Annotated in this window: 44 protein-coding genes and 1 riboswitch; of the genes, 26 read left to right on the top strand and 18 right to left on the bottom strand. The window is 69.5% G+C overall.

The window, feature by feature from the left end:
* Window positions 1–205 precede the first annotated feature (205 nt).
* The gene (locus U1T56_RS10765; protein WP_418159473.1) at window positions 206–1,468 is read right to left on the bottom strand and encodes an outer membrane beta-barrel protein; all 1,263 of its coding nucleotides are present in this window, start codon (window positions 1,466–1,468) and stop codon (window positions 206–208) included.
* 358 nt (window positions 1,469–1,826) lie between these two features.
* Between U1T56_RS10765 and U1T56_RS10760 the strand changes: the two genes are divergently transcribed.
* From U1T56_RS10760 to U1T56_RS10720, 9 genes are all read left to right on the top strand, one after another.
* A complete protein-coding gene (locus U1T56_RS10760; protein WP_418159472.1) occupies window positions 1,827–2,630 on the top strand; it encodes a metallophosphoesterase family protein in 804 nt (267 codons plus the stop codon).
* A gap of 307 nt (window positions 2,631–2,937) precedes the next feature.
* Entirely contained in the window at window positions 2,938–5,094 is a 2,157-nt protein-coding gene (locus U1T56_RS10755) for a mechanosensitive ion channel domain-containing protein (protein WP_418159471.1), read from the top strand.
* Window positions 5,094–6,977: an autotransporter assembly complex protein TamA gene (locus tag U1T56_RS10750; RefSeq protein WP_418159470.1), complete on the top strand. Its 1,884-nt coding sequence runs from the start codon at window positions 5,094–5,096 to the stop codon at window positions 6,975–6,977. The genes U1T56_RS10755 and U1T56_RS10750 overlap by 1 nt, the downstream gene beginning before the upstream one ends.
* 14 nt (window positions 6,978–6,991) lie before the next feature.
* Window positions 6,992–11,368 (top strand): translocation/assembly module TamB domain-containing protein, encoded by a 4,377-nt coding sequence (locus U1T56_RS10745; protein WP_418159469.1) that lies wholly within the window; start codon window positions 6,992–6,994, stop codon window positions 11,366–11,368.
* An 11-nt stretch (window positions 11,369–11,379) separates the two neighbouring features.
* Entirely contained in the window at window positions 11,380–12,237 is an 858-nt protein-coding gene (locus tag U1T56_RS10740) for an ABC transporter permease (RefSeq protein WP_418159468.1), read from the top strand.
* Window positions 12,238–12,328: 91 nt separating this feature from the next.
* Complete coding sequence (locus tag U1T56_RS10735; RefSeq protein ID WP_418159467.1) at window positions 12,329–13,513, top strand: aspartate aminotransferase family protein; 1,185 nt, start codon at window positions 12,329–12,331, stop codon at window positions 13,511–13,513.
* Entirely contained in the window at window positions 13,510–14,415 is a 906-nt protein-coding gene (gene argF, locus U1T56_RS10730) for an ornithine carbamoyltransferase (RefSeq protein WP_418159466.1), read from the top strand. Before U1T56_RS10735 ends, argF begins: the two co-directional genes overlap by 4 nt.
* Window positions 14,416–14,429: 14 nt before the next feature.
* Window positions 14,430–15,347 carry an Hsp33 family molecular chaperone HslO gene (gene hslO / locus U1T56_RS10725; protein WP_418159465.1) on the top strand — a complete coding sequence of 306 codons (918 nt, stop codon included), beginning with the start codon at window positions 14,430–14,432 and terminating at the stop codon, window positions 15,345–15,347.
* A gap of 2 nt (window positions 15,348–15,349) precedes the next feature.
* A complete protein-coding gene (locus U1T56_RS10720; RefSeq protein ID WP_418159464.1) occupies window positions 15,350–15,919 on the top strand; it encodes a hypothetical protein in 570 nt (189 codons plus the stop codon).
* 506 nt (window positions 15,920–16,425) lie between these two features.
* On the opposite strand, the gene U1T56_RS10715 is transcribed toward U1T56_RS10720, so the two are convergent.
* From U1T56_RS10715 to U1T56_RS10705, 3 genes are read right to left on the bottom strand one after another with little or no spacing between them, the layout of a single operon-like run.
* Window positions 16,426–17,739 (bottom strand): hemolysin family protein, encoded by a 1,314-nt coding sequence (locus tag U1T56_RS10715; protein WP_418159463.1) that lies wholly within the window; start codon window positions 17,737–17,739, stop codon window positions 16,426–16,428.
* A gap of 51 nt (window positions 17,740–17,790) precedes the next feature.
* Window positions 17,791–18,906: a 3-dehydroquinate synthase gene (aroB, locus tag U1T56_RS10710; RefSeq protein WP_418159462.1), complete on the bottom strand. Its 1,116-nt coding sequence runs from the start codon at window positions 18,904–18,906 to the stop codon at window positions 17,791–17,793.
* Entirely contained in the window at window positions 18,906–19,490 is a 585-nt protein-coding gene (locus U1T56_RS10705; RefSeq protein WP_418159461.1) for a shikimate kinase, read from the bottom strand. Before U1T56_RS10705 ends, aroB begins: the two co-directional genes overlap by 1 nt.
* A 93-nt stretch (window positions 19,491–19,583) precedes the next feature.
* Here U1T56_RS10705 and U1T56_RS10700 point away from each other — a divergent pair, with 93 nt between their 5' ends.
* From U1T56_RS10700 to U1T56_RS10665, 8 genes are all read left to right on the top strand, one after another.
* Window positions 19,584–19,757, top strand: a complete 174-nt coding sequence (locus U1T56_RS10700; RefSeq protein ID WP_418159460.1) for a hypothetical protein — start codon at window positions 19,584–19,586, stop codon at window positions 19,755–19,757.
* 10 nt (window positions 19,758–19,767) lie between these two features.
* A complete protein-coding gene (locus U1T56_RS10695) occupies window positions 19,768–21,108 on the top strand; it encodes a hypothetical protein (RefSeq protein WP_418159459.1) in 1,341 nt (446 codons plus the stop codon).
* 5 nt (window positions 21,109–21,113) lie between these two features.
* The gene (xerD, locus tag U1T56_RS10690; protein ID WP_418159458.1) at window positions 21,114–22,067 is read left to right on the top strand and encodes a site-specific tyrosine recombinase XerD; all 954 of its coding nucleotides are present in this window, start codon (window positions 21,114–21,116) and stop codon (window positions 22,065–22,067) included.
* Window positions 22,064–23,047, top strand: coding sequence for an HpcH/HpaI aldolase/citrate lyase family protein (locus U1T56_RS10685; protein ID WP_418159457.1), 984 nt, complete (start codon window positions 22,064–22,066; stop codon window positions 23,045–23,047). The genes xerD and U1T56_RS10685 overlap by 4 nt, the downstream gene beginning before the upstream one ends.
* Window positions 23,048–23,234: 187 nt before the next feature.
* Entirely contained in the window at window positions 23,235–23,672 is a 438-nt protein-coding gene (locus U1T56_RS10680; protein ID WP_418159456.1) for a hypothetical protein, read from the top strand.
* Between the two features lie 163 nt (window positions 23,673–23,835).
* A complete protein-coding gene (locus U1T56_RS10675; RefSeq protein ID WP_418159455.1) occupies window positions 23,836–24,345 on the top strand; it encodes a putative pterin-binding protein in 510 nt (169 codons plus the stop codon).
* A complete protein-coding gene (locus U1T56_RS10670; protein WP_418159454.1) occupies window positions 24,342–26,909 on the top strand; it encodes an ATP-binding protein in 2,568 nt (855 codons plus the stop codon). Before U1T56_RS10675 ends, U1T56_RS10670 begins: the two co-directional genes overlap by 4 nt.
* Before the next feature lie 92 nt (window positions 26,910–27,001).
* Window positions 27,002–27,976 (top strand): acetyl-CoA carboxylase carboxyltransferase subunit alpha, encoded by a 975-nt coding sequence (locus tag U1T56_RS10665; RefSeq protein ID WP_418159453.1) that lies wholly within the window; start codon window positions 27,002–27,004, stop codon window positions 27,974–27,976.
* Here U1T56_RS10665 and U1T56_RS10660 read toward each other — a convergent pair.
* Together U1T56_RS10660 and U1T56_RS10655 are read right to left on the bottom strand one after the other, a co-directional pair.
* A complete protein-coding gene (locus U1T56_RS10660; RefSeq protein WP_418159452.1) occupies window positions 27,964–28,713 on the bottom strand; it encodes a TVP38/TMEM64 family protein in 750 nt (249 codons plus the stop codon). The genes U1T56_RS10665 and U1T56_RS10660 overlap by 13 nt on opposite strands.
* Window positions 28,710–30,125: a dihydrolipoyl dehydrogenase family protein gene (locus tag U1T56_RS10655; RefSeq protein ID WP_418159451.1), complete on the bottom strand. Its 1,416-nt coding sequence runs from the start codon at window positions 30,123–30,125 to the stop codon at window positions 28,710–28,712. Before U1T56_RS10655 ends, U1T56_RS10660 begins: the two co-directional genes overlap by 4 nt.
* Window positions 30,126–30,231: 106 nt before the next feature.
* Between U1T56_RS10655 and U1T56_RS10650 the strand changes: the two genes are divergently transcribed.
* Window positions 30,232–30,786 carry a prolyl-tRNA synthetase associated domain-containing protein gene (locus U1T56_RS10650; protein WP_418159450.1) on the top strand — a complete coding sequence of 185 codons (555 nt, stop codon included), beginning with the start codon at window positions 30,232–30,234 and terminating at the stop codon, window positions 30,784–30,786.
* 347 nt (window positions 30,787–31,133) lie between these two features.
* Entirely contained in the window at window positions 31,134–31,628 is a 495-nt protein-coding gene (locus U1T56_RS10645; RefSeq protein ID WP_418159579.1) for a queuosine precursor transporter, read from the top strand.
* A gap of 16 nt (window positions 31,629–31,644) precedes the next feature.
* On the opposite strand, the gene U1T56_RS10640 is transcribed toward U1T56_RS10645, so the two are convergent.
* Window positions 31,645–32,661, bottom strand: a complete 1,017-nt coding sequence (locus U1T56_RS10640; protein WP_418159449.1) for a glycosyltransferase family 2 protein — start codon at window positions 32,659–32,661, stop codon at window positions 31,645–31,647.
* 113 nt (window positions 32,662–32,774) lie between these two features.
* The gene (locus U1T56_RS10635; RefSeq protein ID WP_418159448.1) at window positions 32,775–33,686 is read right to left on the bottom strand and encodes a sulfite exporter TauE/SafE family protein; all 912 of its coding nucleotides are present in this window, start codon (window positions 33,684–33,686) and stop codon (window positions 32,775–32,777) included.
* 238 nt (window positions 33,687–33,924) lie between these two features.
* Between U1T56_RS10635 and U1T56_RS10630 the strand changes: the two genes are divergently transcribed.
* Entirely contained in the window at window positions 33,925–35,013 is a 1,089-nt protein-coding gene (locus U1T56_RS10630) for a sulfotransferase family protein (protein WP_418159447.1), read from the top strand.
* A 9-nt stretch (window positions 35,014–35,022) separates the two neighbouring features.
* Here U1T56_RS10630 and gcvP read toward each other — a convergent pair whose 3' ends face one another.
* The 8 genes from gcvP to U1T56_RS10590 all read right to left on the bottom strand — a co-directional run bounded on the left by gcvP (window position 35,023) and on the right by U1T56_RS10590 (window position 44,975).
* Entirely contained in the window at window positions 35,023–37,920 is a 2,898-nt protein-coding gene (gene gcvP, locus U1T56_RS10625; protein ID WP_418159446.1) for an aminomethyl-transferring glycine dehydrogenase, read from the bottom strand.
* A 57-nt stretch (window positions 37,921–37,977) separates the two neighbouring features.
* Window positions 37,978–38,352, bottom strand: a complete 375-nt coding sequence (gene gcvH / locus U1T56_RS10620; RefSeq protein WP_418159445.1) for a glycine cleavage system protein GcvH — start codon at window positions 38,350–38,352, stop codon at window positions 37,978–37,980.
* A 14-nt stretch (window positions 38,353–38,366) separates the two neighbouring features.
* Window positions 38,367–39,464: a glycine cleavage system aminomethyltransferase GcvT gene (gcvT, locus tag U1T56_RS10615; RefSeq protein ID WP_418159444.1), complete on the bottom strand. Its 1,098-nt coding sequence runs from the start codon at window positions 39,462–39,464 to the stop codon at window positions 38,367–38,369.
* Between the two features lie 161 nt (window positions 39,465–39,625).
* Window positions 39,626–39,730, bottom strand: a riboswitch (glycine riboswitch).
* Between the two features lie 413 nt (window positions 39,731–40,143).
* A complete protein-coding gene (locus tag U1T56_RS10610) occupies window positions 40,144–40,398 on the bottom strand; it encodes a DUF2442 domain-containing protein (RefSeq protein ID WP_418159443.1) in 255 nt (84 codons plus the stop codon).
* Between the two features lie 64 nt (window positions 40,399–40,462).
* Window positions 40,463–41,668, bottom strand: a complete 1,206-nt coding sequence (locus tag U1T56_RS10605) for a TFIIB-type zinc ribbon-containing protein (RefSeq protein ID WP_418159442.1) — start codon at window positions 41,666–41,668, stop codon at window positions 40,463–40,465.
* A complete protein-coding gene (locus U1T56_RS10600; RefSeq protein ID WP_418159441.1) occupies window positions 41,658–42,770 on the bottom strand; it encodes an SPFH domain-containing protein in 1,113 nt (370 codons plus the stop codon). Before U1T56_RS10600 ends, U1T56_RS10605 begins: the two co-directional genes overlap by 11 nt.
* A gap of 40 nt (window positions 42,771–42,810) precedes the next feature.
* Entirely contained in the window at window positions 42,811–43,986 is a 1,176-nt protein-coding gene (locus U1T56_RS10595) for a toxic anion resistance protein (RefSeq protein WP_418159440.1), read from the bottom strand.
* A gap of 50 nt (window positions 43,987–44,036) precedes the next feature.
* On the bottom strand, window positions 44,037–44,975 hold the full coding sequence (locus U1T56_RS10590) for a 5-bromo-4-chloroindolyl phosphate hydrolysis family protein (protein WP_418159439.1): 939 nt from the start codon (window positions 44,973–44,975) through the stop codon (window positions 44,037–44,039).
* A 243-nt stretch (window positions 44,976–45,218) separates the two neighbouring features.
* On the opposite strand from U1T56_RS10590, the gene U1T56_RS10585 reads away from it, so the two are divergent.
* The gene (locus U1T56_RS10585) at window positions 45,219–46,454 is read left to right on the top strand and encodes an MFS transporter (RefSeq protein WP_418159438.1); all 1,236 of its coding nucleotides are present in this window, start codon (window positions 45,219–45,221) and stop codon (window positions 46,452–46,454) included.
* A 95-nt stretch (window positions 46,455–46,549) separates the two neighbouring features.
* A complete protein-coding gene (locus U1T56_RS10580; protein ID WP_418159437.1) occupies window positions 46,550–47,572 on the top strand; it encodes an aldo/keto reductase in 1,023 nt (340 codons plus the stop codon).
* Between the two features lie 58 nt (window positions 47,573–47,630).
* On the opposite strand, the gene U1T56_RS10575 is transcribed toward U1T56_RS10580, so the two are convergent.
* Window positions 47,631–48,968, bottom strand: a complete 1,338-nt coding sequence (locus U1T56_RS10575) for an HlyD family type I secretion periplasmic adaptor subunit (RefSeq protein ID WP_418159436.1) — start codon at window positions 48,966–48,968, stop codon at window positions 47,631–47,633.
* A 12-nt stretch (window positions 48,969–48,980) separates the two neighbouring features.
* Window positions 48,981–50,651 (bottom strand): type I secretion system permease/ATPase, encoded by a 1,671-nt coding sequence (locus U1T56_RS10570; RefSeq protein WP_418159435.1) that lies wholly within the window; start codon window positions 50,649–50,651, stop codon window positions 48,981–48,983.
* 295 nt (window positions 50,652–50,946) lie between these two features.
* Between U1T56_RS10570 and U1T56_RS10565 the strand changes: the two genes are divergently transcribed.
* From U1T56_RS10565 to U1T56_RS10550, 4 genes are all read left to right on the top strand, one after another.
* Complete coding sequence (locus U1T56_RS10565; protein WP_418159434.1) at window positions 50,947–52,119, top strand: glycosyltransferase family 4 protein; 1,173 nt, start codon at window positions 50,947–50,949, stop codon at window positions 52,117–52,119.
* A gap of 181 nt (window positions 52,120–52,300) precedes the next feature.
* Window positions 52,301–53,098, top strand: a complete 798-nt coding sequence (locus tag U1T56_RS10560) for a methyltransferase domain-containing protein (RefSeq protein WP_418159433.1) — start codon at window positions 52,301–52,303, stop codon at window positions 53,096–53,098.
* A 42-nt stretch (window positions 53,099–53,140) separates the two neighbouring features.
* A complete protein-coding gene (locus U1T56_RS10555; protein WP_418159432.1) occupies window positions 53,141–54,871 on the top strand; it encodes a glycerol-3-phosphate dehydrogenase/oxidase in 1,731 nt (576 codons plus the stop codon).
* A gap of 242 nt (window positions 54,872–55,113) precedes the next feature.
* Window positions 55,114–57,369: a GumC family protein gene (locus tag U1T56_RS10550; RefSeq protein WP_418159431.1), complete on the top strand. Its 2,256-nt coding sequence runs from the start codon at window positions 55,114–55,116 to the stop codon at window positions 57,367–57,369.
* Window positions 57,370–57,671: the final 302 nt, after the last annotated feature.

The following is a 57,671-nucleotide window of genomic DNA, read 5'->3' as shown; positions in this document are numbered from 1 at the left end:
TGCGGCCAGGCTCAGAGCCAGCACCAGGAAGGCCGCCACGCGTCTCAACGTTGGTCCGAACATGCTCGACCTCCACGCTTCTGCCCCGCCGGCGGCAGCATCGGGTTCCTGCTGCCGCCCGAGATGGCGTGCTTAGTAGGGGGATCGCAGGTGTCGGGCAAGGGAGCGCCACGACACCTGCGGCTATGTTGCTCGGCGGCCCGGCTCAGAGGCGGGCCGTGATGCCGAGCCGGACGAGGCTCCGGCTGTAATCGGCATCCGTGCTCTCGGAGTCGCGGGTCGAGAAGCGGTAGGTCGCATCGAGCGACAGGTGTCGGTTGATGAGGTAGGTGACACCGGCACCGGCCTGGAACGTGTTGTCCGTGCGATCGGTGCCTTCGAAGTCGTCGCGGATGAAGGCCGCATTGGCGTTCAAGAGCACGTTGCGCAGGAGCTCGTGCGTGACGTCGATGCTGACCGCCTTCTCGAAGTCGGCCGTGGCCGGATCGCCGTCGACGACGACGGTAGTCTCCTGGACTTCGCCGCGGGCCTCGAAGATGATCGAGGTGAGCGGGGTCACGTTCCAGGTGAGCTTGCCGCTGCCGCCCAGACCCCCCACCGAGTTCAGGCTGTCGTCGTCGTACGTGCGGTGGGTGTAGCCCGCCGCCAGCTCGCCGAACAGGATGCCGGTGATGTCGATCTCGGTGCCGGCCCGCAGCGCGTAGCCTTGCGAGTTGCGGTCGACACCGGCGTCGTTCGGGGTGTTGTCGTAGCGCCGGACGTCGTAAGCGCCCTCGAAGAAGCCGGAGAAGCGCTCGGAGATGTTGTAGCCGAGCCGCAGCCGGCCGCGATACTGGTTGCGGTCGCGATCGTCCTCGTTGATGTCGCCGTTGTCCTCGAAGTCGAACCGGGTAATGTCGCCGCCGATCAGGCCGTAGAACCGGTTGAAGTTGTGGCGGTAGTTCAGCCGCAGCACGTCCTGCCAATATTTCGTGACGTCCTCGCCACGGCCGGTGGAATCGGGAGACGAGCGGTCCTCGTGCAGGCGACTGACACCGAGCGCGCCCGAGAGCGTATCGTCGCGGGTGATGTCGAGCCGTCCGTTGGCGTCGGTGAAGAAGTCGAGATAGTTGTTGCTGTCGTACTGATCGTAGGCCGCACCTTCCGCACCGACCGTGAAGTTCAGCTGATGGCGGCTGAAGTCGGACTGCGCGGCGATGCGCGGCGCGATGGTCGCGAAGAAGTCGTCCTTTTCGTCCCGCTTCGTCGCGAACACGTTGGAGTCGTAGGCACCCTCGACCGTCAGCGAGGGATAGATGAAGTAGCTGCCGGCATGGATGCCGATCGGATCGTAATCGGGGCGGCTGCGCTCCTGCACCGTCACGTTCGGGCTGGGCTCCTCGCCGGACTGTGCGGCGACGATGGAGGGCGTGCACAGCGCCGTCGTCAGCGCCAGCCAGATCGGCAATCTATTCAGCTTGGAGTTCATGCTACCTCCGAACGCGACATCCCTTGGGACCCAGCACAGCGCACGAGCAGATTTGCTTTTCACGCCGACCCTGCGACGGCGTGCCGCCTACTTGCCCACGCCGTCGCATGCCCAGTTGATAGAAACTATGATAGGCGAATTTCGCCTCTATGGCGAGCCCGACCGGCTCGGGGCACGTGACGTGAGTGATAATCGAGAGCGCGCAGTTGTGACAACAGGCCCAGCATCGATGCCGCACCCACCTCTGGCGCGTGTCGAACTTCCGCGGCATATGTCGCGCAGATGCAACATGAGAAGGCACAGTTGCCATAAGGCGGCTAGGACTCAACTCCAAGAAGCTGTCAGGGCAGCCTAGGCGATGTTGAAGCGCCTGTTCCAGCGGTCCCGGGCGAGCCTGCCGAGCGAGCCGACCATAGCGGGGCGACCACCGGCCGTGCCGCGCGGCCTTCGCGCCTACGTGGTCGGCGACATCCACGGCCGGCACGATCTGCTCCAGATGATGGAGCGGATGATCGTGGACGACGTGCGCGAGACCGGCCGTCATCTCGACTGCATCGTGGTACATCTGGGCGACTATGTCGATCGCGGTTTCGAGAGCAGCAAGGTCGTCGAGCACCTGCTGCAGGTGCCGGCCGATGGTCTCCCTCGGGTCCATCTGCTCGGCAACCACGATCTGTGGCTGCGCGAGTTCCTGAACGCTTCCGACCAGAGCCCCGAGGCGGCGGCGAGCTGGCTGCGCTTCGGCGGCGACGCCACGCTCCTGAGCTACGGGGTCAAGCTCGATCTCAAGAAGCCCGAGCCCGAGCGCTTCGTCGATGCGCGGCTGCAGCTCGAGAACCGCCTGCCGCCCGAGCACGAGGCCTTCCTCGCCGAGCTCGAGCTCGCCTTCAGCCTGGGCGACTATTTCTTCTGCCATGCCGGGATTCGGCCCGACCTGCCGCTCGAGCGCCAGAGCGAGGCCGAGCTCTTGTGGATCCGCGAGCCGTTCCTGAGCTGGACCGGGGATTGCGGCAAGATCATCGTTCACGGGCACACGGTCGAGGAGACGCCGGTGGTGCGCTCCAACCGCATCGGCATCGACACCGGCGCCTGCTGGACCGGCCGGCTCACCTGTCTCGTTCTCGAAGGCACCGGCCGGCGCTTCCTGCACACGGGCCGCTGACCATTCTTGCTGTCCTCCGGGTCTCCTTTCCGGCAATTCAGCCGGATTTCACCGGGGCTCCGGTTGCCCGCGAGCGTGCCGTGACGTAAACCCCCGTCCATGGCGACTTCGGTCCGTCAGGGAGGACGTGAAGCTGTCCTACGGCGCACTGCGGGGACTGACGGCGGCAGGAATATTCTGCCTGCTCGGGTGGGCGGCCGTAGCGCAGCCTGCCGTCTCCCCGACCGACCCGGCGATGTCCGCGGCACCGCCCGCATCGCCCGTCCCGGCTCCTTCCGTAGCGCCTCCGCCTGCCGACGCCGCGTCGATGCTGCCCAAGCCGCCATCGGCCGCAGCACCGGCGCCGCCGGCGCCCGCCGACATCGAGGCGCTGATCGCGGTGCTCCAGGATCCGGCGGCGCGCGACCGGCTGGTCGCTCAGCTCAGGGCGCTGAGCGCGGCAGCGCCAGCGGAGAAGGGCGAGGATGCGATCGGCGATGCGCTGGCGTCGGTGAACCAGGCGATCGAGCAGCGGGTCGATGTCGTGAGCAGCGCTCTGGTCGACCTGGTCACCTCGGTCCGGCAGATCCCGATCCTCGTCCGCTGGACCTGGCTGCAGCTCAGCGAGCCGATCAGCCGGGAGCTCTGGTGGTCGATAACGCTCCAGGCGGGTACTGCGGTGCTCGCGGGCTTCGCGGCGAGCCTCGTGGTCCGGCGTCTCCTGCGCGGTTGGCGCGACCGGCTCGGTGCTTTGCCACTCGCTGCCCGGTCGGCAACCAAGGTGAAGGCGTCCCTGGCCTGCCTCGCCGTCGATCTCGCGGCGCTGCTGACCTTCCTCGTGGTCACTTACCTCGCCCTCGCCTACGGCGACGTCTCCCTCCTGGCCCGGCGGGTGGCCGGCGACGTCCTGATCGCCATCGCCTGCGCGCGCTCGCTCACCGCGCTCGGCAGAGCGCTGCTCGCCGCGAAGGACGCCCGCCGTCGTCTGCTGCCGCTCGCCGACGCCGCGGCACGGCGCGCCGAGCGCTGGGTGTCGCTGCTGACGGGCCTCAGCTTCTACGGCTATTTCGGCCTGCGGGTGGCGCGGACGCTGGGCCTGCCCTGGACGGTGCACGGCTTTCTCCTGCACGTCCTGCTGTTCACGCTGGTCGTGCTCGTGATCACCCTGATCTACCGCCTGCGCACGCACGTCGCCGGAACGATCGAGCGGTGGGGCCGCTCCTCCACCTCGGTCTTCGCCCGTTTCCTGCCTTGGCAGATGCTCGCCGCCGCGGGCCATCATCTCCTCGCGGTCTGGGTGGCCCTCGTCTTCGTGGTCTGGGCCGTGGGCGTGCAGGATGGCGCGATGCTGCTCACGCGCGGGCTCGCGGTCACCGTCGCCGCCATTCTCGCCGTGCGCGCGTTCAATCTCTGGCTCGACTGGACGATTCTGCCGCCTCGGCCGGAGGCCGTCGAGGAAGGCGAGGAGATCGAGACGCGCCCGGCGGCACAGATGGCCCTCGTGACGCTGCTCCGCTCCGGCGTCGGTCTCGTGGCGCTGGCGCTCGTCCTGCAGGCCTGGGGCATCGACGTCGCCGGCTGGCTGCAGACCCAGGCCGGGCGGGCGGTGCTGGGCAGCATCGGCCGGATCGGCATCATCGTCGCCGTCGTGGCGGTGGCGGCGAAATCCGTCCAGGTCGTCGCGGCACGCTACATCGAGGCGACCGACGCAGAAGGCAACCTGATCTACTCCAACCGCACGCGCACCCTCGTGAGCATGGCGCGGAACCTCGCGGTGACGCTGCTGTTTGCCGTAGGGATCGTGGAGGTTCTGGCGGAGCTGGGCGTGAACACGAATGCGCTCCTCGCCGGTGCCGGCGTCGTCGGTCTCGCCATCGGCTTCGGCTCGCAGAAGCTGGTGCAGGATCTGATCACCGGCCTCTTCATCCTGGTGGGCGACACGGTGCGGGTCGGCGACGTGGTCGATCTCGGCGGCAAGGCGGGGGTGATCGAGGCGATCTCCATGCGGACGATCACGCTGCGCGACTACAACGGCAACGTCCATACCATTCCCTACAGCTCGATCGACGTCGTGACCAACATGACGAAGGACTTCTCCTTCGCCGTGTTCGACGTCGGCGTGGCCTACAAGGAGGACACCGACCAGGTGGTCGAGGTCTTACGCGAGATCGACAGCCAGCTCCGCCGCGAATGGCCCTACCGCCGCCTGATCCTCGAGCCCATCGAGATCGCGGGCGTGGACGCGTTCCGGGAATCGGCGGTGATCGTCAAGGCGCGCTCCAAGGTGCGCGCGGGCGAGCAGTGGAAAGTCGCGCGCGAGTTCAACCGCCGCCTGAAGAAGCGTTTCGACGAGCTCGGGATCGAGATTCCGTTCCCGCACCGGACCGTCTATTTCGGCGGCAGCCGCTCCGACAGGATTCCGCCCGAGCCGATCGAGGCGCTGCGGAACGAGCTCCTGGCCCGCCGCGCCAGTGCCGAGGGCTGATGCGGGCCCGCCGCTTCCGTGCCGCCCTGGCGTTCCTGGCCCTTCTTCCGGTCGTGGCCTGCGGTCCCAGCCGGTCCGAGCAGCAGCCGCTCGGCGCCGAGGGCGAGCCTTCGCCGACAGCACCGCCCGTGCCCTACGCGGTGCGCTTTCCTTCCGATCTGCCGCCCGATCTCGCGAAGCTGCTGCCGCAGGTCGCGGAGAGCGCTCGCGGCGTCGGCGAGCCGCCGACGAGCCGGCTCGCCATCCGCCAGCGCGCCGAGAAGGACGTGGGCCTCCTGCAGCAGGCCCTGCGCGCCGAAGGTTATTTCGACGCCACGGTGGACTTTCGCCTCGAGGATGCGAAGGAGGCCCCGCCCGAAGGCGTCGTCCAGAAGCTGGAGCGGGCCGGCGAGGCGGCACCCCAGGTCGTCCTCGTGTTCGAGGTGAGGCCGGGGCCGCGCTACCGTTTCGGGGGGATACGCGTCGAACTCGTCGACAACCCGGACGGCTATCCGGCACCGACTCCGGCCAGCCTCGGCCTCGTCACGGGCGAGCCCGCGCGCACGCAGGCCGTGCTCGACGCCGAGAGGACCATGCTCGATGCCGCCCGCAAGGCCGGGTTCGCGCTCGCGAAGCTGGGCGAGCGCGACGCCGTGGTCGACCACGCGGCGCGGACCATGGACGTGGCCTTGCGCCTCGATCCCGGTGCGCGCGCCACCTTCGGCGAGGTGAGCTTCACCGGTGCCGAAGGGATCGAGATCGGCTTTCTGCGCGGCCGTGTGCCCTTCCGGACCGGCGAGCGCTTCGATCCGGCGCTGCTCGACGAGAGCCAGACCAACCTCTTCGACACGAACCTGTTCTCGACCATCATCGTCAAGCCGGCAGAGCAGCTCGGCCCCGACAGGTCTCTCGACGTCACGTACGAGCTCCACCAGCGGCCGCCGCGCTCGATCGGCGCCGAGCTCGGCTACCAGACCGACATCGGGCCGAGTGCCCGCCTGTTCTGGGAGCACCGCAACCTCTTCGGCGGCGGGGAGCTGTTCCGGGCCGAGACCAATCTTTCGCAGCCGGACCAGAAGGCGAGCGTGGCGCTGACCAAACCGGACTTCCTGCGCACGCGACAGAACCTGCTCGCGAACGGTGCTGTCGAGCGCCAGGATCTCAAGGCCTACAAGTCGACCTCGATCGGGGCGGGGCTAGGGCTCGAGCGGGAGTTCAGCCGGCAGCTCAAGGGCTCCTTGGGCGTAGCGTTCCGCTATGCCGCGATCCAGGACCGGAACAAGCCCGAGGAGGTCTTCGGGCTCGTGTCCCTTCCGGGCTCGCTCGACTGGAACTTCGCCGACGACCGCTTCAATCCTACGCGAGGCGGAACCCTCCTGCTGACGGCGGCTCCCTATATCGACGTGCTCGGTCCTTCGCGCCGCTTCTTCAAGACGCGGTTCACCACGACGCGCTACCTCGAGCTTCTCGACGGTCCCGAGCTGGTTCTGGCCCTGCGCGGCTCGGCCGGCGCCATCTTCGGCGTCGCCACGTCGGACGTGCCGGCGGACGAGCGGTTCTATGCCGGCGGCGGCGGCTCGGTGCGCGGCATCGCCTTCCAGAAGGCCGGACCGCTCGACGAGCACAACGATCCCCGCGGTGGCCGCTCGCTCGCGGAAGGCAGCATCGAGCTGCGCTCCCGCTTCAAGAACGACATGGGCTTCGTTCTCTTCCTCGACGCCGGCACGGTGTTCGACACGCCCTTGCCGGGTGGCAGCGAGCGTCTGTTCTTCGGCGCCGGCCCGGGCTTTCGCTACTTCACGCCGATCGGTCCCGTCCGGGTCGATCTGGGCTTCCCCTTGAACCCGCGCTCGGGGGTGGACGAAGCCTTCCAGCTCTATATCAGCATCGGTCAGGCCTTCTGAGGAGGCGACCGGTCATGCTGCGCCGTATTCTCTGGACGCTCGCCGGACTCCTCACCGTTCTCGTGCTGCTCGCGGCAGGCCTTCTGGGCTTCGCCCAGACCCGCTCCGGCAAGGACCGGATCGCGCAGTTCCTCTCGCGCGCTTTTGCCACGTCCGAGCGACGGATCGAGCTTTCCGGCCTCGACGGCTTCGTGCCGTTCGACATCCGCCTCGCGAGCCTGCGCCTCGGCGACCGGGAAGGTGTATGGCTCGAGGCCCGCGACGTGCGCTTGGCGCTGACCCCTTCGGCTCTTCTGCGCGGGATCGTGCTCGTCCGCGAGGCGGGCGCGCGGCGCGTAGCGCTCCACCGCCTGCCACATGCCCCGGAGCCCCCGCCGCCACAGAAGCCCTTCAGCCTGCCGGAGCTGCCTGAGCTGCCGGGAAGCCTGCCGCGCGTCCTGCTGCAGCGGCTGTCCGTGGACGAGCTCGCGCTGGACCAGCCGGTCTTGGGCGAGCCGGCCACGTTCGCGCTCGTGGGCCAGGCCGGCACCGGCACGGATGGCCGGGCGGTCGAGGCGAGCCTGTCCTTGCACCGGACCGACCGGCCGACCGCGGCGGTCGATCTCGAGGCGGGGCTCGACCTTGTCGGCCATCGTCTCCGCCTCGACCTCGAAGGCAGCGAGACCGGCGGACTGCTCGCGGCGGCGACCGGCCGACCGGAGGCCGGCGCCCTGCAGGTGTCGCTCGCAGGGGAGGGGCCGCTTTCCGACTGGCAGGGCCGGCTCACCGTCGAGGCGGAGCATCTCGCCGGCACGACGCTCGCTCTCTCGCTCGCCTACGCGGAGGAGAAGCGGCTCGGCGTTCGCGGCCGGCTCACCGCCGAGCCTGGGCTGCTGCCACCCGAGACCGCGGATCTTCTCGGTGGCGGGATCGATCTCGTGCTCGCCGCTCGCGCGACCGGGCCGCAGCGGATCGCCCTCGAGCAGCTCCGGCTGCAGGTCGCGGACATGGTCCTGGACGGTGCAGGCAGCGCCGATCTCGCCGCCGATACCGCCGATGCCGACCTCACCCTGCACCTGCCCGATCTCGGCCGGCTCGGCGGCCTCGCCAAGACCCCACTCACCGGCAGCGGCACGATCCGGCTTCGAGCTTCGGGCCCGGTACGCCAGCCGGACCTGCGCCTGATGCTGGACGGCAAGGACATCGCCGCCGCGAACGCCGCCTTGCACGAGCTCGGTGCTGCCTTCGACATCGCCTTTCTCTCGCCGTTCGGCGAGGGCGATCCGGCGTTGCGCGTCGCCGGCCGGGCCGAGGCCGCGGGTCTGGTGCTCGGCGGCCAGGCGCTCGGCGAGGACGGCCGCGCTACCTTCGACTTCGCGGCATCCCTGCCGCGCGCGGGCGAGGCCACGCTGGAGCGTCTGGCGCTCCGCTCCCCGCTTCTCGAGCTGGATGGGCACGGCCGGGTCGACCCGAAGCGGCTCGCCGGTGCCTTCCGCCTCGATGCCGGCGTGCCCGACCTCGCCGCTGCCCTGCGCGCAGCGCTCCCGCCCGAGCAGGTGCCCCCGGATCTCGCCGGGGCGGTGCGGCTCGGGGCCGATGTGATGCTGGCCGACCGGGCCCAGCGGATCGAGGTGGCGCTCACCGGTGGCGGGCAGGGGCTGCACCTGCCCTCGGGTGCCGAAGCGCTGACCGGTCCGGCGCCGAACCTCGAGGCTCGGGTCTCGATCGAGCCCGGCTCTGCCGTTACGGTCTCTTCCCTGGTGCTCGCGGGCGAGGCCGTCCGCCTCGAAGGCGAGCCGCGCTACGGCCTTGCCGATCAATCGCTCGCCGGCACGGTGCGCCTGAGCCTGCCGGCGCTCGCCCGCCTCGAGTCGCTGCTGCACCGACCGATCGGCGGCCGTGCCGATCTCGGCATCGAACTCGGCGGCACGGTGCCGGCACCCGCCTTGCGGCTGCAGGGCGAAGCCAGGCCGTTTACCGTCGCGGGCGAAGCATTCGATCGGATCGGGCTCGCTGCGACCGTGCAGGGCGAGGCTACAGCAGCGGCAGGCTCGATCCGCCTCGCTGCCGAACGTGCGCGCGAGACGGTGACGCTCGCCAGCGATTACCGTCTCGCCGGCCGGCAGCTCGCTTTGTCCGGGTTGACGCTGGAAGGGCCGGGCACGCGGCTTTCCGGGAAGCTCGACGTGGCGCTCGACGGCCCGCGCGCCACCGGCGGCCTCGCCGGCGAGGTGCGGGACCTGGCGGCGCTCGCCGCCTGGCATCGGCAGAATCTCGCAGGTCGCGTGGCGCTCGACCTCGTGCTCTCGACCCCGGACGGTCGGCAGGACGCGCGCCTGCGGCTCGAGGCGACCGGTCTTGCCGGCGCGTTCGGATCCCTCCGATCGGCCCGGCTCGATGCTGCCGTTCAGGATGCGCTGGCGCGGCCGGCGCTGGACACACGGCTGGAGGTGCAGAGCTTCACCCGGCCCGGCCTCGGGGTCGAGACCGCCGCTCTCACCGCGAAGGGGCCGCTCGCCGACCTGGCGCTGAGCTTGCGAACGCAGGGCCGGCAGGGCGAGCAGCCGTTCCGGGTGAATTCGGCTGCGAAGATCGCGGCTCTGGCACCGCGCCGGACCATCACCCTGACGGCGCTCGCCGGCAGCGTCGCCGGCCAGGATATCCGCCTGCTGCGGCCGGCGACGGCGAGCCTCGGCGACGACGGCGCGCTCACCCTCGACCGTCTGGCTTTGCGCTGGGGTCCGGCGGAGCTGCAGGCGAGCCTCGATCTCGGCGGCGGACGGGTGCGGGCCGATGCCAGCCTCGCGGGCCTGTCGCTCGAGCTCCTGCACGGCCTGGGCGCTCCTGCCGTGAGCGGCCGGGCGAACGCCAGGCTGACGCTCGGCGGGCCGGCGCGAGCGCCGGAAGGCACGGCCGAGCTGCGGGTGCAGAATCTCGCCCTCGACCCAGCCGCGGCCGTCAAGCCCGATGCGGTGCTGGAAGCGCGGCTCGGACGCGGCCGGCTCGATGCGACCTTGCGCCTGAGCGAGCTCGGCGCGCAGCCGATCGTCGCCCGGGCGGACGTGCCCGCGACCCTCTCGCTCGAGCCTGCCGCCTTCGCTCTCGACCGAGCCGCACCGCTCACGGGGAGCATCCGCGGGCCCATCGATCTGGCGCGGGTCGCCCGGCTCGCCGCCCTCGACGGTGTTCAGACGACCGGCACCCTGCAGCTCGCCCTCGATCTCGCCGGCACGGTTCAGCGCCCCGAGATCGGCGGTGCCGTGGATCTCGCCGGTGGCAGCATGCAGGAAATCGGGAGCGGCGTCGTCCTGCGCGACCTCGAGCTCCATGCCCGCGGCCTCGGCCGGCAGATCGTGCTCCAGACGCTCGCTGCCCGCGATCCGACGGGCGGGCGCCTCACGGGTCGAGGCAGCGTGGCGCTCCTCGACGATGGCGGCGTGCGCTACGATGCCACGCTGCAGACGGAGAAGGCTCGGGTGCTCGACAACGGCCTCGGCACCGTCGTCCTCTCCGGCAACGTCGCCGCCAACGGCGATCTCGCCGCGGCTTCGGTCCGAGGTGCCCTCACGGTCGAGCGGGCCGATATCGCCATTCCCGACGATACCGGCCCCAAGGTGCCGGTCATCGAGGTCCGGGAGATCAACGGCAGTCGGGCCGAAGCCGGCCCCGACCTGGCGCTGCGGCCGGCCGGTCCGTCCTTCGATCTTCGCCTCGACCTCGCCATCGACATACCGGCCCGCTTGTTCGTGCGCGGGCGCGGGCTCGATTCCGAATGGGGAGGGAAGCTCCAGATCGAAGGTCCCGCGAGCGAGCCCGAGATCGTGGGCGCGCTCGAGGTCCGGCGCGGCTTCATGGACCTGCTCGACCGCCGCTTCACGATCAGCCGCGGCGAGATCAGCTTCGTCGGCAAGGAGCCGCCCTTGCCGATGATCGACCTCGAGGCCACCGCGAAGACGGTCGACATCCAGGCCGTCGTCAGACTCAAGGGGCCGGCCGCCGATCCCAAGCTTACTCTTGCCAGCGAACCCGAACTGCCGCAGGACGAGATCCTCTCGCGCCTGCTCTTCGGCCGCTCGGTGGCGCGGATCACGCCCGTACAGGGGCTGCGGCTGGCCAGCGCCGTGCGGCAGCTCCAGGGCGGAGGCGGGCTCAGCGACGTGCTGGGCGCGCTCCGCCGTGCCGTCGGCATCGACACGCTCGACGTGGAGAGCGGCGAGAAGCCCGGAGAGAGCACGGCGCGGGCGGGCAAGTACGTGAGCGACAACGTCTTCGTCGAGGTCGAGCGCGGGGTGCAGCAAGGCACCGGCAGGGCGCGGGTGCAGATCGAGCTCACCCCCAATCTCTCGGTGGGGACGCAGGTGACCGAGCAGTCGCAGACCGGCATCGGCCTACAATGGCGTTACGATTATTGAGCAAGAGATCGATGGCCACACGCACCACCCGTCTCGAGCGCGAGGGACCTCCGGCCCCGCGGCTCGCCCTGCCTGCGGACGGCAGCACCTTCGGCACGCCGTTCGACCTCAACCTCGTGGGCTTGTGGACCCTCTACAAGAAGGAGGTCTGGCGGTTCTGGAAGGTGATGACCCAGACCATCCTGGCCCCGGTCGTCACCACGCTGATCTATCTCGCGATCTTCGCCCTCGCCATGCACCGGGTCGAGACCCGGATCGGCGGCCTGCCGTTCCTCCATTTCCTCGCCCCCGGCCTCGTCATGATGGCGATCGTGCAGAACGCGTTCGCCAACACCTCCTCCTCGCTCACGATCTCCAAGGTTCAGGGCAATATCGTCGACTATCTCATGCCGCCCTTGGGCCCCGGCGAGTTCCTGTTCGGCATGGTGGCGGGCGGGATCACGCGCGGTGTGGTCGTGGGCCTCGCGGTCTGGCTCGCCATGCTGCCGTTCGTGACGTTGTGGCCGCCGCACCCGCTCCTGATCGTCTACTACGTGCTGGCCTCCTCGCTCGTGCTCTCGCTCCTGGGCTTTCTCGGCGGCCTGTGGGCCGACAAGTTCGACCAGCTCGCGGCGGTGACCAACTTCGTCGTCACCCCGCTCTCGTTCCTCTCCGGCACCTTCTACAGCATCGAGGCCCTGCCGGAGTCCATGCGCTGGCTCGCGCACGCCAACCCGTTCTTCTACATGATCGACGGCATGCGCTACGCCTTCACCGGCCATGCCGACGGCTCGATCCCCTTGGGTATGGCGATCCTTCTTCTGGTCAACGTCGGCTTATGGCTTTGGGCCTACCGGCTGATGCAGCGAGGCTATAAGCTCAAGGCCTGAGCCGTCGCCGAACGGCCGAGGGCTCCGGCGTTGACAGGCCGTGTCGCTTGCGGCACACGGCCTGCTTCCTTTTTTCAGGCGGATACGACGGATGGACAACAAGGCGCTGCCTTCCCTGCTGCCGGTCTACAAGCGTTACGACCTCGCCTTCGAGCGCGGCGAGGGTGCCTGGCTCTATACCGTCGACGGCCGACGCATGCTGGATTTCGCGAGCGGCATCGCCGTGACCGGCCTCGGCCACGCCCATCCGCATCTCGTGCAGGCGCTGACCGACCAGGCCCACAAGCTCTGGCACGTCTCGAACCTGTTCCGCATCCCCGAGCTCGAGCGCCTCGCCGACCGGCTGGTCGCGCACAGCTTCGCCGACACGGTCTTCGTCTGCAATTCCGGGGCGGAGGCGATGGAGGCCTGCATCAAGATGGTGCGGCGCTACCATTGGGCGAACGGCCGGCCGGAACGCCACCGCATCGTCACCTTCGAGGGCGCCTTCCACGGCCGGACCATGGCCACGATCTCGGCTGCCGGCTCGAGAAAGCTGGTCGAAGGCTTCGATCCGCTCCTGCCGGGCTTCGATGTCGTGCCGTTCGGTGACCACGAGGCGCTGAAGGCCGCGATCGGTCCCGAGACCGCCGCCATCATGATCGAGCCGATCCAGGGCGAAGGCGGCATCCGCCCCGTGCCGCGGTCCTGTCTCGAAGGACTGCGGCGCTTGTGCGACGAGCACGGACTCCTGCTCGTGTTCGACGAGGTTCAGGCCGGCATGGGCCGCACCGGCACGCTCTTCGCCTACGAGCAGACGGGTGTCGCGCCGGACATCGCCGGCATCGCGAAGGGGCTCGGCGGCGGCTTCCCGGTGGGAGCGTGCCTTGCCACCGCGCGCGCGGCCGCCGGCATGACCACGGGCGCGCACGGCTCGACCTTCGGCGGCAACCCGCTCGCCTGTGCCGTCGCCAACGCCGTCCTCGACGTGCTGCTCGAGGAAGGCTTCCTCGAGCGGGTGGCCGAACGCGGTCGGCAGCTCCAGGAGCGGCTTCTCGCGATCCAGGGGCGCCATCCCGGCATCGTCGCCGAAGTGAGGGGTATCGGCCTCCTCGCCGGGATCCGCATCGCCGATGGCAGCGCCGAGTTCCTGAAGCTCCTGCAGGACAAAGGCCTCGTCACCGCACCCGCGGCCGACAACGTCGTCCGCCTCCTGCCGCCCCTCATCGTCAGCGAGGCCGAGCTCGACGAGGGTTGCGCCATGATCGAGGCCGCCTGCCGGGAGTTCGTGGCATGAGCGCCGCGTTCCGTCACTTCCTCGACCTCGACGTGATCGAGGCCTCCGAGCTGCGCCGGATCATCGAGCGGGCCAAGGCGTTCAAGGCGGGCGATCCCGCGAAGCCCATGGCCGGCCGCACGCTCGCCATGATCTTCGACAAGCCCTCGACCAGAACGCGCGTCTCGTTCGAGGTCGCAGCCCGCCAGCTCGGCGGCCATGCGATCGTTTTGAGCTCGCGCGACATGCAGCTCGGCCGCGGCGAGACCATCGCCGACACGGCGCGCGTGCTCTCGCGCTACGTCGATGCGATCATGATTCGCACCGACTCGCACGCGAAGCTGCTCGAGCTCGCCGAGCACGCCACCGTGCCGGTGGTCAACGGCCTCACCGACAGCTCGCACCCCTGCCAGATCATGGCGGACGTCTTGACCATCGAGGAGCATCGCGGCGCCATTCGCGACAAGACCCTTGCATGGGTCGGCGACGGCAACAATGTATTGACCTCGTTGGTCCACGCCGCGATCCGCTTCGACTTCAGCCTGAACATCGCCACCCCGGCCGAGCTGGCGCCCGAGCCCTTGCTTCTGCGCTGGGCCGCCGAGCGACAGGGCCGCATCACTCTGACCACCGATCCGCTAGCGGCGGTGAAGGGCGCCGATGCGGTCTTCGCCGATGCCTGGGTATCGATGGGCCAGGCCGATGCGGACCGGCGCCGCCGCCTGCTCGAGCCCTATCGGGTCGATGCCGGCCTGATGCGGCACGCCGGGCCGGATGCCCTGTTCCTGCATTGCCTGCCGGCGCATCGCGGCGAGGAGGTGACCGACGAGGTGATGGACGGCCCGCAGTCGGTGGTGTTCGACGAGGCCGAGAATCGCCTGCACGCCCAGAAAGCCATTCTGGAGTGGTGTCTCGCCACCTGAATCCGAGGTTTCGCATGCTCGCTGACACGACCCCGACCGCCGATCTGCTTCGTCCGTTCCAGCTCGAGCGCTCGCACCTGCGCGGCCGGCTCGTCCGCCTCAGCGACACGGTCGATTACGTGCTGAAGGCGCACGACTACCCACCTGCCGTCTCGGATCTTCTGGGGCAGCTCCTGGTGCTCGCCGGCGCACTCGCGGGTGGCCTCAAGTTCGAGGGCTCGTTCAGCCTGCAGATCAGGGGCGACGGGCCCGTGGGGCTCCTGGTCGCCGACTGCACCAACGACGGTCAGATGCGCGGCTATGCCAGCTTCGATGCCGAGCGGGTGGCGGCCGTGGCGCACGAGCGGCCGATGGCGCTCGTCGGCAAGGGCATCCTGGCGCTCACGGTCGACCAGCGCGCGGTCGGTGGCGAGGTCGTACAAGGCATCGTCGAGCTCGGCGGCGAGACGCTCGCCGACTGCATGCTCAACTACTTCGCCCGCTCCGAGCAGGTGCGCACCGGCATCCGGGTGGCGGTCGGCCGCGATCGCCTGGCGGATCGCTGGCATGCCGGCGCCATCGTGATGCAGGCCCTGCCGGTCGCCGACCCGCGTCTGCAGCCCGAGGCCGAGGAGGACTGGCGGCGCGCCATGATCCTGCTCAGCACCGCGACCGACGAGGAGCTGATCGACCCGGCACTGGCCCCCGACGACCTGCTGTTCCGCCTGTTCCACGAGGACGGCGTGCGCGTGTTCGAGCCGCTTGCTCTCGCACCGGGCTGTTCCTGCAACGAGGAGCGGGTCGAGGCCATGCTGCAGAGCTTCCCTCTGGACGATCTCGAGAGCATGCGGCAGGAGGACGGGAGCATCACCGTCACCTGCCAGTTCTGCAGCCGGATCTACCATTTCGATCGGGATCGGCTGGGAGAGCTGCTGTCACTGCGGAGGCATTGAGCATGGCGCGGCAGAAGGCCCGAGGTGCGACGCTCCTGTTCCTCCTGCTGACCGCCTGCTCCTCCGGCGAGGAGCCTCCGCCGCTCAATTACGCCCAGATGAGGCCGATTCGACTCGCGGTGCAGAGCATCGAGGTCGGCAGCAACGTGCGGTACCCGGCCAATCTGAACTTCATCGGCCGGCGGCGCTCCGAGGATCTCGCCAACGAGGCGCAGAACTTCCTGCGCAACCGGCTCCAGGCCGCGGGCGGCACAGAGTTCGGCAAGGCCACGGTCGAGGAGGCGAGCCTGATCGAGCGCGCGCGCGAGACCTCGGGCGGGATGCTCTCGACCGAGCCCACCTGGGAGATGGCGGGTGTCCTGGCGTTGAAAGTGGCCATCGTCGACGGGCTCGGTATCGAGCAGAGCTATGCCACCTCGCGGGTGCAGATCGCCCGCTCGCTCTCGCCGCGTTCCAGCGTCGAAGCCAAGGACAACTTCGCCAAGACCCTGATCCACGACCTGATCGAGGCCTCGAGCCGCGAGCTCGAGCAGAGCATCAACCAGAACCTCGCCGACAAGAAGGCGCTCTGAGCCCTCTGCCTCGTCCGCTCTCCCCCTGCCTTGATGAATTAATCATTCAGGATTGCAAAAACGGGGGTGACAACCGCCTCCGAAGCGCCTATTTGTGCGTTGCAGCAAGACGCGGTTCTGGGCGTCCTGCTGGCGGGTCGAGCGAGCTCTCTCGCTTCCCGCACCCCGGCTGCAACGGCCGGGGCCGCTGGAGGGCTTCGCGGCTCTCCTCTTCCCAGACGTTTTAGCCTCCCTGATCTACTTGGCCGGGCCGTCGTGCCCGGCTTTTTTCTTGGTCATGGCAGCAGACCTGCGAGCGGCTCATGCGAGCCAAGTGCCAAGATCGGGGCCAGGCTGCTTCTCGAACGCGAGAACATAAAAAAGACGGCCCATCCGTCAGGATTGGCCGTCAGTCACTGCGGGGAACAATGGAATTGCTCCGGTTGTAAAACTTCCGGACCCTCACGAGGGTTCCGGGCGCGTGGAGCATTTTTCCGGCACCCGAACGCCGTTCGCCGGCGTTCGCCTCACTCCGCCTCCGCCGGTGTGGTCACCTCGGGCCTGATCCGCAGGAGCGTGAGCTGATGGCGCAGCCGGCGCACGACCTCGAAGCGAAAGCCGTGAAAGACGAAGCTCTCGCCGACCTCCGGGATGCGCCGCGCCTCGTGCATGAGGAGGCCCGCCACCGTGGTCGCCTCCTCGTCCGGCAGGTGCCAGTCGAACTGACGGTTGAGATCGCGGATCGTGACCCGGCCTTCCACGAGCACGCTGCCGTCCGGCTCCTGTTTCACCCCGCTCATCTCGACGTCCTTCTCGTCGACGATGTCGCCGACGATCTCCTCGAGGATGTCCTCGAGCGTGACGAGGCCCATGAGGGCACCATACTCGTCGATGACGAAGGCGAGGTGCGCCCGGCGCTGGCGGAAGGCCAGGAGCTGGTGCACGAGCGAGGTCGTGTCCGGGATGAACCAGGGCGGGGTCGCGAGCTTGCGCAAGTCGGCCGCGGTCACCTTGGCGCCCTGGCGCTGCACGGCCGCCAGCACGTCCTTGGCGTGGAGCACGCCGATGATCGTGTCGGGATCGCCGCGCCACAAGGGATAGCGGGTGTAGGGCCCCTCCAGCACCTGGCGCACGATCTCCTCGACCGGCGCATCGGCGTTGATCGAGACGATGTTGCGCCGGTGGGTCATGACCTCGCTCACCTCGACCTTCTCGAGATCGAGGATGGCGCCCAGCATGTCGTGCTCCTGCTTCGGCATGGCGCCGAGCTGGCGCGAGGCGCCGATGAGCTGGCGCAGCTCCGCCCCCGAGTAGGCGTCGAGATGGGTGGCCTCGGCGACGCCCAAGAGACGCAGCACGCTGCGTGCCGCCGCGTTCAGCGCCCAGTTGAGCGGCCAGCACAAAAGGAAGAAGGCATGGAGCGGTAGTGCTATGCCGAGCGAGATCGGCTCGGGCTGGCGGATCGCGAAGGTCTTGGGCACCTGCTCGCCCAGGACGATGTGGAGCGAGGAGAAGATCAGGAAGCCCACGATGAACGACACGGTATGCAGGACCGTGTCGTCGAGCCCGACCAGCCGGAAGAGAGGCTCGAGAAGTGCCGAGACTGCGGGCTCGCCGACCCAGCCCAGGCCCAAGGACGCCATGGTGATGCCGAGCTGGCAGGCGGCGAGATAGGCCTCGAGGTGCTTGAGGATGTGGATGGCGAGCCTCGCCCCGGACCGGCCCGTCTCGGCCAGCGTCTCGAGCCGGATCGCCCGCACCTTCACGAGCGCGAACTCGGCCGCCACGAAGAACGCATTGGCAGCGAGCAGGAGGACGACCGCAGCGAGCGAGAGGATCATGGTGGCATATGGCGACAGGGGGCGACCACGCCAGCTGGAGGTCGAGCCGTCTCAGCCATGCTCGGCGAGCACGGCGCGGACCGCCGTCTCCGGCACGTCGGCGCTCGTGAACGCATCGCCGATCCCGCGGACGAGGACGAACCTGAGCCGGGCGTTCTCGACCTTCTTGTCCCGGCCCATCGCCGCGAGCAGCTCGTCGACGGGAAAGGGGCGGTTGCTCACTTGGGTGATCCTGGTCGGCAGGCCCAACCGGGCGAGATGCGCTTCCGCTCGCTCCGCGTCGTCCTGCGGGCAGTGGCCGAGCCGGGCGGAGAGCGCGAACGCGTCCACCATGCCGATACTCACGGCCTGGCCGTGGAGCAGCCCGCCATCGTAGCCGGCGAGCGCCTCGTAGGCGTGACCGAAGGTGTGGCCGAAATTGAGCAGCGCCCGCTCGCCCGAGGTCTCGCGCTCGTCGGCCGCGACCACGGCGGCCTTCACCTCGAGCGAGCGGCGGATGGCATGGGCGCGCGCGGACGCATCGCCTGCCAGCACGGCTTTCCCATGTTCCTCGAGCCAAGCGAAGAAGCTTCTGTCCTTGATGAAGCCGTACTTCACGACCTCGGCATAGCCGGCCTCGAGCTCCCGAACCGGCAGGTCGTCCAGGACCGAGGTGTCGATCAGGACGGCCTTGGGCTGGTGGAAGGCGCCGATCAGGTTCTTGCCGTGGCGGCTGTTGATGCCGGTCTTGCCGCCGACTGCGCTGTCGACCTGCGAGAGCAGCGTGGTCGGGATCTGGACATAGTCGATCCCGCGTAGGGCGATCGCCGCGGCGAAGCCGACGAGATCGCCGATGACGCCGCCGCCCAGCGCCACGAGCGAGGATCGCCGCTCGAGGCCGTGAGCCAGGAGGTCGTCGACGAGACCCTCCAGCACGGGCCAGCTCTTCGAGCCCTCGCCCGCCGGCAGCACGATCCGCCGGCTGGAGATGCCGGCCCGCTCGAGTCCGGCCGCGAGCCGGTCCGGGTGACGGGTACGGGCGAGGTTCCCGTCGGTGACGATCACGGCGTGCCGGAGCGGCAGCACGGACGCCAGCAGCTCGCCGGCCCGGTCGAGGAGACCCTCGCCGATGACGATGTCGTAGCTCCGCTCGCCCAGTGCGACGCGGAGCACGTTCGCGGCGGACATCAAGCCTCCTTCGTTGCTGGCGGAAGGAGCGCACGGACACGCTCCACCACGGCATCGTGCGCCTCGTCCGTGGTGTCGACCGTGTAGTCGGCCTCCGCGTAGATCGGATAGCGCTCGTCCATGAGCCGCGCCAGTATGTCACGCGGGTCGCCCCGATCCAAAAGCGGACGTGTGCCTTTCTTGCGGGCGGTACGGGCTACCAGTGTGTCGAGATCGGCCCGAAGCCAGACCGAGATCGCCTTCTCCTTCACGCGTGCCCTCGTCTCCGGGTCGATGAAGGCGCCTCCGCCCAGAGCCAGCACCATGGGCGGCTGCTCGAGCAGCCGGGCCACCACCTTGCGTTCGAGCGCACGAAAGCTGGGCTCGCCATAGAGCGCGAAGATGTCGGGGATGGTCATGCCGGCCGCGGCGACGATCTCGTCGTCGGCATCGACGAAGGTGGCGTCCATAGCGGTGGCGAGCCGGCGCCCGATCGAGGTCTTGCCGGCCCCCATCAGCCCGACGAGGACGAGCGTGCGAGGCAAGGGACCGCCACCAGGCTGCGGCGGGTCGGCGGCGAGGGCAGGGGTGGCGATGGCGGGCATCCGGCTCGGCGTTGAAACTGGAGGAGAGCCCCGATATAAAGCCGCGCGCCCGGAGCTAGGCAACCATCAGCTTGCCGCTCGCGTGCCGCTGCGGTGGTCTTCTCGCTCCGTCACCCGTTCCCGGAGGACCCGACCCTGGGCCGCCTGTTGCTGATCGTGCTGCTCGTCGTGCTCTTGGGAGGCGTCGCATTCCTCGTCACCTGGGACGTTCCGCCGCCGACCAAGCAGGTCGAGACGGTGATCCCCGACGAGCGTCTGCCGCGTTAGGACGGCCCCCGTGCCACATCGCCAGAACCATCTCCTCGCTGGTGTGGCGGCCGGCCTGATCGCCGCCGGCCTCCTGCTGCTCGCCGGCCCCGGCTCGGCGCAGCAGGGGCCGCGCCGCCTGTTCCCCGACATCGCGCCGCCACCACAGGAGCGACCCGTTCTTCCGCCGGCATCGCCGGCGCCGCTCGGCCCGGTGCCGGCGTCCCCGGCCCAGCCCGACCGCATTCGGGTCGAATCCCTGTCACCCCCCACCCTCGCGGCTTTGGGCGTCGCCTCGGCCGAGGACGTGCTGGGCGGCGCCATCTGGTCGCAGGGCGCGCCGCCCGACCTGCCGCTCCTCCTGCAGCGGCTGCCCACCAACATTGCCGAGCCCACCTTGCGCGGCCTGCAGAAGGCCGTCCTGCTCGCACCGGGGCTCGACCGCGGCGGCTCGCGCGAGATCTTCTTCCTGCGCGTCGACCGACTGCTCGCCATGGGAGAGCCCGAGGCGGCGCTCGAGCTCCTGGGGCTCGTGCCCGAGAGCGACCGGGATCCCGAGCTCGAGGGGAAACGTGTTCTCGCCCGCTTCGCCGCCGATCAGACGGACGCCGCCTGTGCTGCGGCGAGCGCGCAGCAGGCCGCGACCTCGCCCTGGCCGGAAGCGCGCCTGGTATGCGCCGCGCTCGCCCGGGACGCCGGTGCCGTCGAGACCGGTCTCGATCTTCTCGAGGCGCGCGGCCAGAAGCTCGACCCGCTGCTGACCGAGCTGCTGCGCGCCGCTCCCGGCGACCATCGCGTGACCCTGCCGGCCCGTGTTCCGGACGATCCGCTCTTCCTGCCGCTCCTGCGGCGCGTCCCGCTCGACGTCGATGCCGCTGCGGTCGCCAGACTGCCGGCGCCCGTGAGGCAGACGCTCGCCGTCAACAAGGACGTGCCGGCGGTGGCACGGGCGGCGGCGGGAGCACCCGTCCGGGTGGGTCCCTCGGTCCGACCCGAGCTCAACGGTCGGGCACCTGCGGACTGGCGCTCCGCCTTCGCCTCGGTCCCGGCCGAGCGGCGCGGCTTGTGGACGGCGCTCGTGGACGGCCTCGGCCTCGAGCTGCCGGATGCGATCTGGGCCGAGCTCGTGCGCGATCCGCAAAAGCCCGAAGCCGCGGCGCCCGATCTCGCCCTCTGGCGCGGGTTCGAGGTGGCGCGGCTCCAGGACCAGCGCGGCGCCATGCTGCTCTACGTTCTCCTTCTTCTGGACGGCCGGCCCGAAGCGGCGGCGCCGGTGAGCGTGCGCCGGGCGCTCGATGCGCTCGTCGGCATGGGGCTCTCCTCGACCGCGAAGGCGCTCGCCGCCGGTGCCGGGGGAGCGGCAGGCCTCTGAACGGGATGCTCGACGCCTTTCTCGAGATGATGGCCGCCGAACGCGGGGCGGCCCGCCACACGCTCGACGCCTACCGCCGCGACCTCGCCGACTTCGCCGGCTTCCTCACCCGGCGCGGCGGGGCGCTGCCCGAGGCCACGGGCGACGACATCCGCGCCTATCTCGCCGATCTCGCCGCGCGCGGCATGCGCTCCTCGACCACCGCACGGCGGCTCGCTGCGATCCGGCAATATTACCGCTTCCTCTATCTCGAAGGGCGGCGGCGGGACGATCCCACCACCCACATCGACACGCCCAAGCAGAGCCGCCGTCTGCCCAAGCTGCTCGAGGAGGAGGAGATCGAGGCGCTGATCGCGGCGGCACGGGCGAAGGAGGGGCCGGAGGCGCTTCGTCTCGTGGCGCTCCTCGAGCTGCTCTACGCCACGGGCCTGCGCGTGAGCGAGCTCGTCGGCCTGCCGCTCTCGGCGCTCGCCCCGGACCGCACCGTGCTCACCGTTCGGGGCAAGGGCAACAAGGAGCGCATGGTGCCCGTGGGCTCGGCGGCGCGCGAGGCGCTCGCCGCCTGGCTCGGCGTCCGTCCGTACTATGTCACGGAACCCGGCCGCCAGCGCTGGCTTTTCCCTTCGCGCGGCCGGAGCGGCCATCTGACCCGGCAACGGGTGGCTCAGCTCCTGAAGACGCTCGCACCGGAAGCCGGGATCGATCCTGCGCGGCTCTCGCCGCACGTGCTGCGCCATGCCTTCGCGAGCCACCTCGTCGCGCACGGGGCCGATCTCCGCGCCGTGCAGGCGATGCTGGGACATGCGGACATCGCGACGACGCAGATCTATACCCACGTCCAGACCGAGCGGCTCGCCGCCGTGGTCGCGCGTCATCACCCGCTGGCGAGGCCGGCGTCCGCGCAAGCGCCGGCGCCGGTCGAGCCGACCGTCAAAGCCAGGAAGGGAGATACCCCATGAGCTTCACCATCGTCGAGCAGGCGCCGGCCCGCCTCAACCGCTCCGAGCTCGCCGTGCCCGGCTCGAGCCCGCAGTTGTTCGAGAAGGCGGCCAAGTCTGCGGTCGACGTGGTCTTCCTCGACCTCGAGGACGCCGTGTCCCCCGACAAGAAGGACGAGGCCCGAAAGAACGTCATCCAGGCGATCAACGACATCGACTGGGGCAGCAAGACCCTGTCGGTTCGCATCAACGGGCTCGACACCCAGTACATGTACCGCGACGTCGTGGACGTGCTCGAGCAGGCCGGCGACCGGCTCGACCTCATCATGATCCCGAAGGTGGGCACCGCTGCCGACGTCTATGCCGTCGACATGCTGGTCACCCAGATCGAGCAGGCCAAAGGCAGGAAGAAGCGGATCGGCTTCGAGCTGATCATCGAGACGGCGCTCGGCATGGCCAACATCCACGAGATCGCGAAGGCCAGCAAGCGCAACGAGTCGCTCCATTTCGGCGTCGCCGACTATTCCGCCTCGACCCGTGCCCGCACGACCGTGATCGGTGGCCCGAACCCGGACTACGTCGTGCTCACCGACAAGGCCGAGGACGGCACGCGCCAGGTCCACTGGGGCGACATGTGGCACTACGCCATCGCCCGCATGGTGGTGGCGGCACGCGCCAACGGGCTGCGGCCGGTCGATGGCCCCTTCGGCGACTTCGGCGATGCCGATGGCTACCGCGCGCAGGCGCGGCGTGCGGCCGTGCTGGGGTGCGAGGGCAAATGGGCGATCCATCCCTCGCAGATCGCTCTCGCCAACGAGGTGTTCACCCCGCCCGCGAAGGAGATCGAGCGCGCCCGCCGTATCCTGCAGGCGATGGAGCAGGCCAAGCGTGAGGGCAAGGGTGCGGTGAGCCTCGACGGGCGGCTGATCGACATCGCCTCGATCCGCCAGGCCGAAGCGCTCGTCGCCACGGCCGACCGCATCGCCCAGGCGGGCGGCTGATCGCGGGCATCGGGCCGGTCGGAGAGCGGCTGCACCTCCGATCGGCCACACCGCGAGCACCTGCAGCGCGTCCGCTCGATGATTGCCTTCGCCCGCGAGCGGCGGCTTGCTATATCCTGCGCCGAAGAGTCCATCATACGCGGATCTGTCGACGTTGTCGGAGGTCCGCGCTCGCGCGTAAGGAGCCATGCGCATCAGAGCAGGCCGGTTGATCGCGGAGGAGTTCGATCCGCGGGCATTCCGCTATGCCATGAGCGTCGCGGAGCGCTGGCGGGAGTCCGGGCTCACCGTCGAACTCGTCGAGTACATGCCGCTCGGCGGCGAGCCGCAGGGCTACGTGATCAGCGCCGCGAGCGGCACCACCATGATGGTGCTGCGCTCGCAGCGCTGGTGCCAGCGGCGCTGGTTCCGCCGCAAGCGGCTGGTCTGGACCATGTCGATCGCCGTCCGCCATCGCGATCCGGCTGCCGTCAACGGCTCGGATTCGGCGTGGCTGCCGGCCCGCGAGGTCGGGGTGGTGGCAGCGCTCGATCAGGAGCGGCTGTGGGAGCAGGTCGAGGACTGGATCGCCGGCCGCCTGCGTCCCTACTCCTCCGTGGAGGAGGCCCTCAGATCGCTACCCTGACCGGCGTTCAGGAGAAAACACGTCGCAGTTGATCCGAGTTGCCGGAATACGGTCTATAGTTTATTGGCTTTCCCGAGTGAAAAGGGGGCGCCAACCGTTTCGTCCAGCGGACAGAGCCAGTGCCCGGCGCCCGCCGAGAATACGAGACACGCGGGGAACGCCCATGATCACACGCCTCGCCGGGTTGCTGGTCCTGGCATCGTGCCTGCTCGCCGGCCAGACGGCTCGGGCCGGAACACTGCCCGAACCGTCCGGACCCGTGCTGCTGACGGTCACAGGAGCCATCACCAACCGCAACGGTCCCGATGGCGCCCGGTTCGATCGGGCGATGCTGGAGGCTCTGGGCCTCTCCGAGCTCAAGACCTCCACGTCCTGGACCGACGGCGTGCCGACCTTCCGGGGCGTGCTGGCCGCACGTCTCCTCGATGCGGTCGGCGCCACCGGCAAGGTCCTGCACGCGGTCGCCGCCAACGACTACGCCGTCGATCTCGACGCCGACGAGATGCGCCGCTACCCGATCCTGCTCGCCATGGAGCAGGACGGCAAGCAGCTCCGTCTGCGTGACCGCGGGCCGATCTGGGTGGTCCTGCCGCGCGACGCCTATCCCGAGCTGCAGTCGGTGTCGCAGGACCAGAAGTGGATCTGGCAGGTGAGGTCGATCGAGGTGCGATGATCGGCCGTCTGCGCCGCTCGGCGACCGCCTGGGCGGTTGGCCTCTTCGCTCTCGTCTTGGCGATGGCCGGACTCCTGGTCGCCTCGATTCTGCGCTACGAGGATCTCCAGAAGCGGATGGACGTCCGGCTCCCGGAGGCTTCGGTCTGGCATTCCGCCCAGGTCGAGGTCGAGATCGCCCGCTTCCTCGACGCGCTACTGCGCTTCGGCAGCGACGAGAAGACGGGCAATGCCGACGAGCTCCGGGAACGCTTCGAGGTGCTTTGGAGCCGCATCGACCTCTACCGGGCCGGCAACCTCGCCGTGGCCATCGCAAATCGGCCGGACTACCGGCAGCTCGTGGACGAGTTACAGGCCCTTTTGGAAGCCACCGACTCCATCCTCGACAGGCTGCGTCCCGGCGATCTGATCGAGGCGCATGCGCTGCACGATCGGTTCAAGCCGTTTCTCGGCCGGTTCCGCGAGATGACTCTTCAGGATCTGCGCCGCGACATGGAGCGGGGCGAGGAATTGCGCGGTCTGCACCAGCAGGTCACGCGGCACGTCCTCCTCTTTGTAGGTCTGTTCCTTACGGCGGCGGTGCTGGTGGTGGTGGGTTCGGTGCGCTCGACCCGGCAGATGCACCGTCTGTTCGACGTCGCCGAGGCGGCGCGCACCGACGCCGAGCTCTCGCGCTTCCAGCTCCGCCAGGCGGTCGAGAGCATCAACGAAGGTTTTGCGCTCTACGACGCCGAAGACCGCCTGATCCTGTGCAACGACCGCTACCGGGCGCTCTACCCGGCACGTGCGGCGCTGATCCGCCCTGGCGGCCTGCTCGCCGAGATCGATCCGCTCGCCGCGCAGAGACGCGGCGAGTCCGCTCCGACCGAGAACCGGCTCGAGGACGGTCGCTGGGTGCTGGTATCCGATCGCGCCACCGACGACGGCAGCTTCGTCTGTATCCGGGCCGACATCACCGAGCTGAAGCAGCGTGAGTGCGAACTCACCCGGACCAAGGTGCTGCTCGAGCAGCAGGCGGCGGAGATGCGGACCCTGGCCAAGGCGGCGCAGGCGGCGAGCGAGGCCAAGTCCCGCTTCCTCGCCATGATGAGCCACGAGATCCGAACACCCATGAACGGGGTCCTGGGCGTGCTCGAGCTGCTCGCGGACGGTCCGCTCGAGCCCGGGCAGCGGCGTCTCGTCGAGACCGCTCGCAGCAGCGCGGATGCGCTCCTCGCCATCCTCAACGACATTCTCGACTTCTCCAAGATCGAGGCGGGCCAGCTCCAGCTCGAGCCCGTCGTCTTCTCTCCGGCCGAGCTCGTGGCCGGGGTTGCCGACCTGTGGGCCGTGCCGACCCGCGCCAAGGGCCTCGAGTTCCGTGTCGAGCAGGCGCCTGACGTCCCGGCCTTCGTCAGGGGCGATGCCGGCCGGATCCGCCAGATGCTGCTGAACTATGTCAGCAACGCGGTGAAGTTCACCGAAGCCGGACGGGTGACCCTGGCCGTCGTCTGCAGGCCCGGGACCGGGGCGGGTCGCATGCTGCGCTTCTCGGTGAGCGACACCGGCATGGGCATTCCGGCGGCGCGCACGGCCGATCTGTTCCAGGATTTCCGTCAGCTCGACGCCTCGACCGCGCGTCGCTACGGCGGTACCGGCCTCGGGCTCGCCATCACCAAGCGTCTGGCCGAGATGATGGGCGGCGAGGTCGGCTTCGCGAGCCGGCCGGGCGAGGGCAGCACGTTCTGGTTCGACCTGCCGCTACCCGAGGCCGCCGCGCCGGACGTGGTGGCGGAGCCGGTCGAGCCGGGTCCGCTCGTGACGGTCGACGGGCGGGCCCCTTCCGTCCTGCTGGTCGAGGACAACGCCACGAACCAGCTCGTCGCCCGCGCGTTCCTGGACAGGCTGGGCTGCCGCACGCAGCTCGCCGGCAACGGAGCAGAGGCGATCGACGCCGCTGCCCGGCAGCGCTTCGACGTGATCCTGATGGACATCTCGATGCCGGTCATGGACGGCATCGAGGCGACCAGGCGGCTACGGGCCGAGGGAACGACCGTCCCGATCATTGCCCTCACCGCCAGCGCCGGAGCCGGAGACGCCGAGCGGTTCCGTGCCGCCGGGATGAACGGCTGCCTGCTCAAGCCGATCGTGTTCGGTGGGCTCCGGGCCGCTCTGGCCGAAGCCCTGACCGGTGCGTCGATCGGCATGGCGGCGGCATCGGCCGAGCCCGAGAGCGCGCGCCCCGTGCTCGATCGGGAGCATGTCGACCGCCTGCGGGCGGAGGTCGGTGACGAGATCGTGGACACGCTGATCGCGGCCGCATGCCAGGATCTGACACAGGTGACGGAAACCTGCCGCCAGGCCCTGGAGAAGGCCGACCGCCCCGCCTTGCGCACGGCGGCTCATGCGCTCAAGGGCCTGGCCGCCGCCATCGGCGCCAGCGCCTTGAGCGCCCGCGCGGCCGCGATCGAGTGCGTGGCCAAGGATCCCGAGGCGGATCTGCCGCAGGCTCCCGATCTGCCGGAGCTGCTCGCCGCCACCTTGCAGGCGCTCTCGTCCGCGACGATGACCCGCTCCCTCGGGTAGGGAGCCCGAGCTGCGGCCTCGTACGGAATTGACAAGTCCCGAGACGGGGGCCACATCCCGCCGGAATTCGCGGATTCAGCAGTGAAGGCCGAATGAGCACGCTTCTCGACTTCGAAAAGCCGATCCTCGAGCTAGAGGGCAAGGTCAAGGAGCTGCGCTCGCTCGCTGACGGCAGCGAGCTCGACCTCAACGAGGAGATCGCGAAGCTCGAAGGGCGGGCAGCGAAGCTTCTTTCGCAGACCTACGCCAAGCTCACGGCCTGGCAGAAGACCCAGGTGGCGCGCCACGCCGACCGGCCGCACTTCGTCGACTACGTCGAGGGGCTGATCGAGGAGTTCACACCCTTGGCCGGCGACCGGCTCTATGCCGAGGATCGGGCGATCGTGGGCGGGCTCGGCCGGTTCCGCGGGCTTTCCGTCGTCGTGATGGGCCACGAGAAGGGCGCCGACACCGAGGATCGCGTGCGGCACAATTTCGGCATGGCGCGGCCCGAGGGTTACCGCAAGGCCGTGCGCCTGATGCGCATGGCCGAGCGCTTCCGCCTGCCGGTGCTCACCTTCGTCGACACGCCGGGAGCGCACCCCGGCGTGGATGCCGAGGAGCGCGGCCAGGCCGAGGCGATCGCGCGCGCGATCGAGACCTGCCTCGACCTCGAGGTGCCGCTGATCGCCACGGTCGTGGGCGAGGGCGGCTCGGGTGGCGCCATCGCGCTCGCCGCCGCCGACCGTATCCTGATGCTCGAGCACTCCATCTATTCCGTGATCTCGCCCGAGGGTTGCGCCGCGATCCTGTGGCGCAGCGCCGATCAGGCGCCGACCGCAGCCGAAGCGCTCCGCCTCACGGCGCAGGATCTGCTCCAGCACAAGCTGGTCGATCAGGTGATCCCCGAACCTCTGGGCGGAGCGCATCGCGGCCGGGCCACGACCATCGCCGCCGTGGGCGATGCGATCGAGCAGCATCTCCGGCCGCTGATCCGGCTCTCGGGCGCGGAGCTCAAGAAGGCGCGGCGCGAGAAGTTCCTGCGCATGGGCCAGGCGACCGACGCGAAGACGGCTCAGCCGTCCTGAGCCGCAGCAGCCCGCCTCGCCATCCAGTGGCGATGGAGGGCGGGCAGGAGCGCCAGCCCAGCCAGGCCCAGGAGCGGCAGGAGGACGTGCGGCTCCAGGATCAGGCCGAGATCGGGCTCCTCGCCGCGATCGAGCACCGTCCCGAGCCCCGCGCCGACGCTGGCGTAGACGAGGCTTCCCGGCACGATGCCGAGGAAGGTCGCGAGCGTGTAGGTGCGAAGCGGCACGCCGAGCAGCGCCGGCACCAGGTTGACGAGCCAGAACGGGAACAAAGGCACCAGCCGCAGCACGAGGAGATAGCTGAGCGCATCGGCCCGGAAGCCCGCCTCCATGCGCTGCAGCCAAGGACCGGCCCGGTCCTGCAGGGCGGAGCCCAGCGCCGTCCGGGCGATCAGGAACACGGCGACGGCACCTGCGGTGGCGCCTGCGACCGTGAGCAGCCCGCCGAGCCAGGTGCCGAACAGGAAGCCGCCGGCGAGCGTCAGGAACACCGCTCCCGGCAGCGAGACCGCCACGGCCGCGGCATAGGCCAGCACGTAGGTCAGGGGCGCCAGGACCGGATGGTCGGCCACGAACGCCTGCAGCACGTCCTGCTCCGCCCGGAGCGTGGCGAGGCCGAGATGGCGGTGGAGGCCCGAGCCGTAGGCTGCGACCGCCGCCAGCAGCAGGAGAAGGAGCGGCAGCCAGCGCCGCCGGGATGCCCGCCCGGTCCGGTCGGCCTTGGAGCAGGGCCTCATCCCAGCCTCGCGAGCAGGCGGACGAGCCGGCGCGTGCCGCCACCGAACAGCCGCGGCGCGTACCAGCTCGCCGCGGCACGCTTGCTCGCCTCGGACAGGGTGGGATAGGGCGTCACGACGCCGGCCACGGCGCTGAGCGGCAGACGGCGGTCGAGCGCGAGCACCCAGGGCAGGATCAGCTCGCCGGCATGAGCGCCGACGATGCCGGCTCCGAGCACCCGGCCGCGCTTGCCGACCACGAGCTTGACGAGGCCTTCGGTCCGGCGTTCGGCACGCGCGCGGTCGTTGTCGGCGAAAGGCGCGCGCAAGACCTCGTGGGCGAGTCCCTGCTCCTTCGCCTCCGCCTCGCTCGTGCCCACGACGGCGAGCTCGGGATCGGTATAGGTCACCCGAGGAATGGCGGCCGAGGTCGCCCTGGCCGGCAGGCGGAACAGGGCGTTCTTCACCACGACCGAGGCGTGGTGGTTCGCGAGGTGGGTGAACTGCGGCCCACCCGCCACGTCGCCGATCGCGAACACGCGGGCGTTGGTGGTCCGCAGGCGGCTGTCTACCTTGATGCCTTTGCGATCGAAGGCGATGCCCGCAGCCTCGAGGCCGAGATCCTCGATCACGGGCGTTCGCCCCACCGCGACCAAAAGGTGCGAGCCGTCGAGTCGCCGTCGGCCGGCAGCGCTCTCGACGACGAGCGCAGGTCCCGGCTCGGCGCCCACGACCCGGACGCGCTCGTGCAGGCGGACTCCTTCCGCCAGCAGGCGTTCACGGACCACGGCCGTCAGCTCGGGATCGTCCTTCGGCAGGATGGGGCCGAGATCGATCACGGTGACCTCGCTGCCGAGCCGCCGGAAGGCCTGCGCCAGCTCGCAGCCGATCGGCCCGCCGCCGAGCACGAGCAGATGCCGGGGCGGCGCCGCGAGGTCGAACACGTTCTCGTTGGTAAGATGGGGTATCTCGGCGAGGCCTGGTATCGGCGGGATCGCGGGCCGGCTGCCGGTGGCCACGACGAAGCGGCGTGCCCGGATGCGTCGCCCGCCGGCGATGACCTGGTCGGGGCCGGTGAAGCGGGCATGATCCAACAGCACGGTGACGCCCAGTCCTGTGAAGCGCTCGATGCTGTCGTGCGGTGCTATGCCGGCGATCACGTCCCGCACGTGCCGGCGCACGGCCGCGAAGTCGATCCCGGGCTCGACCGGGCGGACGCCGAAGGAGCCGCTCTGCCGCATGGCCTCGGCCGCGGCCGCCGCCGCGAGCAGGCTCTTCGATGGCACGCAGCCGTAGTTCAGGCAGTCTCCGCCCATGCGGTGCCGCTCGACGAGCACGACCGAAGCGCCCATCTGCACCGCGCCCGCGGCGACGCTGAGCCCGCCGGAGCCGGCACCGATGACGCAGAGGTCGGGGGTAAGGATCTGGCTCATGCGCGCTCGTCCGCAGGCGGCCCGGCTGCAATGCCCGCTCGTCGGCATGGTGGACGCAAGGGGCATGGGCCTCAACCCGCGACGCATAACGAGCCCGTGACAGGCGATGGTGCGCCTGCTTGCCCGCTCGCGGCCGCATGGCTATAGCCCGCTCATGCTGACGACCAAGGCCGAGATCCTGGCCCGTCTCGCCGCCATGGGCATCGAGGCGGAGACCACCCATCATCCTCCCGTCTACACCGTCGAGGAGGCGCAGGTCCACACGCGCCATCTGCCGGGCGGGCACTGCAAGAACCTGTTCCTCAAGGACAAGAAGGACCGGCTGTGGCTGGTCACCTGCCTCGACGAGCAGCGGGTCGATCTCAATCGGCTCTCGAAGCTCCTGGGCGCTGCGCGCTTCTCGTTCGGCAAGGCCGAGCTCCTGCGCGAGGTCCTGGGCGTCATGCCGGGTTCGGTGACGCCGCTCGCGATCGTCAACGACAAGGACAACCGCGTGACCCACGTGCTCGATGCCAAGCTCGTGGCGCACGAACGCGTCAACTGCCACCCGCTCGAGAACGACGCCACGACGACGCTGAAGAGCCAGGATCTCCTGCGCTTCATCCGCAGCACCGGCCACGAGCCCGTGATCATCGACCTCGACCAGATACTCGAGGGCTGAGCGGCTCAGGCGCACGGTGGCGCTCCGAGGGCAGAGGCGAGTGGTGCCAGGGCCGTACCGGCAAGACGAGCGAGCAGCCGCTGGTCAGCAGTCACGAGCGTGGCCGCCGCGCTTTCGGCCAACCGCATCGTCGAGGTTGCGGATGATCACCTGGCCCATGACATATTCTCCGATGATAGCAGTCGTGTCATCATGATGTCCCGATAGAGCAAGGCTTGCCCGGGCCCGTGGTCGAAATCCGCGGTTTACGCATCGTGCCAGCCACGCCATAAGCTCCTCGTCCCCTGTTCCGGAGACCTACAGCCTTGTTCGCAGCCTTCGCCTCGCCCTGGCCGCCGATCGCCGCGATGATCGCCATCGTCGTGGCCTCGAACTGGCTCGTCCAGTTCCCGATCAACGACGTCCTGACCTGGGGTGCGATCACCTACCCGTTCACCTTTCTGGTCACCGATCTCACCACCCGGCTGCAGGGGGCGACACGGGCACGGCTCGTGGTCTGGATCGGCTTCGCCATCGCCGTGCTGATCTCGGCTTGGCTCGCCACCCCGCGCATCGCGCTCGCCTCGGGCACCGCATTCCTGGTGGGGCAGCTTCTCGACATCCAGGTGTTCCAGCGCCTGCGCCGGGGGAGCTGGTGGCGCGCACCTCTCGTGAGCTCGAGCGTGGGCTCGGTGCTCGACACGGCGATTTTCTTCTCCCTGGCCTTCGCCGGCACGGTCGTGCCCTGGGTCACGCTGGCCATGGGCGATCTCGGCGTGAAGCTCACCCTTGCGGTTCTGGGGCTGGCACCGTTCCGCGCCGTGCTGGCCCTGGCGCTGCCGAGCCCTCGGGTCCGCGCCTGAGCCGGGAGCGTCGGGGTCACTCGCCGGCGGCCGGCCCGTCGTCCCGAACCATCGGCTCCCTCACCCGGCCGAGGCGGGCCGGGCGGTAATCCTTGACGTGATAAAGCGGGCGGTGCTTCGTCTCGTCGAACACCCGCCCGAGATACTCGCCCAGGATTCCGATCGCTGTGAGCTGCACGCCGCCCAGGAACAGGATGGTGGTCATCAGGGACGGATAGCCCGCGACGGGATCGCCGTAGCGCAGCGTCTTGTAGATGATCCAGAGCGCATCCACGAAGGCGAGGCCGGCGATGGCCAGACCCAGGATGCTCGCGAAGCGCAACGGCGCCGAGGTGAACGAGGTGATGCCCTCGATCGCGAGGTTGACGAGCTTCGCGTAGCTCCATTTGGTCCTGCCGGCGAAGCGCGGGTCGCGCTCGTAGCGAACCGCCACCTGCTCGAAGCCGATCCAGGTGAACAGGCCCTTCATGAAGCGGTGCTGCTCGGGGTACTGGTTCAGTGCCTCGACCGCACGGCGGCTGAGCAGGCGGTAGTCGCCGGTGTCGGGCGGCAGGTGGACCCGGCCGACATGCTGCATCAGGCGGTAGAACAGATGCGCGGTCGCCCGCTTGAGCCAGCTCTCGCCGGCGCGAGCGATCCGCTGGGCGTAGACCACGTCCACACCGCGCTCCCGCCAGGGCGCCACGAGTTCCGGGATCAGCTCGGGCGGGTCCTGGAGATCGGCGTCGATGACGATGACGGCCTGGCCACGCGCATGGTGCAGGCCGGCGGTGAGCGCCACCTCCTTGCCGAAGTTCCGCGAGAGGTCGATCACCGCGACCCTGGGATCCCTCGTCTGCAGCCGGTCCAGGACCGGGCGCGTGCGGTCGTGGCTGCCGTCGTTGATGTAGATGACCTCGGCCGTCTCGCCGAGGCGGTCGAGCGTGGCGGCGAGGCGAGCGTGGAACGCCTCCAGAACCGAATCCTCGTTGTAGGCCGGCACCACGATCGAGAAGGTGGGCACTTCCGGTTCGGGGAAGGTGCTGGCGGTCATGGCTCGCCGCTCGCTGGCCGGGTTCGCCGGAGGTCGAAGCGAGCGTGTTCCCGCCGCGCGAGCGGGTCAAGGGCCAATCGCCCCGGCAGGCAGCCGGGATTGCCCCGCCCGGCTCAGGTGACCGTGATCGAGTAGAGGTCGCGCGGTGGCACGATCAAGTCATAGGCCAGCTTGGCGCACACGAGGAGCACCAGGAGAGCCAGGAGGATCCGGGTGTGCTCGGCCTTGAGCCGGCCGCCGAACCGCGACCCGAACTGGACCCCGACCACGCCGCCGGCGATGAGAAGCAAGGCCAGGAGAATGTCCACGCTGTGATTGTTGTAGGCGTGGAGAAAGCCCGTGATCGCGGCGACGAAGCAGATCTGGAAGAGCGATGTGCCGATCACGACGGCGGTGGGCATTCCGATGAGATAGATCATGGCCGGGACCATCACGAAGCCGCCGCCGATGCCCAGGATCGCAGCCAGCAGACCGCCGAAGGCGCCGACGAGGAGCGGCATCAGCGCGCTGATGTAGAGGCGGGATTCGGGAAAGCGCATCTTGAAGGGCAGGCCGTGCATCCAGTTGTGCTGGTGCAGGCGGCGGCGGCGCGGCGTCGGGCGCCGGCTGTGGAGGATGACGCTCAGGCTCTCGGCGAACATCAAGGTGCCGACGATGCCGAGAAACAGCACGTAGGCGATGCTCACGAACGCATCGATCTGGCCGAGCCGCATCAGGAGGTTGAACAGGCCGACGCCTGCGGCCGAGCCGATGGTGCCGCCCGCCACGAGCACCCAGCCCATGCGGAAGTCGACCGCCCTGCGCCGCAGGTTGGCGAGCACGCCCGAGACCGAGGATGCCAGGATCTGCGCGGCCTGCGAGCCCACGGCGACGGCGGGCGGGATACCCATCAGGATCAGCATCGGGGTGAGCAGGAAGCCGCCGCCGACGCCGAACAGACCCGAGAGGAAGCCGATCACCCCGCCGAGCCCCAGAACCCAGAACAGGTTCACCGACATCTCGGCGACGGGAAGGTAGATGTCCATCTCGCGGCGGTGTGCCCGGTGCCAGAGGTTCCGCCCCCGAACAACATCGCACGCCCGGCAAAGTCAAGGCAGGGCAGGGGCTTGCGTGACTTTCTGCTTCCGGTGCGGACTCGAGGGCGTACGCGGCAAAAGGCTTGCGCCGCGTCATCGGTGTCGTGGTGCCGGTATCTCGGTACGTGCTATGGCTGCGCCGCCGCCATTGCGACCGGGCGGAAGGAAAGCTGCAGGGAACGCTTCGATGTCGTCAGCGAGCGCCGACGCCGATCGGCCGCGCAGGCCACCGTTCTTCATCCTCGGGGCACCGCGCTCCGGCACCTCGCTCCTGGGGCGGATGCTGGGCTCGCATCCCGCGCTCGCGATGCCGGACGAGATCAAGCTGTTCGAGACCTTTCTGCCGCTCCTGCCGCTCTACGGCGATCTGCGGCAGCCGAAGCGGCTGCGGCGTCTGGTCGAGGACATGCTGGGCTGGCGCTGGGTGCGCCGCCTGCCGGACCCGCCTCCGGTCGAGGCGGTGCTGGCGCGGGTCGCCCGCCACGATCTTCCGGGCGCGATCGAGGCCCTCCTCGCCGCCTGGGCGGCGGGACAGGGGAAGGAGCGCTGGGGCGACAAGACCCCGAGCAATCTCTATTTCTGGCCGCTCATCGCCGGAGCGTTTCCCGAGAGTCCGATCATCCACATCCTGCGCGACGGGCGCGATGTCGTCCTGTCCCAGATCCAGGCCCCGTTCGGACCCAAAACGGTGGCAGGCGCTGCCGAGCGCTGGGTACGGTTCGTGAGCGAGATCCGCACGCTCGGCGAGCAGGCGGGCTCGCGGCCTTACGTCGAGATCCGCTACGAGGATCTCCTCGCCCGGCCCGAGGCCACGATCGGACGCGTGCTCGAAGTGCTCGGCGAGCCGTTCGATCCGGTCGTGCTGCAGTTCCACAAGAACGCCCGGCCCGTCGGCACCGATCCCGTCAACGACCGCAACATCCACCGGCCGCTTCAGGTCGCGAACCGGGAGAAATGGCGGGACGCGCTGAACCGGCGCGACCTCGAGACGCTCGAAGGAATCGCCGGTCCGCTGCTCGAGGCCTGCGGCTATCCGCGCTGCACGGCCGCACCCCCGATGCTGCCGGCCGAGCGGGCCGTCCGGCGCTACCTGCAGCATCCGCCGCTCAAGCTCGTTGCCATGCTGCGCAACCGGCAAGGCATCGCCGAGGCTCTGGAGCGGCAGCTTCTCGGCTGGCGGCTGCGGGTGGATCGCCTGCTCGGCCGCCTTTCGGCCGGGAGCGGCCCTTCGGCGGGCGGGATCGAGCGTCCGCCGCTCGGCTCCAGCGCCGCCTGACCTCTCCCGCTACTCCGCCGCCTGCTGGTAGGTCTCGATCGGCGGGCAGGAGCAGACAAGGTGCCGGTCGCCGTAGGCGTTGTCGACCCGCCCCACCGGCGGCCAGTACTTGTCCTCGCGTATGGCCGGCACCGGGAAGAACGCCTGCTCCTTGGCGTAGGGCCGGTGCCACTCGCCCATGAGGAGCTCGGCCGTGTGGGGCGCGTGCTTCAGCACGTTGTCCACACGGTCGGCGCGGCCCTGCTCGATGGCCCGGATCTCCTCGCGGATCGCGATCATCGCCTCGCAGAACCGGTCGAGCTCGGCGAGGCTCTCGCTTTCGGTGGGCTCGATCATCATGGTCTCGGGCACGGGCCAGGACATGGTGGGCGCGTGGAAGCCGTAGTCCACGAGGCGCTTCGCGATGTCCTCGGCGGTGATGCCGGTCGCCTCCTTGATGCCGCGGATGTCGATGATGCACTCGTGCGCCACCATGCCGTTCCGGCCGGTGTAGACGACGGGGTAGTGCGGAGCGAGCCGCCGGGCCACGTAGTTGGCGTTCAGGATCGCGACCTGCGTGGCGCGGGTGAGGCCGGGGCCGCCCATCATCGCGATGTAGGTCCAGGAGATCGGCAGGATCGCGGCCGAGCCCCAGGGTGCGGCCGAGACCGCGCCGACGCTGTGCTCGCGGTCATAGGGGTTGACACCCGTCACCACCGGATGATTCGGCAGGAACGGGGCGAGGTGCGCCTTGACGCCGATCGGCCCCATGCCGGGTCCGCCGCCGCCGTGCGGGATGCAGAAAGTCTTGTGCAGGTTCATATGGCACACGTCGGCGCCGATCTCGGCCGGCCGGGCGAGGCCCACGAGCGCGTTGAGGTTGGCGCCGTCCATGTAGACCTGCCCGCCGCGGCCATGGACGATGGCACAGATGTCCTTGATCCCTTCCTCGAACACGCCGTGCGTGCTGGGATAGGTCACCATCAGTGCCGCGAGCCGTTCTTTATGCTGCTCGGCCTTGGCCTCGAGATCGGCGAGGTCGATGTTGCCGTTCGCGTCGCATCCCACCACGACCACGCGCATCCCGGCCATGACGGCGCTCGCCGGGTTGGTGCCGTGTGCCGAGGACGGGATCAGGCAGACGTCGCGCGCCCGGTCGCCGCGGCTGTCGTGCCAGGCGCGGATCGCGAGCAGGCCCGCATACTCGCCCTGGCTGCCGGCGTTGGGTTGGAGCGAGACTGCATCGAAGCCCGTGATCTCCTTGAGCCAGGCTTCGAGATCGTGGAACAGGGCCTGGTAGCCCGCCGCCTGCTCCGGCGGGGCGAAGGGATGAAGATGCGCGAACTCGGGCCAGGTGATCGGGATCATTTCGGCCGTGGCGTTGAGCTTCATCGTGCAGGAGCCCAAGGGGATCATCGCCCGGTCGAGGGCGATGTCCTTGCCCTGGAGCTTGCGCAGGTAGCGCAGCATCTCGGTCTCGCTGCGGTAGCGGTGGAAGACCGGATGGGTCAGGAAGGGCGAGCCGCGGCGGAATACTTCCGGAATGGTCGTGGTGTCGTCGAGCGAGGCGAGGTCGAGCCGTTTCGCGTGCTCGACGTCGAACACGGCGAGAACGCGCCGGACCACCTCGTGGTCGGTGGTCTCGTCCAGCGAGATTCCGAGCCGGTCGGCATCGACGTGGCGCAGGTTGATCCCGGCATCGCGCGCGACGATCAGAAGCTCGTGCGCCCGCTCGGGAACCCGCACGGTGAGCGTGTCGAAGAATGCCTCGGTCTCGACCTCGACCCCGAGCGCCTTCAGGCCGCTCGCGAGCAGGCAGGTCAGGCCGTGCACCCGCCGCGCGATCCGGGTGAGGCCTTCGGGGCCGTGATAGACGGCATAAAAGCCGGCGATCACCGCGAGCAGCACCTGAGCCGTGCAGATGTTCGAGGTCGCCTTCTCGCGGCGGATGTGCTGCTCCCTGGTCTGCAGCGCCATGCGCAGCGCCGGCTTGCCGCGGGAATCGACCGAGACGCCGATGATCCGCCCCGGCATCGAGCGCTTGTAGGCGTCGCGGGTGGCGAAGAAGGCGGCGTGCGGGCCGCCATAGCCCATGGGCACGCCGAAGCGCTGCGCCGAGCCCAGGACGATGTCCGCACCCAGCTCGCCGGGCGGGGTGAGGAGCGTCAGCGCCAGAAGGTCGGCCGCGACCGCGACGATGCCGTTCGCCTGCCGCACCGCCTCGATCGCCGGCCGCAGGTCGCGGATGGCGCCGTCGCTCGCCGGGTACTGGAACAGCGCTCCGAACACCGTCTTGCCGTCGAGGTCGGCCAGCGGATCGCCGACCTGGATCGGGATGCCGAGATAATGCGCCCGCGTGCGGACGACGGCGATGGTCTGGGGATGGCAGCGCTCGTCGACGAAGAAGGCCGAGGCCTTGCTCTTGGTGATCCGGTGCGCCATCGTCATGGCCTCGGCCGCCGCCGTCGCCTCGTCGAGGAGGGACGCGTTCGCGAGCTCCATGCCGGTGAGGTCGGCCACCATCTGCTGGTAGTTGAGGAGCGCTTCGAGCCGGCCCTGGCTGACTTCGGCCTGATAGGGCGTGTAGGCCGTGTACCAGCCCGGATTCTCGAGCACGTTCCTCAAGATCACGGCCGGCGTGTGCGTGCCGTAGTAGCCCATGCCGATGAGGGAGGTGCAGACCCGGTTCCGGCTCGCGATCGCGCGCAAGGCGGCGAGCGCTTCGGCTTCGGTCCTGGCCGGTGGCAGGTCGAGCGGGCGGGTGCTGCGGATCGCGGCGGGCACGGTCCGCTCGATCAGCTCGTCGAGCGAGCCGACGCCGATCGCGGCGAGCATCGCCCCGATCTCGTCCTCTCTCGGCCCGATGTGGCGCGAGACGAAGGACTCGCGGTTGTCACGCTCGACTCGGGGCATGGTCTGCAAGGGCATCGGGGCGCTCACGCTCGTGGCACGCAAGAAGGAAAAAATCGGCTCGGGCGAAGGGGATCAGCCCAGGGTCTCGAGATAGGCCTCGTAGGCGGCCCGATCCATCAGGCCCGCGAGTTCGCTCGGATCGCGCAGGCGCAGCTTGAAGAACCAGCCCTTGCCCTCGGCCTCCTCGTTGACGAGCGCCGGGTTCTCTTCGATCGCGCTGTTGCCCTCGATGACCTCGCCGCTCACGGGCGCGTAGACCTCGCTCGCGGCCTTGACGCTCTCGACCACGGCGGCCTGGTCGCCCTGGCTGACCTCCTTGCCGACCGGCGGCAGCTCGACGAACACGACGTCGCCGAGCTGCTCTTGCGCATGCTCGCTGATGCCGATCACGGCGGTGTCGCCGTCGATCCGCACCCACTCGTGATCCTTGGTGTAGTAGGTCGTCATCGGGGAACTCTCGCTCAGCGGTGGTAGCGACGCGGGACGAAAGGCAGCGCCGCCACCCGTGCCGGTAGCGGCTTGCCGCGGACGAGAAGATTGAGGGCGGTGCCGGGGGCGGCGTGTGCGGCGTCGACATAGCCCATGGCGACGGGTGCTCCGACCGAGGGGCCGAAGCCGCCGCTCGTGATCCGGCCGATGGTCCGGCCGTCCGGGTCCTGGATCTCCGTGCCCTCGCGCGCGGGCGCCCGGCCTTCCGGCCGGATGCCGACCAGCTTCCTGGCAGGCCCTTCCGCGAGCTGGCGCAGGATCGTCTCGGCGCCCGCGAACCCGCCGGCCTCGCGGCGGCGTTTCTGGATCGACCAGGCGAGCCCGGCCTCGACCGGGGTGGTCGTGGTGTCGATCTCGTGACCATAGAGCGGCAGGCCGGCCTCGAGCCGCAAGGAGTCGCGGGCGCCCAGCCCCGCGGGCTGGACCTCCTCGTGGGCGAGCAGCATGCGGGCGAGGCGCTCGGCGTCTTCGGCCGCGACCGAGATCTCGTAGCCGTCCTCGCCCGTGTAGCCCAGGCGCGACACACGGCAGGAGAGCCCGTCGACCGCCATCTCGGCCGTGCCCATGAAGGGAAGCTCGGCGCAGGCCGCCGCATGGCGGGCGAGCACGGTCGCGGCGGCCGGCCCCTGCAGGGCCAGGAGCGCCCGGTCGGCGAGTTCCGTTACCCGCACCTCGGGCTCGAGCGACGCGCGCAGGTGTGCGATGTCGGCATCGCGGCAGCCGGCGTTCACGACCAGGAACAGGTGATCGCCGGCGTTGCTCACGATCAGATCGTCGAGGATGCCGCCGGTCTCGCTGGTGAGCTGGGTGTAGCGCGCGCGCCCCGGCGCCAGGTTGACGATGTCGGCGGGTACCAGCCGCTCCAGCGCCGCGGCGGCGTTCGGGCCGTCGAGCCGCACCTGGCCCATGTGCGAGACGTCGAACAGAGCCGCGGCTGCCCGGCAGTGCAGATGCTCGGCGATGATGCCGGCCTTGTACTGCACCGGCATCTCCCAGCCGGCGAAAGGCACGATGCGCGCACCGAGCTCGCGGTGGAGATCGAAGAGTGGGGTGCGCTTGAGCTCGCCCATGGCCCCGGACCTCACGCAGGCAGACGGCCCGCCACCGCGGCGAACCCGTTCTGCCCCCTCTGTACGGAACCTGAGAGCTTCCGGCGCCAAGCCAGGGAGGCCTGCCGTCGTCCCCTACGGTGGGGCGCGTCGTCGCCGGGCGCCCACTCTCCAGAGGGCCATGAACGTTCGCGGTCCTTTCGCCTGAGAGATTCCGGGGCGGTTGCTCCTTCGGCGCCGCCTGCCTCCGCGACCTGCGGAGCGGCGGTCTCTCCCACGAACGACGTCTGGCCGCGTAAAAGCGTAGCGCAGCGCGCGATCCGGTCAAGGCGGGAATGAGCGGCCGGCGCAACCCTCGAAGCGCGACGCCGAAGGTGGCGAGGGCGTGCCGGCGGCGCGAGGCTGTGCCGTACAGCTACCACTTAAAGTGTTAACGCTTGTTCCAGCTCAGTTTTCTGAATTCGTTCGTGCAGTTTCGATGACACGGCGCCAGAGTTTCCCATCAGTAGGTCGCCGCAGACGGGGCAAGAATATTATCCTGCAAGGCGGTCGACCCCAAGCAGAGGCAAGAATGCCGGAAGGGATGCTGCCCCGACCAGCCCGGCGAGGGAGCACGGCCGGAGGGGCGTTCCCTCGCGGTGTTCCGGATGCACACGGAACTCGTGGTGCTGAGCCTTCCGCTGTCGGCCAGGAGGCCATCTCACGCTGCATCGGGCAGCCTGGTGGCGCGGTCTCCCCGCCCTGCCAGCAGCCCAGCGACGGAGATATCCTCGTCCAGCTCGTCCCAACGCAGATCCCGGCCGCCACCACCGATCTCGTAGCGCGGTCGCTGCTCCGGCGCCGCGTGCAGCAGCCGGGGGAACCACGCCGGCGGAACGCCGAGGATCCGGCCATCGACCAGCTCGACCCGCGTGAGACGATCGTCGAACCGCGCCGCACTAGCCGGGATGGTCATTCCACGCTCTCTCGACGGTCGTTCTGTCGGCCTCGACCAGCTTCGCGAGCTGGTTCGCCGGACGCTACCGCGCCAGCTCGCGCAAAGCCTGCTGCAAGGCCGGCGACTGCGAGAACAGGAGGGCCAGCAGCAGGAGGACGACGAACCCGAGCAGCGCCGCACCCGCGATCTTCCACCACGACCAGGGCCGCTCGCCGTGGACCTCGCCGGTGCGTCCGTTGACGACGAAGTGATAGTCCCGGTTGAGGAAGCGGAACGCCGCGTGCCAGACCGGCAGCAGCACCTGCTTGAAGGTCGGCGCGTCGTAGTCGACCTCCATCCGCTCGATGATCTGCTGGTCGCCGCCGATGTCGCGGCGGATGTCGTCCTGAATCACGGCCTGCATCAGGAGCTTGGCCTGCTCGAAACCCTGGGCCAGCGGCAGGCGGTAGAGCTCGGCGGAAAAGCCGCTCAGATAGTCCGGCGTGTAGGGTTTGAGGCCGTCGAGGTCCCAGGGCTCCAGGGGCTCGACCAGCGCGCGCGGCAGGCTCTCGCCGGCCAGCACCAGTACGTCGTCGAAGTCGCGGGCGACCGCACCCATCACCGGCGTCCAGTGGATCTTCGGCACCTGGACGGCCCGGCGCACGCGCCGCCCGTCCACGATCTCCTCGACGTAATGGGTCTCGTAGTAGACGTCGCCGCGCCGGCCGGCATAGCGGGTGCTGGTCCGGCTGTCGAAGGTCCAGTAGGGGAGATAGACCCCTTCGAGCCTGCTCGGCCCCCTTACCTCGCGGGCGAGGCCCGAGGGTGCGAACCAGAGTCCCTTCAGCCATTCGCCGAGGAGCCGCCGGGCTTCCTGCGCCCCCACGAGGAAGGGCAGAACGGCGTGCGGTGCGATCGGCCGGTAGGCCCCAGGGTCGAGCACCACCGGCGTGCCGCAGGACGGGCAGGCACCCGCGTGGCGGTCGGGCGGCAGGGAGAAGTCGGCCCCGCAGCTCGCGCATTTCGTCGTCGCCGTGACGGGTGCGGGTGCTACGTCCGCTCCGTGCAGGAGCTCGGGCTCGAGCGCGTGCTCGACGATCGCCACCGGCGGCTCGACGATCGTGTTGACGTGGCCGCAATAGCTGCAGGCCAGCGTGGTGGTGCCGGGGGTGTAGGTGAGCACCGCCCCGCACTGGCTGCAGGTGAAGCTCTGCGTCGTCGGCGCTGCGGCCGCCTGTGCGCGGGGCAGGGTACTGCCTTGCGTCCTGCTGCCCCAGGGCCCGCTGCGGGCCGAACTCTCAGGCGGCACCGGGGACCGGCGGCGGGACGGCGGCGAAGAGTGGAGCGAGGGCAGGGACCTCGCCGGCGGGCTGCCAGCCGGCCATGCCTTGCGTCCAGACCAGGCTCGTCCGGGTCAGGGCACCGGTTCGCACCTGCTCCTCGAACTGGGCCTGCGTGAACGGGCCCTTGGCCTCGCCGTTCACGGCGACGTGCCAGACGGGAGCGGGCGGAGGCGGCGGTGGCGGCGGCGGTGCCGCCGCCGGCTGCTCGGCCGGGCGCTGGCCCCAGGGGCCGGTGCTCGCCTGCTGGCCCAGGCCCATGCCCACCATCATGCCGATCGCCTGGCCCGCGGCACCCGGATTGGCGGCTGCGGTGCGCAACGCCTCGGCGGCCTGAAACTGGGCATATTTCGAGAGATCGCCCACGATCCCCATCGAGGTGCGGCGGTCGAGCGCCTGCTCGACCTCGGGCGGGAGCGAGACGTTCTCGACCAGGAACGTGGTGAGCTCGAGGCCGTAGTTCGTGAACTCGGGGGCGATCCGCCCGAGCACGAACTGGCCGAGCTGGTCGTAATTGGCGGCGAGATCGAGGAGCGGGATGCCGGAGCTCGCGACCACGGTGGCGAACCGGGCGACGATCGTGTTGCGGAGCTGGTCGCTGATCTCGTCGACGGTGAAGTGCCCGTCCGTGCCGACGACCTCGCGGATGAAGACGCCCGGATCCTTGATCCGGATGGCGTAGGTGCCGAAGGCGCGTAGGCGCACGGGCCCGAACTCCGGGTCGCGCACGATCACCGGGTTCTTCGTCCCCCATTTGAGGTCGGTGAAGATCCGCGTGCTGCAGAAATAGACTTCCGCCTTGAACGGGCTCTCGAAGCCGTAGGGCCAGGCCTGGAGTGTGGAGAGGATCGGCAGGTTGCGGGTGTAGAGCTCGTACATGCCGGGCCCGAACACGTCGGCGATCTCGCCTTCGTTGACGAACACCGCCATCTGGCCCTCGCGCACGGTGAGCTTCGCACCGTACTTGATCTCGTTGCCCTGCCGCTCGAAGCGCCAGACCATGGTGTCGGGGGAATCGTCGAGCCATTCGATGACGTCGACGAACTGCCCCATGAGCTTGTTCCAGATCATCGGCCCGCCGCCTCCCCGATTGCCTGCCTTGCCACCTCGATCAACCCCGTGCCGTCGTCCCGGTGGCGCGTGCCGAGGCCGCGGCCAGCGTCTTCCGCAGCTCGGCCTCGCATTCCTGGAGCTGGCGCTCGGCCTCGGCGCGCCGGCGCTTGCCCTCGTCGGCGATCTGCAGGGACTCGTTGATCGTGGCGACGAGCTTGGCGTTCGCGGCCTTCACCGTCTCGATGTCGAACACGCCGCGCTCGATCTCCTTTCTCACCACCGCGTTCGCCTGCTGCAGGTTCTCGGCGTTGCGCTGCAGGAGCTCGTTGGTGAGGTCGGAGGCGGCCTTCACCGCATCGGCCGCCTGGCCCATCCGATGAATCGTCACGGCCTGGGCGAGCTGCTGGCGCCAGAGCGGGACGGTGTTGGCGATCGTGCTGTTGATCTTGTTGACGAGCGACTTGTCGTTCTCCTGCACGAGGCGGATCGACGGCAGGGCCTGCATCGTCACCTGACGGGTGAGCAGGAGATCGTGCACCCGCCGCTCGAGATCGTCGCGCGCGGCGCGCAGATCCCTGAGCTTCTGCGCCGCGATCACGTCGTCCGAGCCTTCCACCTGCCGCGCGAGCTGCGGGATGGTCTTCTCGTCGAGCTCCTTCAGCTTGGCGCGGCCGGCGGCGATATAGACCTCGAGCGTGCGGAAATAGTCGAGGTTGGCCTCGTAGAGCTTGTCGAGCCGGACGATGTCGGTCAGCATCTTGGTCTTGTGCTGCTCGAGCTCGTCCGTGATCCTGTCGACCTGGGTCCGCACCTCGTCGTAGCGGTCGAGATATTCCTGGATCTGGTTCTTGGCGCCGAACAGCCGGGCGAGGAGGCCCGGCTTCTCGCCCGGCTCGACCTTGATCTCGAGCTCGCGTAAGCGCGACACCATCCGGTTCAAGGCATCGCCCGCCGGGCCGATGTCCTTGGTCCGGACGTTCTCGAGCATGGAATCCGAGATCGTCGAGAGCTGCTGCTGTGCTTTCGAGCCGAAGAACAGGATCGAGTTCGTATCGTTGATGTCGAGCTCCTGCAGTGCCCGATCGATCCGCTGCTCGATGGAGCCGTCGAGCTCGATCTGCAGGTCGGCCACGAGCTCCTGGTTCAGGGCCGCCATGCGGGCGTCGAGCGGGCTCGCCGGTGCTGCGGTGGCCGTGGCCGGAGCGCCGGTGGCGGGTGCGCTTTCCTGGGTCATGCTTCTCTCCCTGCGGGCCTCATCGGCCACGGTTCTGCCGTGCATGCTGCTCAGTGCACGCCTTCCCGCTTGAGTTGCGTCTCGAGCACCTCGATCTGCACCTCGAGGTTGAGCTGGTCGTCGCGGCGCAGGACCTCCTCCTGCTCGGCGAACACCCTCTCGACCGTGTCCAGCACGTTCCTGAAGTTCGCGGCGAGCGGCGTGTCGGCCAGATCCTTCTGCTGCTGGGCATAGCGGGTGACGACGTCGCGCGTGCCGTCCAGATAGGTGACGAGAAAGCGCCGTGCCCGGCTCAGCTTGTTCGGGTTCGCCTCGAGCTGGCGCAGGATCGTGCGCGCCTGCCCGCAGATCCGGTCGAGGCGCGCCTTGAGCTCGCGCGAATGCAGGCCGCGCGCCGCCTCCTCGATCGCCCGCACCTTGCGGTGCGCCTCCTCGAGCGTCTCGATCACGTCTCTGCCGCGCAGGCCCGCGCGCCGCGCCGCCGCCTCGATGGCGCGCCGGTCGATCCGCTGATCGAGCCCGTAGGTGAGGGCGCAGGCACCGCCGGTGAGCACGCCGAACAGGACGGCCATCAGCACGCCGTCGTGCGCGGCGCCCAGGCTGATCAGGAAAGCCGCCACCCCGACGGCGACGGCCGCCAGGGTCTTCCAGGGCGTCTCGCTGAGCGCCAGCGTGCGGCCCTCGCGTTCCACCTCCTCGCGGCAGCCGCGCGCGACGGCCTCGCCGCCCGCGAACAGCAGCGCCATCGCCGCCGCGAGCGCCAGCGCGTCCGTAGGTGCGCCGCGCAGGAGCGCCAGCATGAAGGGCCACACGAACGTCACCGCGGCGATCTTGAGCGCCCAGCCGCGCGGCATCCAGCGCAAGGCGGGCGGGTTCACCATCGAGGCACCCCCGCCGACCCGGCGCGAGGCCGCGCCGAATTCCTTCCGGCCGTCCTGTCGCAAGCTGCTGCCCTCCTTCCGGCCGCTGCCGTTGTGGATCGTGCGCATGGCCTGTCGCTATCAGAAAAGCGCGAAGAACCAGGCCGTGCTCGCCTTCAACCAGAGAATGCCGAGCAGGCTCCAGAGCAGCATCATGCCGGCTACCGAGCGGGCGCTCATCACGTCGCCTCCGTCGTTGCGCACAGTGCCATAAATGGCCCTTGTTGCGGCGACGTGAAGGGCTGCGAGCGACGGCCGGGAGTGCTAGCCAGCTCGGGCGGATCCTCTCGGACCAGGAGCGAGCGAGCCGGCATGTCTCCCTACTACGGTGCTGTCCTCGGCATCATCGGCGGCGTCACGCTGCTGCAGCTCGCGAACACCATCCTCTCGGTCGTGCTGCCGCTGCATCTGACGCTTGCCGGCTTCTCCGGCACCACCACCGGCATCGTGACCACGGCCTATGGCGTGGGCTTCCTCGCCGGCTGCGTCGTGGCGCACCGCCTGATCCGCTCGGTCGGCCACATCCGCGCCTTCGCCGTGCTGGCGGCGGTGTGCTCGATCCTGAGCATGGTGTTCACGACGAGCGGGCTGGTGTGGATCTGGTTCGCTCTCCGCCTCGTCATGGGGTTCTGCCAGGCGGGCCTGTTCACCGTGGTCGAGGGCTGGCTCAGCGCCGCGACGCCACCCAAGGCGCGGGGCGGCGTGCTCTCGTTCTATCTCGTGAGCACCAAGGTCGCGATCGTGGGCGGGCAGCTCGTGCTCGGCCACGTCGACACCACGGCGCTGGGCTGGTTCGATGTCGCCGGTGCCGTGTTCTCGCTGTCGCTGATCCCGGTAGCCCTCACCCGCACGCCCCAGCCGCCTCCGCCCCGGCTCGAGCTCCTGAGCCCGCGCGACCTCTACCGGGTCGCGCCCGCCGCCATCGTCGGCTGCACGTGCTCCGGCCTCCTCAGCAGTGCCGTCATCGGCCTGACGCCGGTCTACGGCACGCGGCTCGGCCTTTCGGTCGAGTTCACGGTCTGGCTGCTCACGGCGATCCAGCTCGGCAGCTTCTTCCTGCAATGGCCGCTCGGCCGGCTCTCGGACCGGATCGACCGCCGCAGCGTGATCGCGGGCTGCGCCCTCGCCGTGGCAGGCCTCTCCTTCGGGATCATGCTCGCGCAGGACCGGCTCTGGCTCCTGCTCATCCTGTTCTTCCTCTGGGGTGGCGGCTCGCTCACCTTCTACGCCGTGGCGGTGGCGCACGGCAGCGACTTCGCCGACCCGGACCAGATGGTGGGAGTCAGCAGCGGCTCGCTCCTCGCCTGGGCCGTGGGCGCCGCCATCGGCCCCACGATAGCGGCCCCGTTCCTCGACCTCGTCGGTCCCGAAGGTCTCTTCCTCTATGCCCTTCTGGTCTCGGCCGTGCTCGCCGCCTTCGTCCTCTACCGCATGACCCGCCGGGCGCCGCTGCCGCCCGAGGCGCGCGAGGGCTTCGTGAGTCTTCCGGCCACGAGCCCGCGCCTCGTCGAGATCGACCCCCGCGTTCCGGAACGGCCTGCGTCCTGAGCGCGGTGCTTGACGGACGGCGGTCCGGGCGGCATCCGATTCGGACCCGCGGCAGGGAAACGCCGCGGGGACAGGGAAGGCGAGAAGGAAGCGTGATGCGCGTCACGGATCGGCGGCGTTTGGGCAAGTCCGGCCTCGAGGTGCCGGTGATCGGCTTCGGCGGGGCACCGCTCGGCAACATGTACCAGGAGTTCTCGGACGAGCAGGCGCGGGCCACGGTGCGTGCGGCCTACGATGCCGGCATGCGCCTGTTCGACACCGCACCGCTCTACGGTTTCGGCCTGTCCGAGCACCGGATCGGCGAGGCGCTGCGCTGGCTCGACCGCGATTCCTACGTCCTTTCCACCAAGGTCGGCCGGCTGCTGAAGCCCAAGGACCCGAAAGAGGTCGAGGGCGGCCTGTTCGAGAAGATCCTGCCGTTCGAGGGCGTCTACGACTATGGCTACGACGGGGTGATGCGCTCGGTCGAAGACAGTCTGCAGCGCCTGGGCCTGCACCGCATCGACATTCTCTTGATCCACGACGTCGACGTCTGGACCCACGGCAGCGAGGAGGCGAGGCTCGAGCGCTTTCGCGAGGTGATGGCGGGCGGGTATCGCGCCATGCTGCGCCTGCGCGAGGAGGGGGTGGTCCGCGCCATCGGGGCGGGGATCAACGAGGTCAAGGCCTGCGAGGACTTCGCCCGCGCCGGCGACTTCGACTGCTTTCTCCTCGCCGGGCGCTACACGCTGCTCGAGCAGGGGGCGCTCGACACGCTGCTTCCCTACTGCGCCGAGCGCGACATCGCCCTCATGATCGGCGGTCCCTACAACACCGGCATCCTCGCCACCGGCGCGGTTCCGGGTGCCTACTACAACTACGCCCCCGCACCGGCCGAGATCCTCGAGCGCGTGCGCCGCATCGAGGCGGTCTGCGCCCGCCACGGCGTGCGCCTCGCGAGTGCTGCGCTCCAGTTCCCCTTGGGCCATCCCAACGTCGCGACCCTGATCCCCGGTGCGCGCTCGCCCGAGGAGATCGCGCAGAACCGCGCCATCTTCGAGGTCGCGATTCCGGCCGAGTTCTGGGCCGAGCTGAAGCGGGAAGGGCTCTTGCGCGAGGACGCGCCCACGCCGGTCTGAGCCGCGGCCCGACACGGCCCGGCAGGACGTGCCGGCCCGCCATGAGCCTACGCTCCGTTCAGGTCTCGCGGAGCGCCCGGCGGAAGCTCAGCCGCACCGGCTCCATCAGGTACTCGAACAGCGTGCGCTTGCCCGTGATGATCAGCGCCTCGGCCGGCATGCCGGCGGTCAGCTCGACCTCGGGCGCCTTGCGGTGCAGGACGGCGGTGTCGACCACGATCTGGGCGCTGTAGTAGGGCTGTCCGGTCTTCTGGTCGATCAGCCGGTCCGCCGAGACCTTGCGCACCTCGCCCTGGATCCGCGGCAGGTGGCGGCTGCGGTAGGCGAGAAGATGCACGTCGGCCGTGAGGCCAGGATGGACCACGTCGATGTCGGACGGCGAGACCCGCGCCTCGATGACCAGGGGCTCGTCGCGCGGCACGATCTCGAGGATGGGCTCGCCGGCGCGGATCACGCCGCCCGCGGTGTGGAGCTGCAGATTGACCACCGTGCCGGCGACCGGGGCGCGGATCACCACCCGCTCGAGCTGGTCGCGCACGGCCCGGACCTGGGCCTGGAGCTGGTTGGCGCTGCCCTGCGCCTCGACCAGGCCGGTCGCGACCTCCTCGGCGTGCTTGCTCCTGGTCGATGCCAGCTCGGCGCGGGTGGCGTTGATCAGCTCGCGGGTGCGCGCGCTGCTGCTGAGCGCCGTGGTGCGCTGGGCCTCGAGGTCGGCGCGCGCCCGCTGCAGGGCGAGGAGGCGCGGCTTCCGGTCGAGCCCTTTCGCGAGCAGGTCTTTGACCGTCTCGATCTCCTCGTCGATCAGGCTGATCTGACGGTCGGTGCTGGTGAGATTGCCTTCGTAGGCGACGAGATCGGTCTGGGCCTGCGCGATGCGCCGCTCGAGCACGGCCACTTGGTCGGCCAAGGCCTGCCGGCGGGCGTGGAGCGTCTCGCGCTCGGCCTCGATCAGGCGCTGGGTCTCGGCATCCTTGCGGCCGAGCTCGAGCAGTTCGGCCGGGAATTCCGGCTCCGCCGTTTCCGAGCGTTCGGCGAAGAGCCGTGCCGCCCGCGCCTGGGCCGCGGCCAGCTTCGCCTGCGCTGCGGCGTACGTGGCGCGGATCTGGGTGTCGTCGAGCACGACCAGCACGTCGCCGGCCTCGACCGAGCTGCCGTCGCGCACGCGGATCTCGCGGACGATCCCCCCCTCGAGATGCTGGACGGTCTTGCGGTAGCCTTCCGGTGCCACGACCGCCGGCGCCACGGCGGCCCCGGAGAGGGGAGCGAACGCCGCCCAGCCGCCGAAGCCACCGAAGAAGACGAGGATGATCGCCGCGGCGGCGAGCAGCGGGCCGTTCAAGGTGGCGGCCCGCTCGGCGATGCCGGGCGAAGAAGGCGCGGCGGCGAGCGTGGTCATGGCGCTTTCCCCTCAGGCTGCGCGTGCGGGGCGCAGGAGCTCGCTGAGCACGGCGTCGCGCGGCCCGAACCGCTCGACGGCACCGTTCTCGATCACGAGGATCCGATCGGCTTGGCGGAGGATGTTGAGCCGATGCGTCACGAGTACGACCGTGGCGCGGCGCTCTCGGAGCCAGGCCAGGGCCATGGCGAGAGCCTGCTCGCCGGCTGCGTCGAGATGGGCGTTGGGCTCGTCGAGCACGACGAGGCGCGGGTTGCCGTAGAGGGCGCGGGCGAGGCCCAGCCGCTGGCGCTGGCCGGCCGAGAGCGGCGCGCCCTCCTCGCCCAGCACCGTGTCGTAGCCCTTGGGCAAGCGCAGGATCAGGTCGTGCACACCAGCGGCCTTGGCGGCGGCGACCACGGCCTCCGGATCGGGCTCGAGCGCCATCCGGGCGATGTTCTCGGCCACCGTGCCGGCGAACAGGCCGGTGTGCTGCGGCAGGTAACCGACATGCGGTCCGAGTGCCGCCCGGCTCTGGGTCGCGATGTCGACTCCATCGAGGCGGACGACGCCGCTCGAGGCCGGGAGCGCGCCGATCATCAGACGGCAGAACGTGCTCTTGCCGGCACCCGACGAGCCGACCACGCCCACGAGTTCGCCGGGCTCGATCGCGAGCGTGGTCGGGCGGAGCACCGGACGCCCCTCACTCGTGAACGAGGCCTGCTCGAACGTCACCCGGCCCTGCGGTGTCGGCAGCTTCATGGCCGCCGTGCCGGGCGGGGTGTGCTCGAGGAGCTGCTTTAGCCGCTGCCAGCTCTCCCGCGCGGCCACGAGCGAGCGCCAGCCCGAGAGCATCTGCTCGATCGGGGCGAGCGCGCGGCTCAAGAGGATCGAGGCCGCGATCATGCTGCCGGGTGTCAGCTCGCTGTCGAGCACGAGCAGGGCGCCCAGCGCCATCACCCCGGACTGGATCATCAGCCGCGCCGAGCGGGCGGCGCCCGAGACCAGGCCGCCGCGCTCGTAGGCACGCTGCTGCAGGATCAGCACCTGGTCGTGGATGCGGGTGAACCGGGCCTGGAGCAGCGGCAGGAGGCCCATGGCCGCGACCACCTCGCGCTGCCGGCCGAGCGCGTCCACCTGCTGCTGGGCGCCCGGCGAGAGGCGGCTTGCGGCCTTGAGCCGGCGCCGCGCCGCGAGGTCGCCCAGGATCGCAAGCGCGATCAGGATCAGGGCGCTGGCCACCCCGAACATGCCCAGCACGGGATGCATGAGCCAGAGCAGGCCGAGCGCCACGGGCAGCCACGGTGCGTCGAAGAGCGCGCTCAAGGCCGGCCCGGACAGGGTCTGGCGTAACTGGGTGAGATCGCGTAGGCCCTGGCCCGGATCGCCGGTGAGCGCACCGGCGGCGAGAAGCGGGCCGGACAGCCGGCTGCCCAGCCGCGTGGACATGCGGGAGAGCACCGCCGTCCGGACGGCATCCAGCATGCCGAGCGAAAGCAGCGCGAAGGCGGCCATCAGGACCAGGACGAGCAGCGTTTCCCGGCTGCCGCTGCCCAGGACACGATCGTAGAGCTGGAGGGAGAACAGCGGCACGGCCAGCATCAGCATGCTGGTCGCGAAGCTGATGCAGCCCGCCAGGACCAGCGGCGACCATGCGGCTGCCAGGAACGCTTGGCCGGGAGAATAGGGCCGCTCGGCCGACATCGCGCGTCTCCTCCGGATCATCGTGCTCTATCTGCCGGCTCGATGTAGCTTGCGCAAGCCGGGCTGGTGCCGCAACCTTTTCCGGCCGTGCGCTCCTACACCGCCATGCACCCTCTGGCGTGCCCGCCGGCTCTGTTGGTAGAAGGCGTTCGGCGCTTCGGATCCATGCGCTTCAGGAATCGTTAGGAAAGCCGTGTTAGGCAGGAGTCGGTCCGGTGGAGCGGATCGCATCGCCGGGAAGCGGCGGCCAGTCTGGGTTCGAGTTGCCGCGCTGGACAGGAGCCTCGCCACGCGCATGCGTATTCTGATCGTGAACTACGAGTATCCCCCGCTCGGCGGGGGCGGAGGTGTCGCGACACGCGCCATCGCGATGGAGCTCGCCAAGCGCCACGAAGTCGACGTGCTGACCTCGGCCGGTCCCGGCCTGCCACCCGAGGAGCGGTCCGAGGGCGTCACGATTCACCGTGCCCCGGTGCTCGGGCGGACCAGGCGCTCCACGGCCTCGATCCTCTCGATGGTCTCGTTCTGGCCGATCGGGATCCTCCATGGGCGTCAGGTCCTGAAGGGGCGGCGCTACGACGTGGTCAACAGCTGGTTCGCGGTGCCGAGCGGGCCCACCGGCCTGTCCTTGGCACGATATTTCGGCGCGCCGCACGTGCTCACCATGGCTGGCGGGGATATCTACGATCCCTCGAAATGGTACACGCCGGACAAGAACCCTCTTCTGGGCATGGCGGTGCGTCGGGTCCTCGCGGCATCCGATGCGCACGTCGCCGTTTCCACGGATCTCGCCCGGCGGGCGCGCGCCCTCTATGGCTTCGAGCGGCCGATCGACGTGATCTCGCTCGGGATGTCGGCACCCCGATACACGGCCGTCCCGCGGCGGCAGCTCGGGCTGGAGCGCGACGTGATCTACGTCGTGTCGGTCGGCAGGCTCGTGCGTCGCAAGAACCTCGCCTCGCTGATCACGGCGCTGGCGAGAATGCAGCGCGACGACGTCCATCTTCTGATCATCGGCGACGGCCCCGAGGAAGCCGGCCTCGTGACGCTCGCCGACGGCCTCGGCGTGGGCAGGCGGGTGCATTTCCGCGGCTTCGTGCCCAACGAGACCAAGTATCAGTTGCTCGCTGCCGCCGACATCTTCGCCCTGCCGTCGCTGCACGAGGCGTTCGGCCTCGTCTATCTCGAGGCGATGCATTGCGGCCTGCCGGTGATCGCGGCCCGGCCCGGAGGACAGGAGGACTATCTCGACGAAGGGCGCACCGGTTTCCTCGTTCCGGCCGGCGACGTCGAGAGCCTCGAGGGCGCGCTCAGGCGGCTGGTGGAAGATCCCGGGCTGCGGGCGCGGATCAGCGCGCACAATCGGCAGGTGGCGCAGCGCTTCAGCATCGCCGCGACGGCGTCGCATTACGAGCAGGTGTTCGAGCGCCTGGGCTGCGGCCGGATGCCGGTCTACGTCCCGGCTTGAAAGGACCGAGCGGGAACGGCGTCGCTCCAAGACGCAAGTCTCGACGGGTGAACGAGGGTTCCGAGCGTCGCGGTGGGGCGGCTAGGATGACGGCGACACGCCTTCTCGTGTGGCGTCGGCCGTCGATGGTCGCGAGCCGGTGCTGCTCTGCTCGGACCGCAGCGATGGAAGGACTTTCGCGATGAGCGCGCAACAGGCGAAGAAGGCTGCGCCGGTCGCTTCGGTGCCCGCGGAGCGCCCGGCGGGCCAGGTCGGCGAACGACGGCTCGCGGCCCGTCTCGAGCCGTTCGATTCCTACTGGCAGGCGCCGGTGGACGTCGAGAAGGGCTACGGGAAGTTCGCGGCCTATTACCGCGCTAACTATCTCCGGCATCTGCCCGCCGACAAGGCGGCACGCATTCTGGTCGTCAGCTGCGGGCCGGGCTATCTCGTCAAGCTCCTGCGCGACGAGGGCTATGCCGACGTGCTGGGAATCGACTCGGATCCTCTGAAGATCGCTCATGCCGAGCGGCACGGCCTGCCGTGCGCGACCGCCGAGGCGTTCGCGTTCCTCGAGCGGAACCGCGATCCGTTCGACGTGATCGTCCCCGAGCAGGAGCTCAATCATCTGACGCTCGACGAGCAGATCGAGTTCCTGCGGCTCTGCCGTCGCAACCTGAAGCCCGGCGGAATCATGATCGTCTACGGGTTGAACGGGGCCAATCCCCTGGTCGGCAGCGAGAATCTCGCGCACAACATCGACCACTTCAACACCTTCACGGATTACAGCCTGAAGCAGATCATCCGGCTCGGCGGGCTCGAGGTCGTCGAGGTGATGCCGCTCAAGCTCTATGTGTTCTGGAAAAATCCCTTGAACTATGTCGGCCTGGTGGCGACCACGCTTCTGGAGCTGTTCTTTCGTGCCTGCTTCATTCTCTACGGCAAGGAGGTGAAGATCTTGACCAAGAAGCTGGCAGCGGTCTGCCGCAACCCGGCCTGAGCCCGGGCCTTCGCCGGCAACGCACGAGGCAGCGAGTACCACATGCAGCGTGACCTCAGCGCGCTCGCGCGCGGCGAGTTCGACCTGGTCGTGGTCGGCGGCGGCATTTTCGGCGCCGCCGCGGCGCTCGATGCCGCGCAGCGCGGCCTCAAGGTGGCACTCGTCGAGCGGGGCGACTTCTGCGGCGCCACCTCGGCGCATTCCTTCAAGATGATCCACGGCGGTATCCGCTATCTGCAGCATGCCGACGTCCCGCGGATCCGCCAGTCCGCCAGGGCGCGCGCCGCATTCTTGCGCATAGCGCCGCACCTCGCGCATCCGTTGCCGATCGTGGTGCCGACCTATGGCTGGGGGATGAGGAGCAAGCTCGTGCTCCGGCTGGGGATCGCTGCCTACGATCTGCTCACGGCCGATCGCAACCGGGGCATCGCCGATCCGAGCCGGCGCATCCCGAACGGCTGGTTCCTGAGCAGGACCGAGGTCTTGCGCGACTATCCCGGCCTGGACCCGGAGGGACTGAGCGGCGCCGGCGTGTTCTGCGACGGTCAGATGTACAATCCGCCGCGGCTCGTGCTGGCGTTCGTGCAGAGCGCCGTCGAGGCGGGAGCGGTCTGCGCCAACCATGTCGAGGCCGTGAAGCTGCTGCAGCGCGGCGGGCGCGTCGCGGGGGTCGTCGCGTGCGATCGGCTCGCCGGGGATCGGTTCGAGATCCGTGGCCGTCTCGTGCTCAACGCCGCCGGACCTTATGCCGAGCGTCTGCTCGAAGGCAGCCTCGGGCGTGGGCTGACACCACCGACCCCGTTCTCCCGCGATGCCTACTTCATCGTGCCGCGCCGGCTGGTCGCCGGTGATCGGGCCCTGACCCTGCCATCGCTCACCAGCGATCCGGATGCCATCGTGAGCCGCGGCGCGCGCCATCTGTTCCTGGTGCCGTGGCGCGAGGCGACGCTCGTGGGCGTGTGGCACAAGGTCTATCGTGGCGATCCCGACCGCTACGAGATCACGGAGCCCGAGCTCGGGGCCTGGCTCGGCGAGATCAACCGCGCCTATGACGGTCTCGGGCTCACGCCCGACGATGTCACCCTCTGCAGCGCCGGTCTCGTACCGTTCGGTGAGAACGATCCCGAGGCGGAGCACCTCCGATACGCTCATCGCTCGCGTCTCGTCGACCATGCCGAGGAGCGGGGCCTCGAGGGCCTGCTCACGCTGATCGGCGTGCGCTACACGACGGGGCCGGTCGAGGCGGTCGGCGTCGTCGATGCGGTCTGTCGGCGGCTCGGCCGGCGTGTGGCACCGTCCCGGCTCGAGACCGAACCGGTGCGGGGCGGACGTTTCCACGACTTCGAGGCGCTGGTGGCCGAGGCGGCTCGGCGCGTGCCGCCGGGAACCGACGCCGCGAGCATCCGTGCCCTCGTCCATAACCACGGCAGCGCGTTCGGAGAGGTTGTGGCACTGCTCGAGGAGCGGCCGGCCTGGCGGGCCAGGCTCGGCGACAGCCGGGTGCTCGGCGCCGAGATCGCGCACGCGGCGCGGAGCGAGATGGCGATGACCCTTGCCGATGCCGTGTTTCGGCGCTGCGACCTGTGCACGACCGGGCATCCCGGCGATGCCGCCCTGGAAGCGGCGGCGCGCATCATGGCCGAGTGTCGCGGCTGGCGTTCCGCACGGGTCGAAGCCGAGCTGGACGACGTCCGGCGACGGCTGCGCCTGGCGCGGACGGGGCGGGCACTGCTGGCGGATGGCGCGGCAAAGGAGGAGATGGTCGTGACCTAGATGCAACGCGCCACGACCCGTGCAGGCGAGCCGCTTGATCCTGCTGGGCCGCCTAGTATGCTCGTGATGGGGAGTGCGTTGCCTCCCTGTTCCTACCGTGGCACAAAACGGTGATGGGCTGACAATATGTCAGCTATCCTTGTCGCCCAGGAAGTGTAAGCGTTCAGCCCGTAGTCTGCCTAGCTGCTGGCGCAGACTCGTTGACGCATGGCAGGTCGGACCCGATGCGAACACAGAAGAGATTGACGCAGGTTGGAAGCGCCGCGGCGGAGAGGTCCCTCTTCGGCGACGACGACACGATCGACCTCGTCGGCGTTCTGGGTACCTTGCGCCGTCGCAAGTGGCTGATCATGACGGTCACGGCGATCGGTACGGCCGTTGCCGCCGCGATCGGGATGCTGATGACGCCGCAGTACACGGCCAAGTCGGCGGTGATGATCGATCCGCGTCAGATGCAGGTGACCGATATTCAGCAGGTCCTGGGTGGCCTGACCGCGAACTCCTCCACCATGGCGACGCAGATCGGCCTCCTGCAGTCGCGTACCTTCGTCGCGAAGGTCATGGACGATCTGCGCCTGTTCGAGGACCCGGAGTTCAATCCGGCGCTCGCTGCCGACACCCAGACGGCGAGCCTGCCGGGCTTTCTGCAGCCGCTCCAGAATCTCATCGGCTATCTGCCGAACGAATGGCTGATCGCGACGGGTCTCGCGAGCCAGCCGACACCCGTGCTCGAGAGCGAGGCGCCGACACGCGCGCGGGAGAAGGCCATCTCCAACTTCCTGAAGAACCAGACCCTCTACACGGATGGCCAGTCCTATCTCATCACCATCAACTTCACCTCGACCGATCCCGCCAAAGCCGCGGTGATCGCCAATCGAATCGCCGAACTCTACATCGAGGATCAGGTCAAGAGCAAGCTCTCGGCCACGGACAAGGCGAACGACTGGCTCGAGCAGCGCATCAATGCCATGCGTGCCGAAGTGCAGCAGGCGGAGCAGGCAGTCGAGCGGTTCAAGGCGGCGCACAATCTCCAGGAAGCCCAGGGAGCCACGCTGAACGATCAGCAGCTCGCCGATCTCAACCGCGAGCTGATGGCCTCCCGCGCCGATCTGGCCGAGAAGCAGGCGAAGCTTCGGCTCGTGCGCGATCTGCGCGGCAATCCCGACGCGCTCGAGACGATCGGTGACGTCGGTGCCTCGCCGTTGATCTTGCGTCTGCGCGAGCAGGAGGTCGATCTCCAGCGTCAGGAATCGGAGCTGCGCACCCTCTATGGCGAGCGCCATCCGCGGATGGTCCAGCTCCAGGACGAGAAGAGCAAGGTCGCGGCCAAGATCAGGAGCGAGGTCGAGCGGATCACGCGACAGCTCGAGAACGACGTCCGGGTCGCCTCCACCAGGGTCGCTTCGGTCGAGGGGCAGCTCGCCGCCTTGAGGAACCGCAACGTCCAGGACCGCGAGGCCGAGGTCCAGCTCCACGAGCTCGAGCGCGCCGCGGAGACCAGCCGCACGCTCTACCAGCAGTTCCTGCAGCGCTACAAGGAGACGAGCCAGCAGCAGGACATCGTCGAGCCCGATTCCCGCATCGTCATGGTGGCGACCCCGCCGGCCACGCCGAGCTCGCTCGGAACCAAACTCATCGCGGCGGGCGGTTTCACCGTCTCGTTCCTGCTCGGCTCCGCGCTGGCCCTTCTGCTCGAGCGCATGGACCGTGGCCTGCGCAGCGCGCGCGAGGTGGAGAGCGCCCTTGGCCTCAGCACGCTCGGCCTCGTACCGCGGGTCGAGCGGCTGCGTCGCAACCAGCGACCGCACCAGTATCTTCGCGAGAAGCCGCTCTCGTCCTATGCGGAAGCCATCCGTGGCGTGCACACCGCGCTCAAGCTCTCGAGCCCGAACGACCCGCCCAAGGTCGTTCTCGTCACCTCCTCGCTTCCGGAGGAAGGCAAGACGACGTTCGCGGTCAGCCTCGCCTCGCTCGTGGCCCGTTCGCAGAAGCGGGTGCTGCTGATCGACCTGGATCTTCGCCATCCGAGCGTGCATCGGGAGCTCGGCTGGCAGGTCTCGGCCGGGTTGGTCGAGTACATGGCCGGTGAGCGGACCTTGCAGGAGGTCATTCACAACGATCTCGAGACGGGTCTCCACTTCCTGCCGGTCAAGGCCCAGACCACCACGCCGACCGATCTTCTCGAGAGCGAGAAGATGCGCCAGCTCATCCGCATCTGCCGCGAGAACTACGATCTGATCGTGCTCGACTCGGCGCCGGTGGCGAGTGTCAACGATACCCGGATTGCGGCGTTGCTCGCAGACAAAGTCGTCTTCGTTGTCCACTGGGGCAAGACGATCGAAAGCGCAGCGCGCGACAGCCTGCAATCCTTGCGTGATGGAGGGATCGAGCCCGCAGGGGTGGTGCTCACCCAGATCGATCTGCGCAAGCATGCGCAGTATGGCTACGGTGATATTGGTCAGTACTATACCCGTAGTCGACGATACTATGTGAACTGATCGGTTTTTCCTGATTTTCCTTTGAATGTTTCCGCTTTGTTTCGGGCCGAGCCTTATGGCTCGACCCGAAAACCGTCATATCGGCCTTGGAAACGGCGACGGACGCGGGCAAACCGAGGAAAGCCGGTGGGTGAGCGCAGCCGCTTCGACTCGGCCAGAAGCCGTTCCAGATGGCATCCGTCACGGCTGCGCCGTCATCGGCGAGCACGCGGTGGCCGAGAGCCATGCCGAAAACCGTCACGCCATGAGCTCGTGTTCGCAGCGGTTGGCGGTCGTGAACGGGGCGGCGCGCGAGGTCATGG

It is taken from the genome of Benzoatithermus flavus (assembly GCF_037908215.1).
Taxonomy (GTDB): domain Bacteria; phylum Pseudomonadota; class Alphaproteobacteria; order Geminicoccales; family Geminicoccaceae; genus Benzoatithermus; species Benzoatithermus flavus.
Note: the sequence above shows the minus strand (reverse complement) of the source record. Positions and strands in the feature narration are given on the sequence as shown.

Excerpts from the sequence above, each read along its gene's own strand:
- U1T56_RS10765 (WP_418159473.1), bottom strand. The coding sequence starts at position 1,468 with ATGAACTCCAAGCTGAATAGATTGCCGATCTGGCTGGCGCTGACGACG.
- U1T56_RS10760 (WP_418159472.1), top strand. The coding sequence starts at position 1,827 with ATGTTGAAGCGCCTGTTCCAGCGGTCCCGGGCGAGCCTGCCGAGCGAG.
- U1T56_RS10755 (WP_418159471.1), top strand. The coding sequence starts at position 2,938 with ATGCTGCCCAAGCCGCCATCGGCCGCAGCACCGGCGCCGCCGGCGCCC.
- U1T56_RS10750 (WP_418159470.1), top strand. The coding sequence starts at position 5,094 with ATGCGGGCCCGCCGCTTCCGTGCCGCCCTGGCGTTCCTGGCCCTTCTT.
- U1T56_RS10745 (WP_418159469.1), top strand. The coding sequence starts at position 6,992 with ATGCTGCGCCGTATTCTCTGGACGCTCGCCGGACTCCTCACCGTTCTC.
- U1T56_RS10740 (WP_418159468.1), top strand. The coding sequence starts at position 11,380 with ATGGCCACACGCACCACCCGTCTCGAGCGCGAGGGACCTCCGGCCCCG.
- U1T56_RS10735 (WP_418159467.1), top strand. The coding sequence starts at position 12,329 with ATGGACAACAAGGCGCTGCCTTCCCTGCTGCCGGTCTACAAGCGTTAC.
- argF (WP_418159466.1), top strand. The coding sequence starts at position 13,510 with ATGAGCGCCGCGTTCCGTCACTTCCTCGACCTCGACGTGATCGAGGCC.
- hslO (WP_418159465.1), top strand. The coding sequence starts at position 14,430 with ATGCTCGCTGACACGACCCCGACCGCCGATCTGCTTCGTCCGTTCCAG.
- U1T56_RS10720 (WP_418159464.1), top strand. The coding sequence starts at position 15,350 with ATGGCGCGGCAGAAGGCCCGAGGTGCGACGCTCCTGTTCCTCCTGCTG.
- U1T56_RS10715 (WP_418159463.1), bottom strand. The coding sequence starts at position 17,739 with ATGATCCTCTCGCTCGCTGCGGTCGTCCTCCTGCTCGCTGCCAATGCG.
- aroB (WP_418159462.1), bottom strand. The coding sequence starts at position 18,906 with ATGTCCGCCGCGAACGTGCTCCGCGTCGCACTGGGCGAGCGGAGCTAC.
- U1T56_RS10705 (WP_418159461.1), bottom strand. The coding sequence starts at position 19,490 with ATGCCCGCCATCGCCACCCCTGCCCTCGCCGCCGACCCGCCGCAGCCT.
- xerD (WP_418159458.1), top strand. The coding sequence starts at position 21,114 with ATGCTCGACGCCTTTCTCGAGATGATGGCCGCCGAACGCGGGGCGGCC.
- U1T56_RS10685 (WP_418159457.1), top strand. The coding sequence starts at position 22,064 with ATGAGCTTCACCATCGTCGAGCAGGCGCCGGCCCGCCTCAACCGCTCC.
- U1T56_RS10680 (WP_418159456.1), top strand. The coding sequence starts at position 23,235 with ATGCGCATCAGAGCAGGCCGGTTGATCGCGGAGGAGTTCGATCCGCGG.
- U1T56_RS10675 (WP_418159455.1), top strand. The coding sequence starts at position 23,836 with ATGATCACACGCCTCGCCGGGTTGCTGGTCCTGGCATCGTGCCTGCTC.
- U1T56_RS10670 (WP_418159454.1), top strand. The coding sequence starts at position 24,342 with ATGATCGGCCGTCTGCGCCGCTCGGCGACCGCCTGGGCGGTTGGCCTC.
- U1T56_RS10665 (WP_418159453.1), top strand. The coding sequence starts at position 27,002 with ATGAGCACGCTTCTCGACTTCGAAAAGCCGATCCTCGAGCTAGAGGGC.
- U1T56_RS10660 (WP_418159452.1), bottom strand. The coding sequence starts at position 28,713 with ATGAGGCCCTGCTCCAAGGCCGACCGGACCGGGCGGGCATCCCGGCGG.
- U1T56_RS10655 (WP_418159451.1), bottom strand. The coding sequence starts at position 30,125 with ATGAGCCAGATCCTTACCCCCGACCTCTGCGTCATCGGTGCCGGCTCC.
- U1T56_RS10650 (WP_418159450.1), top strand. The coding sequence starts at position 30,232 with ATGGTGCGCCTGCTTGCCCGCTCGCGGCCGCATGGCTATAGCCCGCTC.
- U1T56_RS10645 (WP_418159579.1), top strand. The coding sequence starts at position 31,134 with ATGATCGCCATCGTCGTGGCCTCGAACTGGCTCGTCCAGTTCCCGATC.
- U1T56_RS10640 (WP_418159449.1), bottom strand. The coding sequence starts at position 32,661 with ATGACCGCCAGCACCTTCCCCGAACCGGAAGTGCCCACCTTCTCGATC.
- U1T56_RS10635 (WP_418159448.1), bottom strand. The coding sequence starts at position 33,686 with ATGGACATCTACCTTCCCGTCGCCGAGATGTCGGTGAACCTGTTCTGG.
- U1T56_RS10630 (WP_418159447.1), top strand. The coding sequence starts at position 33,925 with ATGTCGTCAGCGAGCGCCGACGCCGATCGGCCGCGCAGGCCACCGTTC.
- gcvP (WP_418159446.1), bottom strand. The coding sequence starts at position 37,920 with ATGCCCTTGCAGACCATGCCCCGAGTCGAGCGTGACAACCGCGAGTCC.
- gcvH (WP_418159445.1), bottom strand. The coding sequence starts at position 38,352 with ATGACGACCTACTACACCAAGGATCACGAGTGGGTGCGGATCGACGGC.
- gcvT (WP_418159444.1), bottom strand. The coding sequence starts at position 39,464 with ATGGGCGAGCTCAAGCGCACCCCACTCTTCGATCTCCACCGCGAGCTC.
- U1T56_RS10610 (WP_418159443.1), bottom strand. The coding sequence starts at position 40,398 with ATGACCATCCCGGCTAGTGCGGCGCGGTTCGACGATCGTCTCACGCGG.
- U1T56_RS10600 (WP_418159441.1), bottom strand. The coding sequence starts at position 42,770 with ATGATCTGGAACAAGCTCATGGGGCAGTTCGTCGACGTCATCGAATGG.
- U1T56_RS10595 (WP_418159440.1), bottom strand. The coding sequence starts at position 43,986 with ATGACCCAGGAAAGCGCACCCGCCACCGGCGCTCCGGCCACGGCCACC.
- U1T56_RS10590 (WP_418159439.1), bottom strand. The coding sequence starts at position 44,975 with ATGCGCACGATCCACAACGGCAGCGGCCGGAAGGAGGGCAGCAGCTTG.
- U1T56_RS10585 (WP_418159438.1), top strand. The coding sequence starts at position 45,219 with ATGTCTCCCTACTACGGTGCTGTCCTCGGCATCATCGGCGGCGTCACG.
- U1T56_RS10580 (WP_418159437.1), top strand. The coding sequence starts at position 46,550 with ATGCGCGTCACGGATCGGCGGCGTTTGGGCAAGTCCGGCCTCGAGGTG.
- U1T56_RS10575 (WP_418159436.1), bottom strand. The coding sequence starts at position 48,968 with ATGACCACGCTCGCCGCCGCGCCTTCTTCGCCCGGCATCGCCGAGCGG.
- U1T56_RS10570 (WP_418159435.1), bottom strand. The coding sequence starts at position 50,651 with ATGTCGGCCGAGCGGCCCTATTCTCCCGGCCAAGCGTTCCTGGCAGCC.
- U1T56_RS10565 (WP_418159434.1), top strand. The coding sequence starts at position 50,947 with ATGCGTATTCTGATCGTGAACTACGAGTATCCCCCGCTCGGCGGGGGC.
- U1T56_RS10560 (WP_418159433.1), top strand. The coding sequence starts at position 52,301 with ATGAGCGCGCAACAGGCGAAGAAGGCTGCGCCGGTCGCTTCGGTGCCC.
- U1T56_RS10555 (WP_418159432.1), top strand. The coding sequence starts at position 53,141 with ATGCAGCGTGACCTCAGCGCGCTCGCGCGCGGCGAGTTCGACCTGGTC.